This window comes from Paenibacillus sp. ICGEB2008, assembly GCF_000307675.1.
Taxonomy (GTDB): Bacteria; Bacillota; Bacilli; order Paenibacillales; family Paenibacillaceae; genus Paenibacillus; species Paenibacillus polymyxa.
Genome location: NZ_AMQU01000020.1, coordinates 1 through 57,671, shown reverse-complemented (window position 1 = coordinate 57,671; position 57,671 = coordinate 1). Strand labels below are relative to the sequence as shown.

At 45.5% G+C, this 57,671-nt stretch carries 46 protein-coding genes, 1 tRNA gene and 1 other RNA gene (1 of these 48 running past the window's edge); 41 read left to right on the top strand and 7 right to left on the bottom strand.

Annotation, left to right across the window (positions count from 1 at the left end):
- The 9 genes from C400_RS0118550 to C400_RS0118510 form a co-directional block, all read left to right on the top strand.
- On the top strand, positions 1-1,262 hold the 3' portion of the coding sequence (locus C400_RS0118550) for a tetratricopeptide repeat protein (protein ID WP_017427877.1). The gene continues 508 nt to the left of window position 1, outside the view; only the last 1,262 of its 1,770 coding nucleotides appear in the window; its start codon lies beyond the left edge, outside the window; it ends in the stop codon at positions 1,260-1,262.
- Between the two features lie 39 nt (positions 1,263-1,301).
- Entirely contained in the window at positions 1,302-2,255 is a 954-nt protein-coding gene (trxB, locus tag C400_RS0118545; protein ID WP_017427876.1) for a thioredoxin-disulfide reductase, read from the top strand.
- Positions 2,256-2,660: 405 nt separating this feature from the next.
- Positions 2,661-3,611, top strand: a complete 951-nt coding sequence (locus tag C400_RS0118540) for an ROK family glucokinase (RefSeq protein ID WP_017427875.1) — start codon at positions 2,661-2,663, stop codon at positions 3,609-3,611.
- A 62-nt stretch (positions 3,612-3,673) separates the two neighbouring features.
- On the top strand, positions 3,674-4,573 hold the full coding sequence (gene rapZ, locus C400_RS0118535; RefSeq protein WP_013368808.1) for an RNase adapter RapZ: 900 nt from the start codon (positions 3,674-3,676) through the stop codon (positions 4,571-4,573).
- 12 nt (positions 4,574-4,585) lie between these two features.
- Positions 4,586-5,572 carry a gluconeogenesis factor YvcK family protein gene (locus C400_RS0118530; RefSeq protein ID WP_017427874.1) on the top strand — a complete coding sequence of 329 codons (987 nt, stop codon included), beginning with the start codon at positions 4,586-4,588 and terminating at the stop codon, positions 5,570-5,572.
- 5 nt (positions 5,573-5,577) lie between these two features.
- A complete protein-coding gene (gene whiA, locus C400_RS0118525; protein WP_013368810.1) occupies positions 5,578-6,522 on the top strand; it encodes a DNA-binding protein WhiA in 945 nt (314 codons plus the stop codon).
- Between the two features lie 136 nt (positions 6,523-6,658).
- Entirely contained in the window at positions 6,659-6,928 is a 270-nt protein-coding gene (locus C400_RS0118520; protein WP_013368811.1) for an HPr family phosphocarrier protein, read from the top strand.
- 273 nt (positions 6,929-7,201) lie between these two features.
- Positions 7,202-7,957: an SIMPL domain-containing protein gene (locus C400_RS0118515; protein WP_017427873.1), complete on the top strand. Its 756-nt coding sequence runs from the start codon at positions 7,202-7,204 to the stop codon at positions 7,955-7,957.
- Positions 7,958-8,194: 237 nt separating this feature from the next.
- Positions 8,195-9,304: a PdaC/SigV domain-containing protein gene (locus C400_RS0118510; RefSeq protein ID WP_017427872.1), complete on the top strand. Its 1,110-nt coding sequence runs from the start codon at positions 8,195-8,197 to the stop codon at positions 9,302-9,304.
- 115 nt (positions 9,305-9,419) lie between these two features.
- Here C400_RS0118510 and clpP read toward each other — a convergent pair whose 3' ends face one another.
- Both clpP and C400_RS0118500 read right to left on the bottom strand, forming a co-directional pair.
- On the bottom strand, positions 9,420-10,016 hold the full coding sequence (clpP, locus tag C400_RS0118505) for an ATP-dependent Clp endopeptidase proteolytic subunit ClpP (protein ID WP_013368815.1): 597 nt from the start codon (positions 10,014-10,016) through the stop codon (positions 9,420-9,422).
- Positions 10,017-10,227: 211 nt separating this feature from the next.
- Positions 10,228-10,299 (bottom strand) — tRNA-Arg (locus tag C400_RS0118500).
- Between the two features lie 260 nt (positions 10,300-10,559).
- On the opposite strand from C400_RS0118500, the gene C400_RS0118495 reads away from it, so the two are divergent.
- From C400_RS0118495 to C400_RS0118415, 18 genes are all read left to right on the top strand, one after another.
- Positions 10,560-11,597 carry a sugar-binding transcriptional regulator gene (locus tag C400_RS0118495; RefSeq protein WP_017427871.1) on the top strand — a complete coding sequence of 346 codons (1,038 nt, stop codon included), beginning with the start codon at positions 10,560-10,562 and terminating at the stop codon, positions 11,595-11,597.
- 92 nt (positions 11,598-11,689) lie between these two features.
- Positions 11,690-12,700 (top strand): type I glyceraldehyde-3-phosphate dehydrogenase, encoded by a 1,011-nt coding sequence (gene gap / locus C400_RS0118490; RefSeq protein ID WP_017427870.1) that lies wholly within the window; start codon positions 11,690-11,692, stop codon positions 12,698-12,700.
- 122 nt (positions 12,701-12,822) lie between these two features.
- On the top strand, positions 12,823-14,004 hold the full coding sequence (locus C400_RS0118485) for a phosphoglycerate kinase (RefSeq protein WP_016820125.1): 1,182 nt from the start codon (positions 12,823-12,825) through the stop codon (positions 14,002-14,004).
- Positions 14,005-14,063: 59 nt separating this feature from the next.
- Positions 14,064-14,816, top strand: a complete 753-nt coding sequence (gene tpiA, locus C400_RS0118480; protein WP_013308264.1) for a triose-phosphate isomerase — start codon at positions 14,064-14,066, stop codon at positions 14,814-14,816.
- Between the two features lies 1 nt (position 14,817).
- Complete coding sequence (gene gpmI, locus C400_RS0118475; RefSeq protein ID WP_016820126.1) at positions 14,818-16,362, top strand: 2,3-bisphosphoglycerate-independent phosphoglycerate mutase; 1,545 nt, start codon at positions 14,818-14,820, stop codon at positions 16,360-16,362.
- Between the two features lie 63 nt (positions 16,363-16,425).
- Positions 16,426-17,712: a phosphopyruvate hydratase gene (gene eno / locus C400_RS0118470; RefSeq protein WP_013368821.1), complete on the top strand. Its 1,287-nt coding sequence runs from the start codon at positions 16,426-16,428 to the stop codon at positions 17,710-17,712.
- 330 nt (positions 17,713-18,042) lie between these two features.
- Positions 18,043-18,276 carry a preprotein translocase subunit SecG gene (gene secG / locus C400_RS0118465; RefSeq protein WP_013368823.1) on the top strand — a complete coding sequence of 78 codons (234 nt, stop codon included), beginning with the start codon at positions 18,043-18,045 and terminating at the stop codon, positions 18,274-18,276.
- Between the two features lie 188 nt (positions 18,277-18,464).
- Positions 18,465-21,074: a ribonuclease R gene (gene rnr, locus C400_RS0118460; RefSeq protein WP_017427869.1), complete on the top strand. Its 2,610-nt coding sequence runs from the start codon at positions 18,465-18,467 to the stop codon at positions 21,072-21,074.
- 265 nt (positions 21,075-21,339) lie between these two features.
- Complete coding sequence (gene smpB, locus C400_RS0118455) at positions 21,340-21,819, top strand: SsrA-binding protein SmpB (protein ID WP_007428162.1); 480 nt, start codon at positions 21,340-21,342, stop codon at positions 21,817-21,819.
- A 255-nt stretch (positions 21,820-22,074) separates the two neighbouring features.
- Positions 22,075-22,439, top strand: a transfer-messenger RNA (tmRNA) gene (gene ssrA / locus C400_RS26465).
- Between the two features lie 388 nt (positions 22,440-22,827).
- Complete coding sequence (locus C400_RS0118450) at positions 22,828-23,502, top strand: hypothetical protein (RefSeq protein ID WP_017427868.1); 675 nt, start codon at positions 22,828-22,830, stop codon at positions 23,500-23,502.
- Entirely contained in the window at positions 23,499-24,914 is a 1,416-nt protein-coding gene (locus C400_RS0118445; RefSeq protein ID WP_016820133.1) for a contractile injection system protein, VgrG/Pvc8 family, read from the top strand. The genes C400_RS0118450 and C400_RS0118445 overlap by 4 nt, the downstream gene beginning before the upstream one ends.
- Before the next feature lie 77 nt (positions 24,915-24,991).
- Entirely contained in the window at positions 24,992-26,242 is a 1,251-nt protein-coding gene (locus C400_RS0118440; protein ID WP_017427867.1) for a pentapeptide repeat-containing protein, read from the top strand.
- A 14-nt stretch (positions 26,243-26,256) separates the two neighbouring features.
- Positions 26,257-26,778, top strand: coding sequence for a hypothetical protein (locus C400_RS0118435; protein ID WP_016820135.1), 522 nt, complete (start codon positions 26,257-26,259; stop codon positions 26,776-26,778).
- A complete protein-coding gene (locus C400_RS0118430; RefSeq protein ID WP_016820136.1) occupies positions 26,779-27,195 on the top strand; it encodes a DUF4280 domain-containing protein in 417 nt (138 codons plus the stop codon).
- A gap of 351 nt (positions 27,196-27,546) precedes the next feature.
- Positions 27,547-27,774 (top strand): DUF896 domain-containing protein, encoded by a 228-nt coding sequence (locus C400_RS0118425; RefSeq protein WP_016820137.1) that lies wholly within the window; start codon positions 27,547-27,549, stop codon positions 27,772-27,774.
- Between the two features lie 69 nt (positions 27,775-27,843).
- Complete coding sequence (locus C400_RS0118420; RefSeq protein WP_016820138.1) at positions 27,844-28,242, top strand: DoxX family protein; 399 nt, start codon at positions 27,844-27,846, stop codon at positions 28,240-28,242.
- Between the two features lie 72 nt (positions 28,243-28,314).
- Positions 28,315-29,265 (top strand): ring-cleaving dioxygenase, encoded by a 951-nt coding sequence (locus C400_RS0118415; RefSeq protein WP_017427866.1) that lies wholly within the window; start codon positions 28,315-28,317, stop codon positions 29,263-29,265.
- Positions 29,266-29,476: 211 nt separating this feature from the next.
- Here the strand turns inward: C400_RS0118415 and C400_RS0118410 are convergent, their stop codons facing one another.
- The gene (locus C400_RS0118410) at positions 29,477-30,628 is read right to left on the bottom strand and encodes a glycosyltransferase (protein WP_017427865.1); all 1,152 of its coding nucleotides are present in this window, start codon (positions 30,626-30,628) and stop codon (positions 29,477-29,479) included.
- A gap of 316 nt (positions 30,629-30,944) precedes the next feature.
- Between C400_RS0118410 and C400_RS0118405 the strand changes: the two genes are divergently transcribed.
- The 8 genes from C400_RS0118405 (at position 30,945) to C400_RS0118370 (ending at position 43,115) form a co-directional block, all read left to right on the top strand.
- Complete coding sequence (locus C400_RS0118405) at positions 30,945-31,667, top strand: GntR family transcriptional regulator (RefSeq protein WP_016820141.1); 723 nt, start codon at positions 30,945-30,947, stop codon at positions 31,665-31,667.
- A 292-nt stretch (positions 31,668-31,959) separates the two neighbouring features.
- Positions 31,960-34,344 (top strand): phosphoketolase family protein, encoded by a 2,385-nt coding sequence (locus tag C400_RS0118400; RefSeq protein WP_017427864.1) that lies wholly within the window; start codon positions 31,960-31,962, stop codon positions 34,342-34,344.
- A 278-nt stretch (positions 34,345-34,622) separates the two neighbouring features.
- On the top strand, positions 34,623-35,465 hold the full coding sequence (locus tag C400_RS0118395; RefSeq protein ID WP_017427863.1) for an aldo/keto reductase: 843 nt from the start codon (positions 34,623-34,625) through the stop codon (positions 35,463-35,465).
- 176 nt (positions 35,466-35,641) lie between these two features.
- Positions 35,642-36,301 carry a PspA/IM30 family protein gene (locus tag C400_RS0118390; protein WP_017427862.1) on the top strand — a complete coding sequence of 220 codons (660 nt, stop codon included), beginning with the start codon at positions 35,642-35,644 and terminating at the stop codon, positions 36,299-36,301.
- A 26-nt stretch (positions 36,302-36,327) separates the two neighbouring features.
- Positions 36,328-37,362, top strand: a complete 1,035-nt coding sequence (locus C400_RS0118385) for a TFIIB-type zinc ribbon-containing protein (RefSeq protein WP_017427861.1) — start codon at positions 36,328-36,330, stop codon at positions 37,360-37,362.
- Positions 37,359-38,153: a TPM domain-containing protein gene (locus tag C400_RS0118380; protein WP_016820146.1), complete on the top strand. Its 795-nt coding sequence runs from the start codon at positions 37,359-37,361 to the stop codon at positions 38,151-38,153. The genes C400_RS0118385 and C400_RS0118380 overlap by 4 nt, the downstream gene beginning before the upstream one ends.
- A gap of 21 nt (positions 38,154-38,174) precedes the next feature.
- Positions 38,175-39,167 carry an SPFH domain-containing protein gene (locus C400_RS0118375; RefSeq protein WP_016820147.1) on the top strand — a complete coding sequence of 331 codons (993 nt, stop codon included), beginning with the start codon at positions 38,175-38,177 and terminating at the stop codon, positions 39,165-39,167.
- A 207-nt stretch (positions 39,168-39,374) separates the two neighbouring features.
- Positions 39,375-43,115 carry an alpha-L-arabinofuranosidase C-terminal domain-containing protein gene (locus tag C400_RS0118370; protein ID WP_017427860.1) on the top strand — a complete coding sequence of 1,247 codons (3,741 nt, stop codon included), beginning with the start codon at positions 39,375-39,377 and terminating at the stop codon, positions 43,113-43,115.
- Between the two features lie 151 nt (positions 43,116-43,266).
- Here C400_RS0118370 and C400_RS0118365 read toward each other — a convergent pair whose 3' ends face one another.
- Positions 43,267-44,664: a phytase gene (locus C400_RS0118365; RefSeq protein ID WP_017427859.1), complete on the bottom strand. Its 1,398-nt coding sequence runs from the start codon at positions 44,662-44,664 to the stop codon at positions 43,267-43,269.
- A gap of 110 nt (positions 44,665-44,774) precedes the next feature.
- Positions 44,775-45,653: a helix-turn-helix transcriptional regulator gene (locus tag C400_RS0118360; protein WP_016820150.1), complete on the bottom strand. Its 879-nt coding sequence runs from the start codon at positions 45,651-45,653 to the stop codon at positions 44,775-44,777.
- A gap of 193 nt (positions 45,654-45,846) precedes the next feature.
- Between C400_RS0118360 and C400_RS0118355 the strand changes: the two genes are divergently transcribed.
- The 3 genes from C400_RS0118355 (at position 45,847) to C400_RS0118345 (ending at position 50,857) form a co-directional block, all read left to right on the top strand.
- Positions 45,847-47,790 (top strand): glycoside hydrolase family 127 protein, encoded by a 1,944-nt coding sequence (locus tag C400_RS0118355; RefSeq protein WP_017427858.1) that lies wholly within the window; start codon positions 45,847-45,849, stop codon positions 47,788-47,790.
- Positions 47,791-47,817: 27 nt separating this feature from the next.
- Positions 47,818-49,188: an MFS transporter gene (locus C400_RS0118350; RefSeq protein WP_017427857.1), complete on the top strand. Its 1,371-nt coding sequence runs from the start codon at positions 47,818-47,820 to the stop codon at positions 49,186-49,188.
- A 277-nt stretch (positions 49,189-49,465) separates the two neighbouring features.
- Positions 49,466-50,857, top strand: coding sequence for an MATE family efflux transporter (locus C400_RS0118345; RefSeq protein ID WP_017427856.1), 1,392 nt, complete (start codon positions 49,466-49,468; stop codon positions 50,855-50,857).
- Positions 50,858-50,943: 86 nt separating this feature from the next.
- On the opposite strand, the gene C400_RS0118340 is transcribed toward C400_RS0118345, so the two are convergent.
- Positions 50,944-51,933, bottom strand: coding sequence for a zinc-binding dehydrogenase (locus C400_RS0118340; protein ID WP_017427855.1), 990 nt, complete (start codon positions 51,931-51,933; stop codon positions 50,944-50,946).
- A 134-nt stretch (positions 51,934-52,067) separates the two neighbouring features.
- On the opposite strand from C400_RS0118340, the gene C400_RS0118335 reads away from it, so the two are divergent.
- Both C400_RS0118335 and C400_RS0118330 read left to right on the top strand, forming a co-directional pair.
- The gene (locus C400_RS0118335) at positions 52,068-52,934 is read left to right on the top strand and encodes a LysR family transcriptional regulator (RefSeq protein WP_017427854.1); all 867 of its coding nucleotides are present in this window, start codon (positions 52,068-52,070) and stop codon (positions 52,932-52,934) included.
- Entirely contained in the window at positions 52,918-54,066 is a 1,149-nt protein-coding gene (locus C400_RS0118330; protein ID WP_026065471.1) for an RDD family protein, read from the top strand. The genes C400_RS0118335 and C400_RS0118330 overlap by 17 nt, the downstream gene beginning before the upstream one ends.
- Before the next feature lie 219 nt (positions 54,067-54,285).
- On the opposite strand, the gene C400_RS0118325 is transcribed toward C400_RS0118330, so the two are convergent.
- Complete coding sequence (locus tag C400_RS0118325) at positions 54,286-56,544, bottom strand: glycoside hydrolase family 127 protein (protein ID WP_017427852.1); 2,259 nt, start codon at positions 56,542-56,544, stop codon at positions 54,286-54,288.
- Positions 56,545-56,674: 130 nt separating this feature from the next.
- On the opposite strand from C400_RS0118325, the gene C400_RS0118320 reads away from it, so the two are divergent.
- Positions 56,675-57,568: an AraC family transcriptional regulator gene (locus tag C400_RS0118320; protein ID WP_017427851.1), complete on the top strand. Its 894-nt coding sequence runs from the start codon at positions 56,675-56,677 to the stop codon at positions 57,566-57,568.
- The last annotated feature ends 103 nt before the right edge of the window (positions 57,569-57,671 follow it).

The window sequence follows — 57,671 nt, the reverse complement described above, 5'->3', positions numbered from 1 at the left end:
AATTTGCTCAGGCAGCCCAACTGCTCAAGCAAATTTCGGAGGAGCAACCGGACATGTTCGCTGCGCGGAATAATCTGGCGCTAGCGTATTACTACATGGGATTGTTCCAAAATGCTAAGGCTACCATTATTCAAGTGTTGGAGGATGAGCCGGGTAATTTACACGCATTGTGCAACTTGGCGATTTTTTATCAGCACGAAGGCGGCGGCCCAGAATTGGATCGTCTGGTTCAAACCTTGGCGGTCACTATACCGTTTCAGGAGGAACAGGTGTTCAAGCTGGCGACCACTATGGGGATTCTCGGGCGCCATGAGGAGGCCTACAGGCATTTCCGCAGGTTGCTTCATAGCAATGGAGAGAACAATGCGGACGCTTCTTTGTACCATTACACAGCGGTGGCTGCCAGCAATACGGGAAGATATGCGGAAGCTCGGCGGTTATGGAGTCATTTGCAAAAGCAGGATGCTTCCTCGGAGGTTCCAAGGTTTTTCCTATCCAGATTGGAAGAGCTTCAGCAGGAAGGTACACCGCTGCAAGTGCTCAGCTATCACTATCATCTCCCGTTTGAGGAGCAATTCCGCATGTGGGAGAAGTTTGGCGCTGAGCAGGTGCCTGACAGTATGAAGAAGGACCCGCTAATCCGATCATCTTTCTTCTGGGCCTTGCGCCACGGAGACCGAGCGACTCAGCTACAGGTTATTCAGGCGTTAAGCTTGATCGGTGACGATGAAGTGCGTCAGGCACTGGAGTCCTTCGTAGAAGATCCTGATCAGGAGAGTGAACTCAAACGCCGTGCTTTGCAAGTATTGCAAGAGCTGGCAGAGCAGGATGTGCAGCATACACACACGGAAACAGAACATCCTGAGCGGTTAGAGGCTGAGCAAGATCCGCATACAACTGAAGGTGACATTTCTGCTTCACCAGTTGATCCACAATGGCAGGCCGTGCTGGACAAGGTACTAACCGTCATGAGCAAATCATCCGATCCGGCCATGCAGCATGATTTGAGATCACTTTGGCAGGAGTATTTGGATCGGCTTGCTCCAGAGGTCCCGATGGTTCAGCATACTGAGGGATGGGCAGCTGCACTAGAATATTTGACAGCCAAAATGCATCATCATTCCGTCACCTATCAGGAAGTAGCTGACCGCTATGGTATTTCCGTATCGACCGTAAGCCGCTACGCACGTCAAATTGACAGCGTGTGTGGTATCAAACAGAAGCTAAAGCAGCCGCTCTCCACGTTTAAAAAGCAGGTCTAACATCTGCTCCAAACATCACTTAAAGGAGGCAACAAACGTATGTATAAATCCATAATTATTGGTACAGGTCCTGCAGGCTACACAGCCGCTATTTATTTGGCACGCGCCAACATGAATCCGCTGATCATTGAAGGAATGCAGCCCGGTGGGCAGCTTACCACAACGACTGAAATTGAAAATTTCCCGGGTTTTGAGCAAGGTATTCTCGGACCTGAGCTGATGGATAACATGCGCAAGCAGGCCGAACGTTTTGGCGCTGAGTTTACTTCCGGTTGGGTAGAGGAAGTCGATTTCAGCAAGCGCCCTTTTAAAGTGAAGGTAGAGGGTAAAGGCATCATTGAGGCGGAGTCGGTTATTATTGCTACAGGCGCGTCCGCCAAATATCTCGGCATTCCGGGTGAGCAGGACAATGTAGGTCGCGGAGTTAGCACATGCGCAACTTGCGACGGCTTCTTTTTCCGTGGGAAAAAGATTATCGTGGTCGGCGGTGGCGATTCAGCCATGGAGGAAGCGAGCTTCTTGACCCGTTTCGCTTCCAGCGTAACCTTGGTCCATCGTCGTGACGAATTGCGGGCATCTAAAATTATGCAAGACCGCGCACGTGAAAATGAAAAAGTACATTGGGCATTAAATCGTACTCCTCTGGAAGTTGTAACAGGGGAAACTGGCTTAAAGGGCTTGAAAGTACACAATAATGAGACCAACCAGGATGAGCTGATTGAGGCAGATGGCGTGTTTGTGGCGATTGGCCATACACCGAACACAGGCTTCCTGAACGGACAAATTCATACCGATGAACACGGCTATATTGAAGTGAAGCCAGGCACGACGGAAACGAACATCCCGGGTGTTTTTGCCTGTGGGGACGTGCAGGATAACCGTTATCGACAAGCCATTACGGCTGCGGGAACGGGCTGTATGGCGGCTATGGATTGCGAGAAGTATCTTGAAGGCAGCGCTATCCACGACTGGAGCGAAACACTGGATCAATAAAGAGTGTCTATAATACACAAAGTGGCTCATGTGAGGGGCTAAGACCCCTCTGTTAAGCCCCGTTGTTTGTTCAGGAAGAGAAAGCCTGGTGCATTTGCACAGGCTTTCTCCTTTTTATGATTATTGAATTTATAAATTTTCAGCGGAGCTAAACAATTCTATAATCGCAAGAAAAATTCGGTTAAGCGTGGTCTGGCTTCCTTGAAAGTACGTCAATAGACGTTTTTCTTACGGAGGCATGAGTTTAAAAGTTCAGCTAATCGTACATTTTTCAACAGGTAAGTGTCCTTGACCGTAACGGGGGCTTCAATTATAGTTGGAACGTAGGATTACTCCTACGAGGCAGGAATTTTAAGCATATATTTTATACCAGATTTTTAAGTAAATATAAAGGTGGCTTGGAACATGTCTGAAAGTATCTATGTAGGTGTCGATTTGGGCGGTACCGCGATTAAAGTCGGCATTTGTAATGAAGACGGACAGCTTTTGCACACATATGAGGGACCAACCGAAACCGATAAAGGTGTAGACGTTGTCATCGGTAATATCGAAAAATATGTGCGGCATATTGTTGAGCAATCTCCTTATGAGTGGGATCAACTAAAAGGTGTCGGTGCAGGTGTTGCAGGTTTTACGAATGTTCGTGATGGTATTATTGTCCTCGCTCCTAATATTGGCTTTCGTGACGTACCGATCCGTGCGCTCCTAGAGAACCGGATTGGCAAGCCTGTAAAAATAGACAACGATGCGAATGTTGCTGCGCTGGGTGAGGCTTGGGCTGGCGCAGGCAAAGGCATAGAAAACTGTGTATGCTATACCCTGGGAACAGGTGTAGGTGGCGGTATTATTATAAATGGTAGAATATACCAAGGTTCTTCGGGCATGGCTGGGGAAATTGGCCATATCAGCGTCGTACCTGATCTGGAGGCTATTCAGTGTGGATGCGGCAAAATGGGTTGCTTGGAAACTGTATCTTCCGCAACAGGCATCATTCGTATGGCCAAGGATGCTGTGGAACGTGGCGACCGGACCTCTCTGGCGCTGGAAGAACACATTGCTGCCAAGGAAGTATTCGATGCTGCTAAAGCCGGGGATGAAGTCGCGTTGCGTATCGTGAACCGGGCTGCCTTTTATTTGGGGAAATCGATGGCAGCGGTTGCCGCTGTGCTTAATCCAGAGTTGTTTATTATAGGCGGCGGTGTTTCTAAAGCAGGCGACTTTTTGTTTGAAGAGATGCGTCGCGTATACGCCAAGCTGGCACCTGAGCCGCTTCAAAAAGGGGTATATATCGTACCAGCGGTTTTAGGCAATGACGCGGGTATCGTAGGGGCTGCTGGGTTGCTGCTGCGCTCTTAATCCGGGGTTGACGATAGGGGTACTGACATAGAGCAAAGAAGCAAAAGGAGAGGGAAGTCCATATGACAGATAATTTAAAAAATGCTGCACCGTGGGCAACGCTCATTATTATTACAGGGATGTCAGGCGCAGGGAAGACCATTGCGGTGCAAAGCCTTGAAGACTTGGGCTTCTTCTGCGTTGATAATCTGCCCCCTGTGCTGATTCCCAAATTTGCCGAGTTGATTGAGCAGTCTAACGGTAAAATTGGCAAGGTGGCTCTCGTCATTGACTTGCGCGGACGAGAATTTTTCACCGCCTTGTCAGAATCGCTAAATTATATTAAAGATCATTTTACGATTCATTGTGAAATTTTATTCTTGAATGCGAATGACGGTGTTCTTGTACAGCGGTACAAGGAAAGCCGTCGACGGCATCCGCTTGCTCCAGATGGTATGCCTTTGGACGGGATTCGATTGGAGCGTAAGATGTTGGAAGAACTCAAAAGCTCCGCTACACAGGTTATTGATACCAGTACGATGAAGCCCGCAACCTTAAAGGCGAGGATTATTTCGAGATTTTCCCATCTGGAGAGCAGTATGCTGTCCGTGAACATTACATCTTTTGGCTTCAAGTATGGTATTCCCATTGATGCCGATCTTGTATTCGATGTGCGCTTCCTGCCTAATCCCCACTATGTGGACCAACTACGTCCACACACGGGACAGGATAGCGATGTATATGATTATGTTATGAAGTGGCCGGAGACCCAGGCGTTTCTAACCAAGTTGTTGGATATGTTGCACTTTTTGATTCCGCAGTATCGCAAAGAAGGTAAAAGCCAGGTCATTATCGGTATTGGCTGTACTGGAGGTAAGCATCGTTCAGTTGCAATATCGGAGTATTTAGGAAAAATGCTGGGTGCCAGCGAGACAGAATCCGTTTCTGTTTCGCATCGGGATGCTGATCGGGACCGGCATTAATGAGGTGAAATCATGAAAGAGACCGGATCACAACGGGAGCGCCCACGTATTGTTGTTATGGGCGGCGGAACCGGCTTGTCCGTCATGCTGCGGGGCTTGAAGCAAAAGCCGCTGGATATTACGGCTATTGTTACAGTCGCTGACGATGGCGGAAGCTCCGGGATATTGCGCAGTGAGCTGCAGATGCCCCCTCCAGGGGATATCCGCAATGTGCTGACTGCCTTGGCTGACGTGGAACCAGTAATGTCAGATATGCTAAAATACCGTTTCGGTGCTGGATCAGGATTGTCAGGCCATAGTCTGGGGAATTTGATCTTAGCAGCGATGACTGATATATCGGGGGATTTTGTAACGGCGGTGCGTGAGCTTAGCCGTGTATTTGCTGTCCGGGGGCGTGTACTGCCAGCGGCTGAAGAAGGCGTTGTGCTCAGCGCCGAGATGGAGGATGGCACGGTGATCACCGGGGAGTCCAAAATCCCGGAAGCGGGCGGACGCATCAAACGTGTTTTTCTTGAACCGACTCACGTGGAGCCGTTGCCTGAGGCTGTGGAAGCCATTAATGAAGCCGATGCGATTCTGATTGGTCCCGGCAGTCTATATACCAGCATTTTACCGAATCTGCTTGTGCCAAAGCTTGCTGAGGCTGTGGTGAAATCGGATGCGATCAAAATATTTGTCTGCAACGTGATGACCCAGCCAGGGGAAACCGACGGCTATACAGTGGGAGATCACCTGCAAGCGATCTATGAGCATGTTGGGCATCACCTCTTTGACTATGTCATTGTGAATAACGGGCAAATTCCACCCCAAGTACAGGAGATGTATGCCGAGCAGGGAGCTAAGCCTGTTCAGGTAGACATGGGCGAGCTGGCTGATCGAGGATATAAAGTAGTTGCAGATACGTTAGTTCTGTTCCGTACGTATTTACGGCATGATGCCGACAAACTGAGCCAGCATATTTATCAATTGGTACAAAACTGGATGTTAAGAAGGAGGTGAGTCCCTTGTCCTTTGCGGCACAAACGAAAAAAGAGCTTACGATGATTGAAAGCCAGCCCTGCTGTGAAAAAGCGGAACTGTCTGCGCTCATACGTATGCTCGGATCCGTACAACTGTCGAATAAAAGGGTGATATTGGACGTGTCCACAGAAAATGCCGCGATTGCAAGGCGGATTTACTCCTTGATCAAAAAGCATTTTCAACTTCACATCGAACTGCTTGTACGGAAAAAAATGCGCTTGAAAAAAAATAATGTGTATATTGTCCGTATCCCCAATGGTGTACAAGAGCTGCTAAAGGAGCTTTATATTGTCTCAGAAGGTTTCTTGTTCACTGACGGGATTAATCGTGATATCATTCGGAAAAACTGTTGTAAGCGGGCTTATCTGCGGGGTGCCTTTATGGCAGGTGGCTCTGTGAATAATCCAGAGGGGTCGTCTTACCACCTTGAGATTTCTTCGATGTATGAGGAGCATTGTCAGGCGTTAGTTGATCTCGCTAATGAGTTTCATCTCAACGCCCGCTGTATTGAGCGAAAAAAAGGCTTTATCCTTTACATCAAGGAAGGCGAGAAGATCATTGAGCTGCTCAGTATCATTGGGGCGCACCAAGCCTTGTTCAAGTTTGAGGATGTACGCATTATGCGCGATATGCGCAATTCCGTAAACCGTATTGTTAATTGCGAAACAGCGAATTTGAACAAGACGATCGGAGCCGCTGTCCGGCAAATTGAGAATATCAAGCTGCTGGAGAGGGAAGTTGGTTTGGAGACCTTGCCGGATAAGCTGCGTGAAGTGGCAGAAATTCGACTCGCTCATCCCGATTTAAATTTGAAAGAAGTCGGGGAAATGCTCAAAGGGGTCGTGAGTAAATCGGGTGTAAATCATCGACTTCGCAAAATTGATGAGATGGCTGACAAAATCAGGGGGGAAAACGGCCTGATTCCGTAAAAAAGGATCTGTGGGGCTTTTAGCCCCGGTTTTTTTAGTTTTTTTTTCTAGTGTCTGTCCCGGGTTAATGTTATAATGTGATAAATAAAATGGAGTAAATAGCGTCCAGATTTATTTGATGAGGGGGTAAGCTGACATGTCAAAACATCCAGTAGTCGTACGCTTGAAAACAGGACTGCACGCCAGACCTGCTGCGCTGTTCGTACAGGAAGCGAATAAATATTCATCAGAAATTTTTGTGGAAAAAGAAGACAAAAAGGTTAATGCCAAGAGCATCATGGGTATTATGAGCCTCGCCATCAGTACAGGTACTGAAATCAATATTAGTGCCGAAGGTGCGGACGCCGAACAGGCTGTAAACGCTTTAGTAAGTCTGGTTAGTAAGGTTGAGCTGGAAAATCAATAAACGAACATCTGCTTTGTGATATGATGTATCTCTTAGTGAAAGCCCCCTCGGGGGCTTTTTTTTTGTATCCAGAGAAAAGTATTCAACCCGTCCCACCATTAAGCTATTGATGTATATTTATTTGAATATAGCGACCGCATTAAGTCCAAGCTACAAATAATTAAAACTCCTGTGGTGTGCCTTGTTTCGGAAATTTATACCGCTTGACTGCAACCTTTTCCCGTTTTTTCCGTCTGGAAGGTACAAACATTTTCAAGAAAGAGGTTGAGTACGATGAGAGTTTGGACAAGAACAGTAAGCACAGCAATTCTTGCAGGAGCATTATTAGCTGGAGGAGTAGCAGGAGGGCTGTGGACGGGAGCTGATCGCGCTTATGCTGCAACGGCGACGACGGCGAATGGTGTAATTAACGTGAGTGGAAGTGGTGAAATAATGGCTAAGCCAGACATCGCTTATCTCTCTATTGGGGTGCAATCGGAAGGAAATACTGCTGCTGCTGCTCAAAAAGCTAATGCTGCGAAAATAAACAAGGTCACACAGCTGTTAAAAGAAAAATGGAGTATCAGTGCAGACGATATTCAGACAAGCCAGTTCTCTGTACAACCTAACTATACCTATAACGAGAAGGAAGGACAGAAGCTCAAAGGCTACATTGCTAACCATACACTTTCAGTGAAATATCGCAACTTGGACAAAATTGGTCAGCTGCTGGATGAGGCTACAAACTCCGGTGCAAACAACGTAGATAATATACAGTTTTCCGTAGAGAATCCTTCTTCTTATGAAGAAGCTGCTATTGCAAAAGCGTTGGATAACGCTCAATCCAAAGCCAGTGCCGTAGCAAAATCAGCTAAACGCGGCTTAGGGGCTCTGGTGAATGTGACAGTAGATGGCGGGGAAGCTCAGGTTTTCACACAACGTGAGAATGCCATGTCCAAAGCGCTCATGGATATGAGTGGCGGAACAGAGATACAGTCGGGCCAAGTAACGGTGAAAGTCCAAGTGTCTGCCCAATATGAGATGAACTAGTATAGGCCATTAAACGGAGCCGCAAGCGCCTGCAACATTGCAGGGTGACTTGTTGGCTTCTTTTGTCTATTGAAACCGTTTTGTAATGAGTCTGTCATAGCTAATGGCTGTTAGGTGTACAGATTGAAATCAGTGAGTGTACAGATTGTAAACTACATACAATAGGGTATAGATATAATAAGAAAAGTGATCAAAACACATAGATAATACAGATTCACAATAGGAGGAATACTTACGATGAACAAGCATACGAAAAAATGGGGCTCAGCACTGCTGGCAGCGGGAATCTTAGCAGGGGTTGCGGTCATTCCCGTTTCCTATATTGAGGCAGCTTCGACCAAACAGCAGCAAGCGACAACACAGCAACCAGGGGTCACCATCCAATGGAATGGTAAAACGTTGGCCGCTAAAAGTGTACAAGTGAACGGGAACACAATGATTCCAGTGGCAGCACTGCGTGATAGTTTGGGAATTCCGGTGAGCTATGACACCAAGGAAGGGACATATACAGTGGGGAGCGGGTACAACAAGCTCTATATCGTGGTCTCCTCCTCGGATGCCTATGCCAATGTGAACGGGATCAACACGCGCAGCATGGATGCCAAAATGATCGCCGGGAAGCTATATATTCCTATGAGTCTGCTGAAAGACTATCTGGGTATCGATGCGCAGTGGAATGCAACTCAGAAAACAGTAACATTGAGTAAAAGCCAGCTAAATCCGATCACAATTGCATCTCAGACGCTTCCAGCTTCGAGTAATGCAAAGGTATCCTATAAGATTAAGTATCCGCAAATCAGCGGCAGCCAGCTGAATCCTGAGGCTCAACAGGCCATTAATAATGTGCTTAAAAAGCATGCAGAGACAGTATTGGCAGCAGGCAAAAAGATGGTGGCAGAGGGAGAGGTTACAGCAGAAAGACCGTATGATTTCGAAAATGATTTTGCAATTGCCTATAATAAGGACGGTATTCTAAGTGTGATTATGCAGGACTACTCGTATACAGGTGGCGCACACGGTATGACGGCACGTAAAGGATATACGTTCTCGCTTGCTGATGGTAAGCAGTTGCAATTGTCTGACGTATTGAAGGCAAATCCTAACTATAAAAAGTTCCTGAATGCTGATTTGAAGAAAAAAATTGATGCGCTCCAGGCTGGCGAAGGTTTTGAGAAATTTAAAGAGTTGGCCGCAGATCAGAATTTTTATGTGACCAACAGTGGAGTAACCATCGTGTTTGATTTGTATGATTATGCGCCATACGCTTATGGAATTCCGGAGTTTACTTACTCGTTCGCTCAACTGCTGCCTCAGGGCGGCAAGCCTTTTGCGGGACAAAATCAATAATCTGGATTAGTTATATATTGAAAATTAATAGTAAATAAAAAAGACTGCCTACCGGATACGAAAATCCGAGGCAGCCTTTTTTATTTACCAGCTATTCAGAAGAAAACCACTTTTCTTATACACCTTCTGGAGAGGAGCTAGTTAACACTTTATCAATAATACCGTATTCCTTGGCATCATCAGCGGACATGAAATAGTCGCGGTCTGTGTCTTTTTCGATGCGTTCCAGTGGTTGACCTGTGCGATCTGCGAGAATGCGGTTCAACTTGTCACGCATTTTCAGAATGCGACGGGCACGAATTTCGATATCCGTTGCCTGTCCTTGTGCACCGCCTAGTGGCTGGTGAATCATAATTTCACTGTTTGGCAAGGCAAAACGTTTACCTTTGGCACCTGCATTCAGCAAGAAAGCACCCATGGAAGCAGCCATACCTACACAAATGGTAGATACGTCAGGTTTAATGTATTGCATCGTATCGAAAATGGCCATACCAGCTGTGATGGAACCGCCAGGGCTGTTAATATACAAGTGAATGTCTTTTTCAGGATCTTCAGCAGCCAAAAACAGCATTTGGGCAATAATTGAGTTGGCTACAACGTCATTGACGTCCGAGCCCAACAAAATAATGCGATCCTTCAACAGTCTGGAATAAATGTCATAGGCGCGTTCGCCGCGGTTACTTTGTTCTACTACCATAGGAACATAGCTCACGTCAAAAAACCTCCCTTAAATCGTTAGTGGATTTGGTGGATATGCCGAATACACATCCCTATTTATAAACTGTTACCGTATTAACCACATGATAAACAATTTCAAACAAAAAGTCAAAGAAAGTCAAACTATTGATTAAAAAAAAAGAACGCTTAGCGCTCTTTTTGGTTAAAAACATCATATGGAACATTTAGCCAATCGTATAAAACGACGCGCCCGCGAGGAATCGAACCTCGATCTCAGGCTCCGGAGGCCTACGTCATATCCGTTGGACCACGGGCGCAAAGATGAATCATTACAAACAACCAACTAATTAATTGGAAACAAAGATGATTATATGATATACGGCATTGAATTGCAAGCTTTTATTACGTGCGCATATTCACATAAAAAGTTGAGAAATATAGGTTCAGATAGACTTGCATGTGAAGCAAATATTGGGTAAGATATACGTGGGACTTAAAAAGTTATCCCGGGACATTTTAAGACCAGTTAGAGATATAGCATAGAGACAGAACTTAGAAGTGTGCGGGAGTGGAAAGCATGCGAAAGATATTAGAAATACAGAAGCAGCTTCTGCCCGACCTCATGGATGTTTTGAAAAAAAGGTACACGATCCTGCATCAGATTATGCTGTCCGAAGTTATCGGACGCAGAACACTGGCAGCTTCACTGGATATGACCGAGCGCGTACTGCGCGCTGAGACTGATCTCCTTAAAGCGCAAGGGCTAATTGAGATTGAGAGTGTGGGCATGAAGGTGAGCAAAGCAGGACTGGATCTGCTGGAACAGCTGGAGCCGATTGCGAACAACTTGTTCGGCCTGTCCCAATTGGAGGATCAGATTCGTCAAGCCTACGGTTTGAGGAAGGTGGTTGTCGTTCCAGGGGATTCGGATGCTTCACCGTTAGCGAAGCAGGAACTGGGCCGTGCTGGCGCAAAGGCGCTGCTGAGTGTTATGGATGACGAGGACGTGGTCGCTGTAACAGGTGGCACGACGATTGCAGATGTGGCGGAACAACTGGCATTACCTGCTAACGGCCCGCTTAAGGGCGGATGGTTTGTACCGGCACGCGGGGGTTTGGGAGAGAGCATGGAAATGCAGGCAAATACAATTGCCTCCACGATGGCTCGCAAGGTCGGCGCTCAATACCGTCTGCTCCATGTACCGGATTTGCTCAGCAATCATGCTTACAACTCCTTGCTTGAGGATACGAATATTCAGGATATATTAAGCCTGATTCGAGAGAGTCGTATTATCATTCACGGGATAGGCAACGCCATAGCAATGGCCCACAGACGCAAGCTTGACCCTGAAACCTTTGCCCAGATCAGCAATGAGGGTGCGGTCGCCGAATCGTTTGGTTATTATTTTAACGAAGACGGCGTCGTTGTTCACAGAATGCTGACGCTCGGACTCCGTTTGGAGGACATCAGGCGTACGGAGACGGTGTTAGGTGTGGCTGGAGGCAAGAGCAAGGCTGCTGCTATTCATGCAGTATTGCGTTTCGGACAGGAAGACATTCTTGTCACCGACGAAGGCGCTGCTGCCGAGATTGTAAGCCGTTATTTAAGAGATTGATAAGGTTTTTTAATTGTGTTGTCTTGACGGGCTTTCGGGTCTGTCTTGAATATATAAAACTAAACTAAACGAACTTTGGGAGGAACTCACTCATGACAGTTAAAGTTGGTATTAACGGTTTCGGACGTATTGGACGCCTTGCTTTCCGCCGTATTCAAGACGTAGAAGGTATTGAAGTAGTAGCAATTAACGACTTGACAGATTCCAAAATGCTGGCACATCTGTTGAAATATGATACAACACAAGGTACTTTCCAAGGACAAGTAGAAGTACATGACGGTTTCTTCAAAGTAAACGGTAAAGAAGTTAAAGTTTTGGCTAACCGTAACCCTGAAGAATTGCCTTGGGGAGACCTGGGCGTAGACATCGTTCTGGAATGCACAGGTTTCTTCACAACTAAAGAAGCTGCTGAGAAACATTTGAAAGGCGGCGCTAAAAAAGTTGTTATCTCCGCTCCAGCTACTGGCGACATGAAAACTGTCGTTTACAACGTAAACCATGAAATTCTGGACGGAACTGAAACTGTAATTTCCGGTGCTTCTTGCACAACTAACTGCTTGGCTCCTATGGCTAAAACACTGCAAGACAAATTTGGTATCGTTGAAGGCTTGATGACTACAATTCACGCTTACACTGGCGACCAAAACACTTTGGATGCTCCACATGCTAAAGGTGACTTCCGTCGTGCTCGCGCAGCAGCTGAAAACATCATTCCTAACACTACTGGTGCTGCTAAAGCAATCGGTCTGGTTATCCCTGAGCTGAAAGGTAAATTGGATGGTGCAGCTCAACGTGTTCCAGTACCAACAGGTTCCCTGACTGAGCTGGTAACAGTTCTGGAGAAAAACGTAACTGCTGAAGAAATCAACGCAGCGATGAAAGAAGCTTCTGATCCTGAAACTTACGGATACACTGAAGATCAAATCGTTTCTTCTGACATCAAAGGTCTGACTTTTGGTTCCCTGTTTGATGCAACTCAAACTAAAGTTCTGACTGTTGGCGACAAACAACTGGTTAAAACTGTAGCTTGGTACGACAACGAAATGTCCTACACTGCACAATTGATCCGTACGTTGGAATACTTCGCTAAATTGGCTAAATAAGAATTCCTTATCGAGCAACATCATAGAGCGGAAACAGGTGTTATTGTTTCCGCTCTTTATATATCAAAATGTGCCTTAAATTCCTGTTTCGTAAAATTATAAGGGTGCGGAGGAATATGGAGATGAACAAAAAGAGCGTACGTGATATAGAACTGAATGGAAAACGGGTGTTTGTTCGTGTAGATTTTAACGTTCCGGTTGAGGATGGTAAAATTACCGATGACAAGCGTATTCGCGAAACCTTGCCAACCATTAACTACCTAATTGAAAAAGGTGCAAAAGTTATTTTGGCGAGTCACTTTGGACGTCCAAAGGGTCAAGTTGTTGAATCCATGCGTCTGACTGCTGCTGGTGTGCGTTTGTCAGAACTGCTTAATAAACCTGTTGTTAAGGTGGACGAAGCAGTTGGCGAGGCTGTTAAAGCGAAAGTGGCTGAACTGAAAAACGGCGATGTGCTATTGCTTGAAAATGTACGCTTCTACCCAGGAGAAGAGAAAAACGATCCTGAACTGGCGAAGCAATTTGCTGAGCTGGCTGACATTTTCGTGAATGATGCTTTTGGTGCAGCACACCGTGCTCATGCTTCTACAGAAGGTATCGCGCATCTTCTTCCGGCTGTTTCCGGCTTGCTGATGGAAAGAGAGTTGTCTGTTATTGGTAAAGCCCTGTCGAATCCAGATCGTCCTTTTACAGCCATTATTGGCGGTTCCAAAGTAAAAGACAAAATCGACGTAATCGACAACCTGCTGAACATTGCAGATAACGTAATTATTGGCGGCGGTTTGACTTATACATTCTTCAAAGCTCAAGGTCATGAAGTAGGTCAATCTTTGCTGGATGAATCCAAACTGGACGTAGCTCTTGGATTTATTGAAAAAGCGAAGAAGCTTGGCAAAAACTTCTACCTTCCTGTGGATATCGTTATTTCTGACGATTTCAGCGCTACAGCGAACACGAACATTGTGGACATCGACGGCATTCCTGCAGATTGGGAAGGCGTGGATATCGGACCGAAAACTCGTAAAATCTATGCAGATGTTATCAAAAACTCCAAATTGGTTGTTTGGAATGGACCAATGGGTGTATTTGAAATCGAGCCTTTCGCTGGCGGTACTCGTGAAGTAGCGGAAGCTTGTGCTACAACAGAAGCATACACCATCATTGGTGGCGGTGATTCTGCGGCTGCGGCTGAAAAATTCCACTTGGCTGACAAAATGGATCACATCTCCACTGGCGGCGGCGCATCCCTGGAATTCATGGAAGGCAAAGCACTTCCGGGTGTTGTTGCACTTAACGATAAATAATCAAACGCATTACGCGTAATAAAGGCTTTAGGGCACCTAATAGTTAGGAGTTGAAACCATTGAGAACACCGATTATCGCGGGTAACTGGAAGATGTTCAAAACCGTACCAGAAGCTAAAACCTTCATCGAAGAGATCAAAGGTAAAGCAGAGGTTGCAGGAGTGGAGAGCGTTATATGTGCTCCATTTACAAATCTTCCTGCTCTGGTTGAAGCAGTAAAAGGTACATCTATTAAAATCGGCGCACAAAACCTGCACTTTGCAGAAGATGGCGCATTTACAGGTGAAATCAGCGGCGGAATGCTGAAAGATCTGGGCGTAGACTACGTTGTGATCGGACACTCCGAGCGTCGTGAGTATTTCAACGAAACAGACGAAACGGTGAACAAAAAGGTTCATGCAGCATTCCGTCATGGCCTGACACCAATCGTATGCGTAGGCGAAAAGCTGGAAGACCGTGAAGCAGGTCAAACCAAAGAAGTTGTAAAAGTGCAAACTGTAGCAGCTTTTGCTGGTCTGGCTAAAGATCAAGCGGCACAAGTTGTAGTTGCTTATGAGCCAATCTGGGCCATCGGAACAGGCAAATCCTCCACTTCGCAGGATGCGAATGAAGTGATTTCCTACATCCGTAGTCTGATTAAAGAGCTGTATGATGAAAATACAGCAAATGCTGTACGTATTCAGTACGGTGGTAGTGTAAAACCTGAAAATGTTACTGAGTACCTGGGTCAAAGCGATATCGACGGCGCGCTCGTGGGCGGTGCCAGTCTTCAACCGGCGTCGTACATCGCGCTTGTTGAGGGGGCGAAGTAAGATGACAGCACCAAAACCGGTAGCTTTAATTATTATGGACGGATTCGGACTGCGTGACACTGTGGAAGGCAATGCGGTTGCACAGGCCAATAAACCGAATTACGACCGGTATTTAAAACAGTATCCACATACTACTTTGACGGCTTCTGGTGAAGCGGTGGGTCTGCCGGAAGGACAAATGGGTAACTCCGAAGTAGGTCACTTGAACATCGGCGCAGGCCGAATCGTATATCAAGATTTGACTCGTATTTCGAAGTCCATCCGTGAAGGCGAGTTCTTCGACAATGAAACATTGGTTAAAGCCGTGCAGCATGCGAAGAAGAACAACACTAAACTTCACTTGTACGGACTTCTGTCCGACGGTGGTGTGCATAGCCATATCAGCCATCTGTTCGCTATGCTGGATCTGGCTAAAAAAGAAGGATTAACCGAAGTGTACATTCATGCTTTCATGGATGGACGTGACGTTATGCCTGATAGCGGCGTAGGCTTTATGCAACAACTGGTCGCTAAAATTCAGGAAGTGGGCATTGGCCAAATTGCAACCGTACAAGGACGCTATTATGCAATGGACCGCGACAAACGTTGGGAACGTGTTGAGAAATCTTACCGTGCAATCGTATACGGTGAAGGTCCTCAATATACCGACCCACTCGAAGCATTGAAGGAATCGTATGAAAAATCAGTGTTCGATGAATTCGTGGAGCCAACTGTTATTGTGAAGGCTGATGGAAGCCCTGTAGGGCTGGTTGAAAGCAATGACTCTGTCGTATTCCTGAATTTCCGTCCTGACCGTGCGATTCAATTGTCTCAAGTATTTACCAATGAAGATTTCCGTGGTTTTGACCGTGGGCCACAATGGCCTAAAAATCTGCACTTTGTTTGCCTGACCTTGTTCAGTGAAACGGTTGGAGGCTTTGTTGCCTATGAACCGAAAAACCTGGACAACACGTTTGGCGAAGTGCTGGTACAAAACAACAAAAAGCAATTGCGTATTGCTGAGACAGAAAAGTATCCGCACGTTACTTTCTTTTTCAGTGGCGGACGCGATGTGGAGCTTCCTGGCGAAACTCGTATTTTGATCAACTCGCCTAAAGTGGCTACATATGATCTGCAGCCTGAAATGAGTGCGTATGAAGTAGCGGATGCTGCTGTTAAGGAAATCGAAGCCGACAAGCATGATGCGATTATCCTGAACTTTGCCAATCCGGATATGGTTGGACACTCCGGTATGCTGGAACCAACAATTAAGGCAGTAGAGACAACGGATGAGTGTGTTGGACGTGTTGTAGATGCAGTTAAAGCCAAAGGCGGCGTGGTAATTATCATCGCTGACCATGGTAACGCGGATATGGAAATTGATGAGCAGGGACGTCCGTTCACAGCTCACACAACGAATCCGGTTCCGTTCATTTTGACTGACGAAAATATCGTTCTACGTGAGCATGGAATTCTGGCTGACGTAGCTCCAACGCTTCTGGATTTGATGCAACTTCCGCAACCTGCGGAAATGACAGGAAAATCTATGATTGCATCCCGCAAGTAAGCTTGATTTAATAAGTATAGGCTTGACCAATAAATTATGAATTACAAAGGAGATTAAGTACAAATGACTATTATTTCTGACGTGTACGCTCGCGAAGTCCTCGACTCCCGTGGTAACCCTACGGTTGAAGTTGAAGTATATCTGGAATCCGGTGCGATTGGTCGCGCTATCGTTCCTTCTGGTGCATCCACAGGCGCTCACGAAGCTGTAGAGCTTCGCGATAACGACAAATCCCGTTACCTGGGTAAAGGTGTTCTGCAAGCAGTTAAAAACGTGAACGAAATTATTGCTCCTGAAGTAATCGGCTTGGATGCTGTGAACCAAGTAGAAATCGATACATTGATGATCAAATTGGATGGTACTCCAAACAAAGGTAAACTGGGTGCAAATGCAATTCTGGCTGTATCCATGGCTGTCGCTCGCGCTGCTGCTGAAGCTCTGGGCTTGCCACTGTACACTTACCTGGGTGGATTCAACGCTAAACAATTGCCAGTACCAATGATGAACATCGTTAACGGTGGTGCTCATGCCGACAACAACGTTGACGTACAAGAATTCATGGTTCTGCCTGTAGGCGCTCCTACATTTAAAGAAGCTCTGCGTGTTGGCGCAGAAATCTTCCACAACCTGAAATCTGTACTGAATTCCAAAGGCTTGAACACAGCTGTTGGTGATGAAGGTGGTTTTGCTCCTAACTTCAAATCCAACGAAGAAGCTCTGTCCACTATTATCGAAGCAATCGAAAAAGCTGGTTACAAACCAGGTGTTGACGTATTCCTCGGTATGGACGTTGCCTCCACTGAGTTCTTCAAAGATGGCAAATACACTTTGGAAGGCGAAGGCAAATCCTTCACTTCTGCTGAGTTCGTTGACCTGCTTGCTTCTTGGGTTGATAAATACCCAATCATCACAATCGAAGATGGCTGCTCCGAAGATGACTGGGAAGGTTGGAAATTGCTCACTGAAAAACTGGGCAACAAAATCCAATTGGTTGGTGACGACCTGTTCGTAACTAACACTGAGCGTCTGGCTAAAGGTATCGATGAAAACATCGGTAACTCTATCCTGATCAAAGTAAACCAAATCGGTACGCTGACTGAAACATTCGATGCTATCGAATTGGCTAAACGCGCAGGATACACAGCTGTAATCTCTCACCGTTCCGGTGAATCCGAAGACAGCACAATCGCTGATATCGCTGTTGCAACAAATGCAGGCCAAATCAAAACTGGTGCTCCTTCCCGTACTGACCGTATTGCGAAGTACAACCAATTGCTCCGCATTGAGGATCAACTGGGCGAACTGGCTCAATACCACGGCCTGAAATCTTTCTACAACCTGAAAAAATAATATTGCGAAAAATGCTGACAGCGTCTTAGAACGATGGTTTATGATCACGAAGTCTGACGCTCGAAGCTTTTACGCATGAATTAAACAGACCTGCTCGCTATATGCAAGCAGGTCTGTTTTTTGTTATGAATAATGTATCTATTATCTACAGAAGCTTAATGGCTAAGTGTCTTACTGTAGCTGTTGTTATCTACTGGAAGCTGTGGTAGAATAAAAATAGTGTTTTGCGTTAATTTCCGGCTATTTAAAGCATGATATGTGCATGTTTTCATAAAAGAGGCTGTGTTGTTTTGCAAAACAGATGTATAAGCTCAGGAGGTGGGATTTTTCATGGAAATCTTTTTGAAAGTGCTGCTCGTTGTGTTCTCGATTGCTGTTATAGCGGTTGTTTTACTGCAAAAGGGGAAAAGCGCAGGTTTGTCCGGTGCCATCTCTGGCGGTGCTGAGCATCTGTTCGGCAAGACCAAAGCTCGCGGTATGGATTTGATTTTACAACGCGTAACTGCTGTTTTGGGTGCATGTTTTATGATCGTTTCCGTTTTGGTTGCATTTTTCGCAAAATAAGATAAGTATATACCTTAAGCCTTCGTTTCATGGGAAACGGGGGCTTTTTTGGATTTTGGACAGGCAGGGATGCCGTCGATTAAATTCGTGTATACTAGGGTATGAGTATATTAAGAGCCTTGTATCAGGAACAAGGAACATGCGGATTTATTACTGAAAATTAAAGGTCACCCGAGGTGGACAAAATTATGATAACAGAGCAACAACTACTTGATTTCATGCGCGAGACCGCATACAAGCCTATGACATACCAGGAGCTGGAGCAACATTTTGACGTTAAGGATGCAGAAGAGTTTCGTGAATTCCTTAAGCTCTTGAACGCATTGGAGGAAGACGGGAAAATTCTGCTGACCCGCACAAACCGTTATGGTGTTCCAGAACGGATGGATTTGCAGCGCGGGCGTTTGCAGGCCCATGCCAAGGGGTTTGCTTTTTTGATTCCAGAGGACCGGGAGCACCCGGATGTGTACATTCATGCCAACGACTTAAAGAGCGCAATGAATGGAGATACGGTACTGGTAAGAGTGACGTCAAAGGGACCTGCGGGTGGCCGATTAGAAGGCGAAGTTGTGCGAATCGTGAAGCGCGCAGTGCTTCAGGTAGTCGGTGTGTTTCAGAGCCACGAAGCATATGGTTTTGTTTTGCCGGATGATAAACGTATTAACCGGGACATTTTCATTCCTAAGGACAGCTTTAACGGAGCTGTGAACGGGCAAAAGGTCGTCGTGCGTATTGTGAGCTATCCGGAAGGACGTGCAGCGGCAGAAGGCGAAGTGCTGGAGGTGCTGGGTCATAAGGATGATCCGGGCGTTGACATCTTGTCCGTTATTCGCAAGCATCAGCTCCCGGAAGCCTTTCCGGATGAAGTGATGGCGGAAGCGGATCAGGCTCCTGATGCGATTACGGAAGAAGAAATTATACGTCAAGGACGGCGTGATTTGCGCGATAAGGTCATTGTTACCATCGACGGTGAGGATGCCAAAGACCTCGATGATGCGGTTAATGTAGAGCGCTTGCCGAATGGAAACTACCGTCTGGGCGTTCATATTGCTGACGTAGGGTATTATGTGCTTGAGAACTCTAAACTGGATCAGGAGGCATATAACCGCGGTTGCAGTGTGTATTTGGTTGACCGCGTCATTCCGATGCTTCCACATCGACTTTCAAACGGAATATGTTCATTGAATCCTCAGGTGGATCGACTGACTTTATCCTGTGAGATGGAATTCAATGAGCATATGAAGGTCGTAAAGCATGATATTTTCACCAGCGTGATTAAAACAAAGGAACGGATGACCTACACGAACGTTCGCAAAATCCTCGAAGAGGAAGATGCAGAACTGATGGAACGCTACAAGGACCTGGTTGATGTATTCCGCACGATGAAGGATTTGGCGTTGAAGCTGCGTGCAAATCGGATGCGCCGGGGTGCGGTTGATTTTGATTTTGATGAGGCCAAAGTGATTGTAGATGACGAAGGCAAAGCTGTCGATATTGTGAAAAGGGATCGTACGATAGCCGAACAAATTATCGAAGAGTTTATGCTGGCGGCCAATGAAACGGTAGCCGAACATTTTCACTGGCTTAAGGTACCGTTCTTGTACCGAATTCATGAGGACCCCGATCCAGAGAAGCTGCAAAATTTTATGGCTTTCGCAGCTAATTTTGGTCATCAGATCAAAGGTCGAGGAAATTCCATTCATCCGCGTGCACTGCAAACATTGTTGGAAGACATTCAGGGTACGAAGGAGCAAACGGTGCTTAGCACGATGATGCTGCGTTCGATGAAGCAGGCCAAGTATGATGCGGAGTCGACAGGTCATTTTGGACTAGCCGCGGAGTATTACTCTCATTTTACATCACCGATTCGTCGTTACCCTGACTTGGTAATTCACCGTGTTATTCGTGAGGTGTTGGAGAATGGCGGGGCTTTGACAGATGAGCGTCAGGAATACTTGACTGCACGCATGCCAGACATTGCTCAACAATCCTCCGAGCGTGAACGTGTGGCTGTGGATGCAGAGCGTGACACAGAGCAAATGAAAAAGGCTGAATACATGCTGGACAAGGTTGGCGAGGAGTTCGAGGGGATCATCAGCAGTGTAACCAGCTTTGGGATGTTCATTGAGCTAGACAACACTGTCGAGGGTCTGACGCGTCTGAGTGCACTTACGGACGACTATTATCATTTTGACGAGCAGCATATGGCGTTAATCGGAGAACGCACCTCTAAGGTGTTCCGCATTGGGGATGAGGTTAAGGTTCGCGTCGCACGTGTGAATATGGAAGATTACACAATTGACTTCGAACTCGTCGATATGAAGCAACGGCAACGCCGTGAACGGACGGGTGGCTCGGGCCAGGGCGGAGATTTTACACGTGGCGAGGGCCGCGGTAAAGGCAGGGGCCGAGAAGGACGTGACCGCAAGGGCGGCAAGGACAAGGCTGGTAGAGAGCGTAAAGGCGGCCGTGAGACGGCTGGAAAGCCTAAAGAGGGCGGCAACGGAGGCATCAGCACTGCAGGTCGTGCAGGTCGTGGTGGCGGAAACGGTGTCGGTACAGGCTCGACAGGCAGCTTCGGTTTTGGCAGTGGCAAGGGCGGGTATAACTCGCCAGCATCCGGGGCAAGCAAGCGGCGGAAGAAGACGTCTACCAGCGGGATATTCATTGGTGATGCAGCTACCCCAGGTAATGATGCCAGATCAGGCGGTGAAGGCGCAGCACGTCGCAAGCGGAAAAAAAAGGGCGGTAACGGCGGAAATAGCACCGCTGGGTTTGTACGGAAAAAGAAAAAGTAGGTTGGTATAACTTACTTGTTAGGTAACTGGAGCTTTTCAAGAGCAGTGGATGATGCTGATGGAAGCTTAGGTATATGAGCGGTTTCTGTCTGCAGTAATGGATAGAAGCCGCTTGATTTTAGTGCGCTTTTGGGGTAATTAGAAATGTAGAAGCCTTGACTTTTCTTGCTTTTACCATCCGAAATTTGTTACAATATATTTCTAGGGTAGCTCATTGTAGCGGGATTTCTAGATTGAATTAAGTTATGTATAAGGAGTGGTATTCATGGGTAAGAAGGCAGACGGGAAAGTGCTCGCCCAGAACAAAAAAGCTTCCCATGACTATTTTATTGAAGATACCTACGAGGCGGGCATGGTGTTAACGGGAACAGAGATTAAGTCTCTGCGGAATGGTCGCTCTAATATAAGCGATGCTTTTGCTACGATCCGTAATGGCGAAATTCATATTCACAATATGCATATCAGCCCTTTTGAACAAGGTAATCGTAACAATCCGACTGATCCGACGCGTACGCGTAAGTTGCTGCTGCATAAAGAGCAGATTCGTAAGCTTATTGGTCTCTCGAAACAGGAAGGCTACACCATCGTGCCGCTCAAAATTTATGTTCGCAACGGTTATGCCAAACTGCTACTTGGACTGGGTAGAGGTAAAAAGCAGTATGATAAGCGCGAAACAGCTGCCAAACGTGATGCACAGCGTGATATCCAACGTGCACTAAGAGAGAAGCAAAAAATTGCAAGATAAGCAGTCTGCTTACTCTGTATGGTACAAATTACGTGGATAAGTTACTTGTTCCTGTAATGGTGCTATTTTATCGAGCCTTAATGGCTTCATTCCGTTTCGTTATGACATGTAATATGTTATACTAACGAAGTAGTAATTTTTCAATGCATCTTGATTTAACTTGTTCGGAGTGTTGAATCTTAGGATTCAGCTTTTGATATTATGCACTTATGCTCCGGTATTTCCGGATTTATCCGTGGAGCCCTTTTATAATAAGGGGGCGTTTATGGATTCGACGGGGATAGTTCGAGCATGGGTAGCGGGTAGTGGGGACGCGTCCACTTCATCAACGCTAAAGCCTATTAAACGGCAAACAACAAAACAACTACGCTTTCGCAGCTTAATAACCTGTGAGCGTGCTCCTCTCCTGCATCGCCCATGTGCCGGATGTAGGGGCTAACCTATAGTGGGATACGCTGCCACATCTCCGCCTGGGGTGTGCTGAAGAAGACAATCAGGCTGACCCAACGTATAGCCGGTTACGGGGCGATACTCGGGTGACATCAAAACTGTGACTACACCCGTAGAAGCTTATGTGTCGTTATCTTCGGACAGGGGTTCGACTCCCCTCGCCTCCATTAAAAAAACCCGCTCCTTGAGCGGGTTTTTGCATTTTAGTAGGTTCGGTTGTGGACCATGTGTAACTTCAACTCTACAAACCCCCATTATCCAAACCGCTTGATAAAATCACTTGCATTAAGGGAGCGGCCTTTCCAAGACATAATACCTGCTTTCATTCTGAGCAAGGAAGGATTCAATTCGATCCATTGTCCGTTCCGATATCAATCCCCTTCTCCATATTAATTTCAGAAATGTACATTGAAAATAACACATGGGATGGTTCTTTCTGTAAACAAAATCTCGATTCTGGCCGATACATACATAAGATGGGTTATTGTTAAATATGCCCTTTTGCTTTTATATTTTGAATTAAATACTTATCTTTTTTACGAAGAAGGGACTAACCCTATGAGCTATATGGACGAGCATATTTTAAGTCTAAAAAATAGGCTTAATTATGATGTTGCATCTAATAACGTAAATACGAGTCTTTCTCAAACTGCTATATCTGATCAGGATCAATCCGTGTCTGGAAAAAGTATGGCGTTGCGGTTAGGTGATGAGTTCATTGCGTTGGAATGGAGAATGATTTTGGACGGACAATTGGAGGTAAGCGTCCCAAAATCTTTTAGCTTGATGCCACTGGAGCAGGCCAAATTTAAGTATCCATCAGAGTATCGTCCAGAGGTCATTTATACCTCGGAGGATGGAACGGTGAATATCACTTTTAATCGGACAGAATCATTTTTGGCGGACGAGGAGCTTTCTGAGTTTGTGGAGCAAATGGCGGACACTTTGCGAGCTGTACAACCAATCCGTAACTGGTTGGGCACTCAAGTGATCGTAAATCAGTCTGGTCTATCCATTGGCATGATCCGTTTTATAGCTGCAGGCGTGGATACGAATTTGTACAACGAAATCCTGCTGTTCACCCATGCAGGACAGGTGATGATGGGAACGTTTAACTGTACGGAATCGGACATGGAGGTATGGATACCTGTAGCGGAAAATACAGTGCAGTCGCTTCATGCAGTTTCATTGCCCTTACAAACTACGCTTGAGAAAGGAGCGGATTCGCTATGAGTCTGGGCTACGATAATATCCAAATCCATCCCTACGAGCTGGTTGAGTTGGAGCAGCTTACCCTCACGAAGAAAATCAACGAGCATACTCGGCTCTATTTTACAGGGATCATCCCGGAAGACATGCAGGACAGCTATGTGGAAACGACGGAAAAGAACACGGTGATTGAGGTGAGCCAACGCAATGAATCGGGTGAAAGTAAGCCGCTATTCAGCGGGATTGCGCTCTCGGTCGAAGTGAAGGTTGTGCGGGATGTGTACTATCTGGAGGTAGAGGCCATCTCCCATACTTATCGGATGGATATCCAGCAACGCACCCGTTCTTTTCAATATACCAAAATGACGATTCCCCAGATGCTGGAGCAGATTGGTAAGGATTATGAAGGGTTGGATGTGATTGATGGAGCGACAGGTGGAGAGCCTATCGGACGGATTGCCATCCAGTATCAGGAGACGGATTGGGCTTTTTTAAGACGCATGGCTTCTCGCTATCATACGAGCCTGATGCCTGTGGCGCGTTTTGACAGTCCTAAATTTTATTTTGGCATTGAAGACAGCCCTGCACAGGCCGTGCTAGATCATACCCGTTATACAGTACGCAAGCAGATGCTGCCTTTTCGCTACTTTCAGGAAAATGAGCAGGCGAAGGTGAACGAAAATGATTTTATTTTTTATGAGGTGGAGACAGACGAGGTGCTGGATCTGGGCGCTCAGTTGACCTTTCAGGGACACAGTTTGTATGTTATTGAGGCTTATACAGAGATGAGGCAAGGGCTGTTGCGGCATCAATATGTGCTTGCCTCGTACAAAGGCTTACGGCAGAAAGGCTATTATCAGGAAAATCTGGCGGGTGCTTCATTAGGCGGGGTGGTCGTAGACGTACGTCAGGATCAGGTACGTATCCATCTGGACTGCGACGAGAAGCAGGCGGTCGATCAGGCGCATTGGTTCAACTATTCGACGGTGTATAGCGGTGGGGGACATACAGGATGGTATGTGATGCCGGAAGAAGGGGACCCAGTTTCACTCTATTTTCCGGGCAGTCGTGAAGAGGATGGGGTAGCAGGCAGTGCAGTCCGACGTGCAGACAGAGGAAGCGGGCATAACAAGCTTTCCAATCCGCAGATGAAAATATGGCGAACACCTCATGGAAAAGAAATTCGTTTGGGACCGGATGAACTGGTCGTGACGGGTAAAGATGGTGCTATTTTTATCAAGCTGGACGATAAGGAAGGCATTCATATTATGAGCAATAAACAGGTAAGTATCTCGGCGGGTGGTAATCTGAGCTTGTCGGCTGGGAAAACGATGAATTTGTCGGCAGGCAGCGAGCTGCGTATGGATTGCAATGGCAGTCATATTCAATTGAGTGGATCAGCGGATATGAAGGGCAGTGAAGTGAAGTCGAATTAGGCTGTAGGGCAGCGGACGAATGGCATCAGCCTGTAGATATGAGTATATGAAGAGCTTTGGGTGGTGGTTGAGTACAAATGGAGAAGCCTATGGATGAGTTAGAACCGCAATGGCAAGCCATTTTGAATCAGGCGTGGTTTCTCATCCGCAGAGACTGGGCACTGAAGTTCAAGGGGACGCAGGAGCAACGGATTCAGGCCTGTGTCGAAGAGTTTCGGGGATATTGCCAGCACATTCGGCAAGAGCAGCTTCAAGGAAGAAAAGGAAGGATCGGTTATATCACGTACTCTATGCTACGTACCATGTGGCTGGAAGAACGGCCTGGTTATCTCGTAGAGATTTCCGATGTTTTATGGATGCTTGATCCGCAGCCGATCCGATTTGAATGGGATACAAGCTGGACATATTCCTACTGGACCGATTTGCAGCGACAATTGCGAGGGGAGGTAGAGAAGCAGCATGTTTCTCTATCGGAGCTTGAATGGGAGCAGATAATGTTGGAGGCAGCAGTACACATTCATGCGCTCGTTGTGAATGCGTTGCGTTTGGCGATGAAACAGGCGGTGTGCTTGCCGGAGTTTCAAGAGCTGGAGCGAGATGAGACGTTCGAGATTCGTGTGGGGGAATATATGGATCATAGTGTGTCGGTATATCGAGAAGATCGCAGAGCCATGGGGGCGAATGAGATTCGGTCATGGTTGGAGGAAAGAGAAGAACATGCGTACAGCTATCAGGCGTTGACCCAAGTTGAACTATCGGATGGGGATTACAGCCTGTTGGATTTACGTTATACAGCCTTTCGCCAAATCAGAATGGAACACAGCCGTCTGCATGGTTGTATCCTGGTAGGAACGGTGTGGCAGGAAAGTCAGCTAAATGGAATCGATTTGACATACAGCGTACTTCATGGAGCCAATTTTAGCGGATGCTCGTTGAAAGAGGCCATATTGGATGTCGTTATAGGTAACGCCGGATATGGATCAGATGCTTCACTAGATTGGGAGCCATTGGGTTTTGCTGGCGTAGATTTCACAGGGGCGAGCTTGCAGGGGGCCCGTTTTCAAGATGCACAGTTGCGGGGAGCCATATTTCAAGAGGCGTTACTACAAAAAGCGTCCTTGGACGGGGCAGACCTCACGGATGCCTGCTTTGTTGGAGCAGATGTGACAGGTGCATCCTTTAAAGGGGCTTGCCTGATCGGGACTGATTTTACGGGTGCAAACGTACAAGGAGTCATTTTAACCGATGAACAGCGTAGAGGAGCCATTGGTTTGGAGTGGTCTACACAGGTCAGGGATGCTGCTAGTAAAAGGGGGTGGCTGCACTGAGATGTTTTCGACTGATGGTAGACGAGCGGGTAAAGCATCGGGTGGAGCCTGCTGCGCTGTCTCCTTTGCAAGTAGAAGATATCCTGACGGAGGCCGAGGGACAGCAACAGCAGGATGAACCTCTTTTTTTGGCTGTACATACCGATCCACGAACAGTGTACCCGGATTTTTTGGAATTTCCCCTACCACTGGTGTCCGATCGGATGAAAGTATTATTGGAGAAATATATGCCGGAACTGAAGTGGAAAGCAGCCATCCTTACCGATTTCCAGCAGGCCAGACAGGAGGTATACTGGGTGCTTCGTCCGCCGATGGTGGACTGTTTGTCCGCACAAACGGAATGGTACCTCAATGGTACGTTGAAGCGTTTGCTACTGAGACAGGGGGAGATAGAGCCTCCTGTTTTTCGGATTGAGGGACTGATCGAACCTTATATCTATATCCATTTGGCTGTGGCAGAAAGCCTGCTGCGCCGATCTTTTACAGGTATTCGAGTGCTAAGAGTTGAGATAGAAGCACTAAGGAGGATGGGGTAAGTGGGAGAAGCCCAGGTGAGACCGGGAACGGGTGCAAAAAAAAGCTATGTCGTGGCAGGAGCGATCTTAAGTTGTAGTTATGGCACACAACCTACCCGTTTGAAGAGACCTTTTAGCCATGGAGTCTACGTAAAAAACAAAGCACAAATGAACATTGGAGATTACGTTCCAGGAGTGAACATTCAGTCTTTTGGAAATTGCTCCAGTCCCTTAAATCCAGCTGTGCAGGCTAGTGAGATGGTAGACATCTATGGCGTGAAGAAGGCTCCGTGTGTTCCAGTCCTGACCATGCCGTGGCTGAATGGGAAAAGTGATGTGAAGATCGAAGGACAGCCGGCTTTGACACAAAACTGTACCCATCAATGTCTGTATTGTGGTCATATTCAAATTGAAAATGATGGACAGGAGCTGGACTAAGGGTCTGTTTCAAAGCTGTTAGGTTTCGAATTGTATTCGGGACGTGTATACAGTTGAACTGAAGGCTGCTTCGCATTCGTATCCGATGGATATCCAGATAAAGAAGCGATCTTATCAGGATATCCATCGTACCTACGATGGTCTGGTCACTGCAATAGTACGTTTAAAATACAAGTAATATCAGTATGGAGATGGCCTTGATATTATGGGGGTGAAAAGCAACTCAAGGGTCTATCTTCTTCCCTTTTTAATAAAGTGTTGACAAGAATAAAAAAATATTATATCTTTATATCAAGATAAATAAATTAAAGATAAAAACAAACAGAAAATTTTGCATAGGGAGGTATACACATGATTGCGATTTTAGAAAGAATTAATCAGTTGGCAAACAAAGCAAAAGAAGTTGGGTTAACTGAAATTGAAAAAACGGAGCAAATGGATCTTCGCAAGGAATACCTTCAAATCTTTCGGGGATCTGTACAAAGTATTCTCTTGAACGCTACGATTTACGATCCAAATGGTGATGATGTAACTCCTGAAAAACTTAGAAGAGAGCAGGCTAAAATCGTTAAACCATGAATTTAGCTTTGCTCAATATCTCTAATTTAAAAATCTTTAAATAATAAATATAATATGGAGCGTGATTTTATGTTGGCGAGTGGATTGTTGTTGATACGTTTGGTAGTAGGATTGCTATTTGTGGGGCACGGGGCTCAGAAGCTTTTTGGCTGGTTTGGCGGTTATGGTCCAAAAGGTACCGGTGGTTGGATGGAATCAATCGGGATCAAGCCCGGAGTATTGATGGCCGTGGCCGCTGGATTGATGGAATTGCTGGGAGGAGCTCTATTTGCTGTAGGACTGCTTACTCCACTGGCTGCACTGTTGATTACAATGACGATGCTTGGAGCGATTGTCAAAGTACATGGTCAAAACGGGATCTGGGCCACCGCTAATGGCTATGAATATCCGCTGGTTCTTATTGCTGTCGTAGTCGGTATTGCGTTGATAGGCGCAGGTCCATATTCCATTGATGCAATACTTCATTAATACATGAACTAAGTCATTAAAAATTACCAATGATAAAAATAAGGATTTCTACAATTAAAAGGAGGATTTTATATGTCACTTCAAACTGCAGGTATTCATCATATTACAGCTTTTGCTGGTAATCCGCAGGCAAATGTCGATTTCTATGCAGGTATTCTTGGACTTCGGTTAGTGAAGAAAACGATCAACTTCGATGCTCCTGAGGTTTACCACTTGTATTTTGGTAACGAGGCAGGAAGTCCTGGAACGATTATTACTTTTTTCCCGGCACCAGGAACTCCCAAAGGGCGAATCGGAGGCGGCCAGGTGGGTATAACCTCGTATGTGGTACCGCTAGGTTCGCTTGATTTTTGGCAGCATCGTTTGAAAAGCTTTGGTATTCAAGTTACGAAAACAAGCCGTTTTAATGAACAATACCTTCAATTCGAGGATAATGAGGGCCTACGTCTTGAGCTTGTTGAACGTGCAGAGGGAGCGAGCAGTACTTGGTCTTACGATGGCATTTCGGCTGATAAAGCAATCAAGGGGTTCGGAGGTGCAGTGCTATTTAGCGCCAACCCACAGAAAACGATGGATGCATTGGAGAGCATACTCGGATTTACGAAAATCGACGAAGACGCCGAATATGCTCGTTATCAATCTGCAGGAGAAATCGGTAATATCGTGGATGTTCCGCTTGCGAAAATGGGTTTAGGCTTTGGTGGAGCAGGCACAGTACATCACATTGCATGGCGCGCAAAAGATTTCGAGCAACATGAAGAGTGGAGAAGCACAGTCCAGCATTATGGCTATCAGCCGACCCCAATCATCGACCGCCAATATTTTAATGCGATATATTTCAGAGAAGCGGGCGGCATACTATTTGAAATTGCTACAGATCCACCGGGATTTGCTAACGATGAACCTGCGGAATCTTTGGGGCAGAAATTAATGCTACCAGAGTGGTATGAACCGCAGCGGGCTCAGATCGAGGCAAACCTGCATCCTATTGAAGTGAGAACATTAACAGATAAACAAAAGTAAACGAAATAGCTGCTGTTTTGCATCCAGATAAAGTCACATAAATCCACAATCTCATTCGATTGTGGATTTTTCATTCGATGAATTACCTCCTGAAAATGAAATCCTCCGCAATTAACCTATATTTATGATTTGACTAATCTAATATACGACATTATCTATCCAAGACAGAACCTGCTTCCAGGTATATATCTCATGACCTTCCGCCCTCTTGTTATTCCACCAGCCTTTCGGACTTTTTCAGCATTTCTCTTATCACGTGAGCGACTCGGCTTTTCCGGTTCTCAGCTTTCCTTTGTATCGCTCGTAATGATTGTTGGTATGCTGGGGTGTTGTTGTGATAATAAAACTGCTTGGCAGCAATGCGTAGTGTCCTTCTCAACAACATAGCTGATGAACGTGTTAACCTGGAACGGAGTCCCCTGCGCAATACTCGCAGCGTATTTTTGTAGGTCTCAAAATCCTCGGATGGAGGAATCAGAGCAAATAAATTTAACGAGGAGTCATTGAACCCGTAAGTTTCATACATGATTCTTAGATTTTCCGTATTTAAAACGTTACCTCTAAGATGGGTTGGATGCTCCTGATGATACCCGACCACCTCTTTGATGCAATAAAAAGGGATTTTTAAGCGATGCAGTCTATAGCCAAGATCCCAGTCTTCGAGTCCATACAGCACAAACCGTTCATTGAAACCTCCAATACGAATTAAGTGGTTGCGTCTGATGGCCACACAACGAGTTACTAGCATCATCCAGGGAGCTACGTCCGTTGAGGCAAATTGTTTCTGCGTATTGGGAGGAACCCTTGTGGGACTAACGACTTTAGACAGTGCGCCCGTTTGATGAAGGATATCTTCTGGCGTTATGACCGGGGTAATTTCATTCGCTGTTTCAAAGTCAGGATTCCATAAGCCGGATTGTGTAAGTATGCTCCGACAATGTTCTTTTTCTTCCACAGAAAAATCAGGGTGATAGTGGGTAAATGCATCGTCCCACGAGTGCGGAATGCCTGAAAGCACAGATTTGGGATACTTGCGGTGATAACGGCTCACGGTTTTAATGAAATGAGGCAGCACCAAAAAGTCAGCGTCACAGAAAATGATGTATAGCCCTTTTGCTCGGCGCAGTCCCAAATTTCGAACGGCAGATCGACCGCGTTGTTCCGGGTGTGACACATAGATAAGAGGATAGGATGCTTTGAAGCCTTCGACCATTTCTTTCGTTCCGTCTGTAGAACCATCATCAGCTACAATGACTTCGAATAATTGCTTCGGATAGGTTTGTGATTCAAATGAAGCGAGTGTGAGTAACAGCTGCTGGGCGCGATTATAGGTTGGAATGATGACGCTGTAGCGGATAGCCAATGTGATCTCCCCCCACCATTCTAATTAGAGAACCTTTGAACGAGATAAATAATAACAATGTATTCAAGGATTTTAGCCTGGTCTAGTCAAACAACCCGCAAAGTTCGAAACAGGCTTGGTCCTATGCGGATGTTAATGTGGAAGTGCTGTATTTTTTGCTGATTTGCAGATATGTTTCAGTGGTGTGATGTATATGTCATGGTAGCATTATGCATAAGGATGTAAAGTAGAAGGGACACAAACAAACATGAGATGAAATGGGCATGTTTATGGTAAACTATATGGAGTTATAGAAGACCTGAAAGAGGAGTACTATATGACACAATTTGTCTATAAGCAAATTATTGACGATCTTAAAATGAAAATTTTCGCTGGAAAGTTTGCAGATATGAGATTGCCAGATGAACGTAGTCTTAGTGAGACTTACCAGGTTAGTCGTAGTTCCATTAAACGTGCTCTGACTAAAATGGAGAGTGTCGGAATTATTTTCAAAAAACAAGGTTCCGGGACATTTATTAATCCCTTATACATAAGAAATGAATCTATCTTTAACTACGAGGGCTCTAATCTAGGAGTTACTGATAATTTCCAAATGCATGGCAAAAAGCCAAAAATCAAAGTATTGAGTTTTGAGGTCATTCCACCGACAGAAGAACTACAGCGCGATTTGTTCTTGGACACTCATGATTTTGTTTATAAAATCGTTCGCTTGCGTCTGTTTGATGATGATCCATTTATGATCGAAACGGGCTATATCCCCATTAAAATTGTCCAGGATTTAAATCAGACCATTATTGAGGGTTCCATTTTTAATTATTTGGAGGACTCGCGGAACCTGGCCGTCACCAAATCCTTTTTATCTATTTTTGCAGAACCGTCTGAAGAGAATGATCAAAAGCTGCTGCAATTGAAAGAAAATGAACCCGTAGGCATTATGGAGGGTGTTTTCTTTTTGGATAACGGTACCCCATTTGAATTTTCGCATATGCGATTTCACTACAAATATTTGAAATTTAATACCTTTGTATCGGTACACTAATGAAAAGACTGGATAATTCTCCGGTCTTTTTTTTATAGTTTTGAAAAAGGATTAGAGTCTGCAAACTCTTCATTTATCACAAATTTTATTGGTTTATCCTGCTATATATTTTAATGTAAGAGCTTTTTTACTGTCTTTTTAATTTATATTTCATAGTATGTTCAAAATTTCACAAAATTGGACCGTATCACTTGTGAAAAAGGTTGAATTAATTCAGCGTAGCGTTATGATGTACATGTAGATGAAATTTCCGGAAATAAATTACAAACAAAATTACTAGGGAGTGGACACCATGGCTTTATCACCCGTGTTAGTAGATTACTCGTCTAAAACATATTTGGAAAAACTTGATGCATACTGGCGTGCAACGAACTACATTTCAGTAGGTCAGCTTTATTTAAAAGACAATCCTTTGTTGAGAGAACCTTTGAAAGATTCGGATGTAAAGGTTAAGCCTATTGGACACTGGGGCACGATTCCAGGCCAAAACTTTATTTATGCTCATCTTAATCGTGTTATTAATAAATATGATTTGAACATGCTTTACATTGAAGGCCCTGGTCACGGCGGCCAAGTGATGGTTTCAAATTCATATCTTGATGGAAGCTACACCGAAATTTATCCGCAAATCACGCAGGATATCCCAGGTATGAAGAAACTGTTCAAACAATTTTCATTCCCTGGCGGTATTGCTTCACACGCTGCGCCTGAAACCCCTGGATCTATCCATGAAGGTGGGGAGCTGGGCTATTCCCTTTCTCATGGTGTAGGTGCTATTCTAGATAATCCGAATCTGATCTCGGCTGTTGTTATTGGGGATGGTGAAGCTGAAACGGGTCCATTGGCCGCTTCGTGGTTCTCTAACCGATTTATCAATCCAATCACGGATGGCGCAGTGCTGCCGATCTTACATTTAAATGGCTTCAAAATTAGTAACCCAACGATTATGTCTCGCCAATCAAAAGAAGAGTTAACCTCGTTCTTTAAAGGTTTGGGTTGGGAACCATTCTTTGTTGAAGGTGAAGATCCTGATCACATGCACCCAGAAATGGCGAAAGTATTGGATACTGCCATCGAAAAGATTGAAGCTATTCAAAAGAATGCGCGTGAAAATAATGACCTTACTCGTCCGGCGTGGCCAGTGCTTATCTTCCGTTCACCTAAAGGCTGGACAGGTCCAAAGGAATGGGATGGCGTGCCGAATACAAATTCGTTCCGTGCCCATCAGGTTCCAATTCCGGTCGATCAAAAAAATATGCAGCACGCACCTGCTTTATTAGAATGGCTGAATAGCTATAGACCGGAGGAATTGTTTGACGAAAACGGTCGGTTAAAAGCAGAGATTGCTAAAATTTTGCCTACTGGCGATAAACGAATGGGAATGAACCCTGTTGCGAATGCAGGTAAACTTATTAAAGACTTGAAATTGCCTGATTTCCGTAACTATGCGTTGGATAACTCCACGCCTGGTAAAGTGATTGCGCAAGATATGTCTGTGTTAGGTAAATACGTTAAAGATGTGGTTGTTTTAAATGAAGAGAATCGTAATTTCAGAATCTTCGGGCCTGATGAAACGATGTCTAATCGCTTGGCACCTGTTTTTGAAGTAACCAAACGCCAATGGATGGATCAAATTATTGAGCCTAATGATGAATTCTTGTCATCGTATGGTCGTGTCATTGATTCCCAATTATCTGAACACCAAGCTGAAGGATTGCTGGAAGGTTACGTGTTAACAGGTCGTCATGGTTTCTTTGCAAGTTACGAAGCCTTCCTGCGTGTGGTTGACTCGATGATCACTCAACACTTCAAATGGCTGCGTAAAGCAACGGATCAAGGATGGCGTGCAGATATCCCATCATTGAATGTTGTAGCAACTTCAACGGTCTTCCAACAGGATCATAACGGGTATACACACCAAGATCCAGGTTTGTTAGGTCATTTGGCTGATAAGAAACCAGAATTTATTCGTGAGTATTTGCCAGCTGACGCCAACTCTCTTTTAGCTGTTTTTGACACTATTTTAAATGACCGTCAAAAGATCAATTTGGTTGTTTCGTCCAAACACCCACGTCCACAATGGTTCTCTGCTGATGAAGCAAAAGAATTGGTAGACAAAGGGTTAAAGATTATTGACTGGGCAAGTACAGATCAAGGCGGAGAGCCTGATATTGTCATCGCTTCTGCTGGTACAGAGCCAACGATTGAAAGCTTAGCTGCGATCTCGATCTTGCATAAAAAACTGCCTGACTTGAAGATTCGCTACATCAACGTAGTAGACTTACTGAAGCTGAGAAGCCAAAAGTTAGATCCTCGTGGATTATCTGACGCTGAGTTTGATCAATTTTTCACAAAGGACAAGCCAGTCGTATTCGCTTTCCATGGTTACGAAGGTCTGATCAAAGATCTGTTCTTTGACCGTCATAACCATAATCTGCATGTACATGGTTACCGTGAAAATGGCGATATTACGACACCATTTGATATGCGTGTATTGAATCAAATGGACCGTTTTGACTTGGTGAAGGAAGCTGTTCTAAGCTTACCTAACGCTGGAAAGTACGCAAATATTGCGGATGAAATGGATGCAATAGTTAAGAAACATCATCAGTTCATTCGTGAAGAAGGTATTGACTTGCCAGAGGTAGAGAACTGGGTATGGGAAGGCCTGAAATAAAAAAGTATAGTACATTTCAGCTTTGTGTTGGACAACCAAGCAGTCAAGTATGAGCTGGAATATATGATTTGGTAGTAGTATAGATGTGCCTGACCCCTTGAATTCAAGTATGATTTCAACGGGGATCAGGCACTTTTTGATGTAGCACACTGAGGATTTAATAGGGAAGTCACGAGCAAGTGGGTAATAAGTATATGGGAACCGAATGGTTCACTGTATTTTGTCTGAATATTGAAGAGGTGTTATGGTATAAGAGAATAGGAGAGGAGGCTGTTAATATGAACCATCAAATTCCAGAGAAGGTATTGAATGATGGCACTAAGGTGCCTGCCATTGGATTTGGAACTGCTGGGTTGAAGGGTGCAGATGGAGTAAAAGTGATAACCAGCGCGATTGATGCGGGTTACCGTCTGATTGACACAGCTTTTAACTATGAAAATGAGGGCGCTGTCGGGAAAGCTGTCCAGCAGAGTTCAGTACCGAGAGAAGAATTGTTGATTTGCTCCAAACTTCCAGGTCGTCGACATGCATATCAGGAAGCCATTGTCACGATCGAAGAGTCACTATATAGAGGCGGTTTGGACTATTATGATCTGTATTTGATCCATTGGCCAAATCCCAAAATCGATCGTTATGTTGAAGCTTGGCAGGCATTGATTGAGGCGAAGAAGCGGGGCTATATTCGTTCGATCGGAGTCTGTAATTTCCTGCCTGAGCATAATGAACGATTGATTCGGGAAACAGGTATCGCGCCGAGCATCAATCAGGTTGAACTGCATCCATTATTTAATCAGGAGCATCAGCGTACCAAAGATGCTGAACAGGGCATTGTGACGGAATCATGGAGCCCCTTGGGGCGCGGTCACAGCATGATGGAGAACGAGGAGATTGGGAAAATTGCCGCTGCTCATGGCAAAACCGCGACCCAAGCGATTTTACGTTGGCACATTCAACTGGGAGCGATCCCAATTCCTAAGGCTTCTTCTGTAAAACATCAGACGGAAAATCTGGACATTTTTGATTTTGAGTTGTCACCAGAGGAAATGAACGTGATTTCAGCGCTTAGCAGGGAAGATGGACGGCTATGGGATCAGGACCCCAATTCCTATGAAGAACTGTAATCTACAACAATGAATTTGAAGGGTTCAAAAATCTGTAGAGGGTTTTTGAACTCTTTGCTTTTAGTAATAGTGGAAAGGATGCGATAAGTCTGGATATAGCTATGATGAATGATGAACATTTTTAACCGGATATGATGTATGATATGGGGAATGTAGTCTTTTTGAAGGAGGGCATTATGGGTATTTTGTCAAGGTTTAAGGATATTATGAAGGTGAATATCAGCGCCTTATTGGATAAGGCGAGCGATCCGGAGAAGACCATTGATGATTATATGCGGAACTTGAACAGTGATCTGGGCAAGGTGAAAGCGGAAACAGCCTCGGTACTAGCTGATGAGAAAAGAGCGAAAAGAGCACTGGATGAATGTAGAGCTGAGATCAAAAAGCTCCAGCATTATGCAAGTAAGTCTGTGGAAGCTGGCAATGAAGATGAGGCTCGAAAGTTTCTGGAACGTAAAATCTTGCAGGCAGAGAAACTGGAATCGTTACAGACCTCTTATGACTTAGCTTCGGCAAACGCCGTACATATGAAACAAATGCAGGAGAAATTGGTGTCCGATATAGGGCGTCTGGAAGTGCGGCGTGCCGAACTTAAAGGGAAGCTGGCGATCGCCAAAGCACAGCAAGCCTTGAATTCTATGGGCGACCATGATTCTGTATTCGAAGCCTTGGAAGAGAAGGCAAACAAGGCATATGATGAAGCGATGGCGATAGCTGAGCTCCGGGGAGAGACGAAGGACGACCTGGATGCGTTATTCACGCAATATGAGAAGAGTACCAATGCAGAAGATGAGCTGGCTGCAATCAAGCAGAAAATCAATTCCAAAGAATCATAATAGTTTCTACATGAAGAGGTGAGCAGATGCCGGTTATCGAATACAAATGCCCCAACTGCGGCAGCGGTATGGTCTTTGACAGTGAGACAGGAATGTTATCTTGCCATAGCTGCGGAAGAGAGGACAACATCGATACGATTCCTGATCCTCTGACCAATCGTGTTTTTTCAGAAGATGAGGCCCATGAGTATCATTGTAATAACTGTGGAGCAGTAATTATGACCGAAGTGGAGACGAGTGCAACGGTGTGCAGCTTTTGTGATTCTGCCGTGGTACTGGGTGATCGACTGACCGGGAAGCTGGCTCCGGCGCAGGTTATTCCCTTTTCGATCAGCAAGGAAGAAGCCATAGCTGCGTTCAAAAAATGGTGCAAGAATGGCCGTCTGACACCGAACCGATTTATGATAGCCGACCGAATCAAGGGAATAACCGGTATGTATGTCCCCTTCTGGTTATATGAATTACATAATCAAATTGAGGTTCAAGGTGAAGGTAACCAAGTGAGAACCTATACGAGCGGAGATTACGAATATACAGAAACGAAGCATTTTGATGTATATCGGAAAATCCGTTTGAATTACGTGAAGGTTCCGATTGATGCTGCGGAGAAAATGAATGACGAGCTGATGGATAAATTGGAGCCTTTTCCTTATGATCAGCTCAAACCTTTTAAAACGCCATATCTAGCAGGATATATTGCGGAAAAGTATAGTTATAACGAAGAGGAGCTTTTCCCGCGCGTGAAAGACAAAGTGAAGGAATATATTGATGCTTATATTCAGTCCACGGTGTCAGAGTATACGTCTGTGAGTTACACGGAAAAGCAAATTGATACTACATTAAAACAAGCGGATTATGTCCTGCTCCCAGTATGGGTCATCCACTATGACTACAATCAATTGGAGCATACGTTTGCGATGAACGGTCAGACGGGCAAAGTAGTTGGTAAGCCTCCGATTAGCAAGTTCAAAGTGACAGCTTGGTTTGCAGGCATTTTCGGCATAACTCTCTTTTCATTAAGGTTCATAACTTGGCTAATAATGGGGGGAGAATTCTATTGAAAAAATATAGAGCGATTGTGGCTGTGTTGTTGTTCTTTGCTGTTTTTCTAGCGGTTCCTATGGAAATGAAGGGCGAAGCAGCAACGACAGAGATGAAGCCATTGATTTTTGACGAGGCAGGTCTACTTAATCAGGAAGAGTATGATGTGTTGAACTCTATGGCTAATCAATACGGAGCTGAAAGAGAGACAGACATTATTATTTATACGACCAACAATCCCGACAATATGGATGTTATGAAAATGACACAGGATTTTTATGATGATCATGGTCCGGGTTATGACAGGGCTCATGGAAATGCAGTCATTTTAACGATGGATATGAGGAATAGAGAGGTGTACTTGGCCGGATTTTATAAGGCAGAACGGTATCTGGATGACGACAGGCTTACTAAAATCCGCCATGAAATTACCCCGGATCTGACGAATGGCAACTATGGACTTGCCTTTCAAAAGTATATTCTCGGCGCGCACAAATATTTGGCTATCCGCCCAGGGGTGAATCCGGACAGTATATTTTTCAAAGGCTGGCTTCACTTGGCGATTGCGCTGGGATTGGCGTCTATTATTGTAGGTAAGATGGTTTCGAGTTCCGGCGGTCGGGTTACGGTAAATCGGCAGACCTACGAGGATGCAAGCACGTCAGGGGTTCTTGCACATCAAGATCTGTACACTCACACCACGACAACGAAGCGGAAGATTGAAAAGAGCAGTAGCAGCAGCTCATCAGGCGGAGGGGGTGGAACCACCAGCGGCGGTCACTCGCATAGCGGCAGCAGAGGATCATTTTAACGGAAGGGATGGATACAGCACATGGGATTCTTCAGAAATCAATTTGCAAATGTAGTAGAATGGGAAGAATTTAGGGATGATATGATTTTTTGGAAATGGAGCAATCGTGAAATTAAAAAAGGCAGTAAATTAATCATCCGCTCCGGTCAGGACGCGATTTTTGTTAATAACGGCAAGATCGAGGGTATCTTTGAGAATGAAGGGTCATATAACATGGACTCGGATATTATTCCATTTCTATCGACATTAAAAGGGTTCAAGTTCGGTTTTAACAGCGGCATGCGGGTGGAGGTCTTGTTCGTTAATACGAAGGAGTTTACGGTCAAATGGGGAACACAAAATCCGGTTTTGATTCCGACCCCCCAATTGCCAGGCGGGATGCCGATTCGGGCCAACGGTACGTTTAATTTTAAAGTAAACGATTATGTTACGCTTATTGATAAGATTGCCGGGGTAAAGGACAGTTATCTTGTAGAGGACGTTAAAATACGCATTACTTCGGTGTTGGATCAGTTATTGATGAAGTGGATCAGCAGAGAAGGCAAGGACATGTTTAATCTACAGGCAAATGCTTCTGATATTTCGAAGGGCATTCAAGAAGACCTGGATATGCAAGTGATGGACAACGGTATGACGATTACAGGCTTTCATGTGATGAGCTTCAATTATCCTCAAGAAATTCAGGATATGATTACGAAGACGGCTTCTCATGAAATGATCGGTAATCTGCAAAAGTACCAACAAGTGACGATGACTGACGGTATGGCATCGGGGAATGTAAAAGGCGGCGGTGCTGCGTCGGATATGGCGAGTATGATGATGGGCATGAATATAGCCAATGAAATGATGAAAAATTTGAACCCAAGTCAACAGCCTCAGGCTGAGACTCAGCCTGCACCCGATGCCCCCACTCCTTCTGGCGACGGTAAAAGGCCAAATTTTTGTCCGAATTGTGGTACAAAAAACGAGGGAGCTAACTTTTGTCCGAATTGTGGACATAAATTGAACGGGTAGCTTTGTAAACCAAACAGCAGTTGTTGCAGAGTATTCTCTGTGATAACTGCTTTTTTTTATTGTAGTTTGTTCAAGCATTTTCTTTATAAATCTGATTTATTGGATTGAAAAAAGTACACAGGATAAGGTACTATAGCTATATAGTATGTATTTATATTAACTAATTAGGTATTACATTAATAAACTATAGGTATAGGAGCCACAAAGATGACCAAATTCCAAGATCAAATCATTGCGCGGTACAAGTTTGATGATGCAGAGAACGTCGGCAAGGATAGCTCCGGACAAGGTAATGACGGAATTGCTTCAGGCACAGCAGCACCTACGATCTCCCATGCTACAGGAAGAGCGGCTTTGGCACTTGAGGGAGGACCCAACGGAACATCTTATATTCAGCTCCCTTCTGATCTGTTTAAAGATGTAAGCGATAACACCGGTGTTACAGTGACGGCTTGGGTAAACTTCGGCAGATTCACGGATATGTGGGAACGTGTTTTTGACTTTGGTAAAGCGCATACTGGGCCTTATATGTTTATGACACGGAATCTGCGCGGAACTCTTTTCACTGAGGTGGATTTGTCCGTAGACCCAGGAAGAGGCTTTGTCAGGGATGAGTGGATGCACATAGCCCTGTCTGTCATCGGCACAAAAGGCGGTACATTAAGCAGTGCGGGACCGGTGGTATATGTTAATGGTGAAGTGGCAGCAGACGGTTCCATTAGCCAAACCTCCAGTGGTAACTATGCCAAGCTGCGCAAATGGTTCGAAACATTTGCAGATACGACCAACTATAGTAACAATTTTATCGGTCGTTCCCAACATGCAGCCGATGTAGACTTTGCTGGCTCGGTTTCGGACTTCCGAATTTATAAAGCAGGTTTGACGGCGGATGAAATTATTGAGGTCATGTGCGATTCATTGACAGATGAAGAGATCGTGAAGCTTGCCCGCGATAAGTATTTGTCATTTCCGACGACAATTATAACCAAAGACATAGCTCTGCCAACGGTTCTGATGGGTGGAAGAGTAGAAGTGACCTGGAAATCCAGCCAGCCTAGCATACTCTCTGACCATGGTCAGGTTCAGGCGATTACTTCCGCACAGGGAGTCACCGTTACGGCTCTCTTGACCAGAGGTTCAAGCAGGATAGAAGAAAGCTTTGAAGTATCCGTTCTTCCAGAACAGTTGCCTCCATACACGCTGACCATTCATGGGAATAAAGAAGTTGTGGATGTCAGCGAAGTGATGTACGGCTTGTTCTACGAAGATATCAATAACGCGGCAGATGGCGGGATATATGCAGAACTTGTACAAAATCGCTCCTTCGAATCCTTTGAGTTTGATACGTATTCCCATGCTTCTGGTGAATGCGGCTGCTCTACAGGACGGAACCGCAATCCATTGTTCGCCTGGTCTGGTGATACGGACAAGATGGCTCCACAACATAGCGGTGGATTAAATGAGTTTTTGGGCGCAAAAGACAAGGATGTGAACTCTTATTACGTAACAGTAGCGGATGGGGCAACGATTCGAAACAAAGGCTTTTCCGATTCTAACCAGAATTGTGCCATGTCCATCCAGGAGTGTGCCAAGTATGAGTTCACCATCTTGGCGAAGGCCGATTCTGCGGGTACAATCACACTGCAACTGCAAGACTCGAAGGAAAAGGCCATCAGTGATTCGGTAACCGTACAGGTGGAAGGTGGCAACACGTGGAAAAAGTACGGCGTCGATTCCAAGCTGGTGCTGACAGGTACAGCTACGGTTCTGGGACAACTGGCGCTTACATTTGAAGGCGACATTTCCATTGATATGGTTTCCTTATTCCCACAAGATGTATGGGGGGCGGGAGAGGAAGAGCACTCCCCATCGGCACACGCCAACTATCAGGGTAATCCGAACTACCGATTGAGAAAAGATCTGGTGAACGCACTGGTCGGCATGCATCCGAAGTTTTTGCGTTTTCCAGGGGGATGTATTTCCGAAGGATCATTTATATGGGAAAACGTATATGACTGGAAGGAATCCATTGGGGATATCGAGCTGCGCAAGGAAAACTTTAATGTATGGGGCTATATGATGACCATGGGTCTTGGTTATATGGAATACTTCCAGTTGGCAGAAGACCTCAATGCAGCTCCGCTTCCAGTTATGGCCTGCGGTGTGCTCTGCCAAGCCCGTTCAGATTATGCTCATCCGGCTGGCGGCGCATTAAGAGAATACTATATCAAGAATTTTACGGATCTGATCGACTTTGCGATCAGCGTTGATTTTGAACACAATGAATGGGCCGCCATGCGTAAAAAAATGGGCCATGAAGCACCGTTCGATCTGCGTTATCTGGGCGTGGGGAACGAAAACTGGGGCACAGAGTTCTTCGCCAACTTTGAAGTGTTCAAGACATCGATTGATGAGTACATGGAGAAAAACTACCCAGGATATGAGCTGCACATTATCTCCACGGTTGGCGCTCAAGCAGACGACGATGCCTATCAACAGGGCTGGAAGTTCCTGAGCGGTAATATGGAGGGCTCTGCCAAGGTTGCTTTTGCGGACGGTAACCAGGTGACGGAAGAAACTGTAACCTGGTATGAGAAGCAAAAAGACTATATGGACACCATTGCCGATGAGCACTATTACCGTTCTAATGAGTATCTGTTGAATAATGTGGACCGCTATAATTATTACTATAGAGCTTATAACGCTGATGGCAGTGTCAACTGGAAAGAAACGTCGAAGGTGTTTGTTGGGGAGTATGCCTCGACAGATAAAAATACATTGGCAGGCGCAGTCGCAGAAGCAGCAGTGATGACGGGCTTCGAAAATAATGCTGATGTCGTCCGGTTGGCTGCGTATGCGCCGCTGTTTAACAAAGTCCTGACGGACGGAACGTACAGATGGACACCGGATTGTATCTGGTTCGATGACGAAACTGTATGGTTTACACCAAACTATTATGTGCAGCAAATGTATGCCCAATATTTGGGCAATAAAGTATTGGCCACTTCGTTCTCTACTTACAAAAACGGCCAGCCAATCGACCTCATTCCTCAGGGTGGAATTGAGATCGCGACAGGTAACGCCGAGGTTGTGGTTAAGCGTGTGACTGTTACTTCGAATAAGGACGGCAGTGTGCTGCTGGATCAAGATTTTACCAAGGCATTGAATTCAGCCTGGAAGGTTATTCCTGGCTCCGTGGGATCTACGGTGGAGGAAGGTAAGGGGCTTGTCCTCAAAGCCCAAGATAGCGGTCTGAACGGCCTGTACATCTTGAACGAAAGCTGGAACAACTACAAGGTAGAGGTCGTTGCTTCCCGCATTTCCGGCACGGACGGTTTTTATGTGGGCGCAGGTCTCACGGATATTACCACTGAGAAAAAGAATGTCATCGAATACGCGATTGGCTATGGCGGCAATGCTACCGGCGTGAAGGTTTACAAGCAAGGTATAGAAGGCTATACCATGGGTGACTACTCTTCCAGTACAGCTGCGGGCAACTTGAGAGCAGCCAGCTATGAAGAACTGGCCGATAATACCGACTACACCATCACGGTGAACTATGGGGGAGAAACGGGCAACAATCTGATTTGCTCCTACACGGACGGCAAGACAACCAGCAAAGTGCTGGATTACAAGCTGGAGGCTTACAACAGAGACGTGTTTCATTCGGTGACCCGAGATGCTGAACATGTATATGTGAAGCTTGTAAATGCCGACAACGTAGATAAGGCAACGCAGCTGAATCTACAAGATTTGAATGTTGAGTCCAGCGCCAAGCTGATTACACTAACCGGCGATTCCTCGCTTGTTCATGTACCTAACGTGAATAAGAAAAATGATGAAAAGGTAGTGCCTACCGAACATCAGGTCACACTTCATACAGATTCTGTCCTCTTACAATTACCGGCTAATTCGGTAAATGTACTGGTACTGGATCTTAAAGCGTAGGGTACGAGATAGTTAGGGTAAGGATGTTGGAACCTTTTCCCGCTTAAAAACAAAAAGGGGTGTCCCAAGCAGCCGTTTTATGGCTTTTAGGACACCCCTTTTTTCTATGGATCAAGTCAGAACGTTGTCGTCTCGATTTCCCTGACGGGCATTACTTCGTGCTTCTGTTTACCAATTCACGCGGATTGGTGCCATCGTCTATCGTTAGCGGGGTAGGAGCACCTGTAGCAATTCGCTCCCAAGGTACCATTTTAAAGTTCTGATTTAGCTTTTTGCCGTTTTGGAGATTTTCGTCATCTTGTGCAACGAAGATACCATGAGGGAAATTCTTGCCTAATCCGTAGCCAAGAACATCAATACCGTCTGTGACAGACGTACCATCTACGGTAGGGCTGTCGCCGATCGTGAAGTTGCTAATATAGGCATTGTCGCCTTGTCGTTCATAGATCGCATAGCTGCTGTTGCCTTGACTGGAGGCCATCAGGTACCCCTTGCCGTCCTTGCCATAATACAATGTGAGTCCCTCTATGTCATCGTGAAGTCTACGTCCATCTGCAATATCAACACGTTGCAGCGGCTTGGATGAACCGTCTGGCTCGGCGCTATATTTCCAAATGGCGTAATCCTCTTCAGCAATGTACAGCGTACCATATTCATCATCGGCGACCATGCCCTCGGATTGCGTAGCCAGCTTAAACTGGCGGACAAGCTTGCCGGCAATTTTGCCGTTTCCGTTGTCAGTCAACTCATATTGCTCGAATTCGCCCTCTTTGCCCAAAACGAGCGCGTAAAACTTATCTGTCTTGAGGCTATGGTATAAACTAAATCCATATACTTCTTTCATGGTTGCTTTAATAGGTTTGCCAACCACGTTGGTCAATGTTCCTGATTCACCATCAATGGCAAAGATATCGATCGTATTGTTGGTTCGATTGGTTGCGCCTGCAATATCGATCTTTTTACCGCCCAGTGTAAAACCGTAACGAAGATCCACGTTGTTCATTTTTCCGACTTTGATGTTCTGCAGTTGCTTGCCATCCAGATCATAGACTAAAATTCCGCCGCCTTTATTGGTAGCTAAAATTCTGCTCTTCTCCGGATCAACCGGATTGAGCCAGATCGCAGGGTCATCAGCTGCATCTTCTCCATCTTCCACGGCTTCTGTTTCGACAGAGGGGGTCACTTTATAGGTGGGAACTGCGTCTTTAGGATCTGCATATTTGCTATTTTCTGCTTCAAGCGCAGTAATCACTTTTGTAGGAAGATATACATTTCCATTGATTATTTTAATTTCACGGTCTGCTTTTCCGGTTTGGCCGGCTAGACGATATTGCTTCTCACCGACTGTAAAAGTTCCCACAATGCCATTTTTCAGCTTGACCAACACTGAATGGTCATCACTATCCCATGTAATAGTTGCCCCCAATTTATCTGCTTGTGTTCGTAGTGGTGCATACCCAGACGGTTGAGTGTCTGCCGCATGGATCAGGTCTGGTGATACCAGAATTCCTGTTAACATGGTTAATAATGCTAGTTTAGTTGACTTCATATGTATGCCCCTTTTCTGATGTAAAAATGATATAACCGACTCAGTATAAAGCGACAATATCAAAAGAATACAATCGAAATGTAAAAGAAATGTAAAAGAGACGTAAACATTCAATTGGTGGCTGGTTTCCAGTATTGCTGTCTGTAATTTTTCGGCGACATTCCGAATCTTTCCTTGAAGCACTTTGAAAAATAGCTGGCTTGGGAGAATCCTGTTTCCTCCGTAATTTGTTGGATGGACCAGTCGGTTTGCAGCAAAAGACTGCGTCCCTGATCCAGACGGTAGTCCATTAAATACTCAAGTGGTGTGCGCTGAAAGGTGGCCTTCATGCATCTAGCAAGATAATTTTGATGTACGTGAAAATGCGCCTCCAGGTCTTTATTAGTAATCGCATTTCTGTAGTTTTGTTTTAAGAAAATTTCGATCTGTTCAGCTAACTTGGAGGAACTGCTTTTATAATTCTCATCATATTCCAAACTCTGAAAAATATTCACAAATGTTTGTTGAGTCTCCCATAGAGCCAGCTTTCGGGTTTTTAGAGTAGAGGCTAGTAAATAGTCCAATTTGGAGAACAGCTCATGGGGATTAATTAATTTCTGATATTTGGGTAGATGGATGGTGGTATGTTCTGAGTGAAAATGCAGTTCAGGAATGGGGGTGCTAGGGATAATAAAATTCGGCGAGGATTGGGCACACCACATACTGTTGGTTTGAAAATGAAACCAGTAAAAGGAGGTTTGTTCTGTACATGCCTCTATGGGGAAATGGTGCTTGTCCGGCTCAAGAATGAGAGCATGATTTTCAGTTATCTTCCACGATTCATCTTCCTCACCGATGTGCAGTAGTCCTTCTTTAATGATAATTACGTCAAAATAACCCAAGTTATAGCGATTCGGATGCCAGTCCCCTTTTTGATATGTAGTAAAATTTCCCTCTATAAAATAGGGCAATGGAGGAACAAGGAAAGATAGAAAGTCTGTTTTGCTCATAGAAGTCAGCTCCTTTGTGTGTGAAATCGTATAAGTTTTAGTTAAAGATCGCGATTTTTTTTATAAATTCAGGTTGATAAAATAAGGACTGTAGCAAGGGGCGCTCAGGTTAGCCTGTTCGATATTATCATTACTTTATCCTTATTTTTTCAAAAATGAAAGCGTTCTATTTCCAGGAAGGGATGTTTATTCAATGAAAACGGCAAAGCCAGTGAAGCATGTCATCGTCGATGATTCATTTTGGAAAAAGTATAAGCAGGTTGTGGCGGAAGAGGTCATTCCTTATCAGTGGAAAGCACTAAATGATGAATTACCAGATACAGAACCCAGTCATGCGATTGAGAACTTTAGAATTGCGGCCGGTGAATCCAGTGGGGAATATTATGGAACCGTTTTCCAAGACAGTGATCTTGCCAAATGGCTGGAGACGGTCGCTTTTAGCTTAAGGGATCATCCCAATTCTGCGCTTGAAAAGCGGGCCGATGGAGTTATTGAACTGTTGGGAAGGGCTCAAGCTGAGGATGGGTATCTGAATACGTATTATCTACTCAAGGAACCCGATAATCGCTGGACGAACCTAAGAGATAATCATGAGCTGTATTGTGCCGGGCACTTTATAGAAGCGGCTGTTGCTTATTATGAAACGACAGGTAAGACGAAATTTCTTCACATTATGGAGAAATACGTAGACCTGATTCAGCAGACTTTTGGTACAGAAGAAGGGAAACGGAAAGGCTATCCGGGCCATGAAGAAATTGAGCTGGCCTTGATCAAATTATACGACGTAACGGCTAAGGATCAATATCTCAAATTAGCGCAATATTTTATCGATCAGCGGGGACAGCATCCAATTTATTTTGTGGAGGAGCAGGAAAAGAGAAAGCATATTCAAACAGAGCCCACCTGGAATGATGATAACAACATTAATTTCGGCCTAGGCTTTGAGTACCAGCAGGCACACCAACCTGTACGGGAGCAAAAAGAGGCCGTCGGCCATGCGGTAAGAGCAGTGTATTTGTATATTGCGATGGCAGACCTGGCTGCCAAAACAGGAGATGCTTCCCTGTTACAAGCATGTGAAACGCTGTGGGATAATGTCACGAACCACAAAATGTACATTACCGCGGGAATCGGGTCTACGGTGAACGCGGAAGCGTTCACTTGCCATCATGATCTTCCCAATGACAGCATGTACTGCGAAACTTGCGCCTCTGTAGGGCTGGCCTTCTGGGCTAACCGCATGCTGCGCTTAGCGCCGGACCGGAAATATGCCGATGTTTTGGAGCGCGCCTTATACAACGGAACGATCAGCGGAATGGATCTGGATGGGAAACGGTTTTTCTACGTGAACCCGCTGGAAGTCAATCCTTTTCAAAAATCGAGAAAAGATCAGGAACATGTAAAAACAGAGCGGCAAAAATGGTTCTTCTGCGCCTGCTGTCCACCCAATTTGGCGCGAATGATTGCATCGGTGGAGGACAATATGTACACCCAGACCGAGGACACATTGTATACGCATCTGTATATTGCCAGCAAGGTGAACATGACTTTATCTGGTCAAGAGGTTGAAATTATACAAACTCATCATTATCCGTGGGATGCGGATCTTGCTCTTTCGATCCATGTAACAGAGCCAACTGCATTTAAGTGGGCACTGCGAATTCCAGGGTGGTGCAAGCAGGCAGAGGTCAAGGTAAATGGGGAAGCTATCTCCATAGACCATCTGGAAAAAGGCTATGTCGAGATTCAGCGTACTTGGAAGGACGGCGATGTGGTCACTTTGCATTTGGCTATGCCGGTCGAGCGCATTCGGAGCAACCCGCTTGTCTCCATGAACCAGCAGCAAATTGCTCTCCAACGCGGCCCAGTCGTGTACTGTCTGGAAGAAGCGGATAATGGGGCGAACCTGGCAGGGCTAAGATTACCAAAGGATAGTCCTATTACAGAAGAGTTTAGCGAAAATCTGCTAGGTGGCATTGTAAAGCTGACCATAGAGGGACATCGGGTAAAAAGTTCGAATGCATTATACAGCTCGGAGCCCCCTGAACTTGTTCCTCAACAAATTACCGCTATTCCTTACTACGCCTGGTGTAATCGGGCCAAAGGGGAAATGCGTGTATGGGTTTATGAATCATAATTCATTCGCATGGGGAGAGGAAAGATCATGAGTACGAGAATTGTGAGTACGGAACCACCTGAAAAAGCAACCAGTACCGTTCCTTTTCATCGTAAAATCAGCTATTCGTTAACAGATACGGCTGGCAATCTACTATACTGTGTCATTTCCAGTTATCTATTATATTTTTATACAGATGTATTCGGTCTTTCTATCGGGATTGCCGGGACATTACTATTTATCACCCGTTTTATCGATGCCATTGATGCCCCGATCTGGGGCATCCTGATTGACCGGACCAAATCGAAATACGGTCAGAGCAGACCTTATTTTCTATGGCTAGCTGTTCCGTTTGCCGTGTTCATGGTCCTTACGTTTACGACGCCCAATTGGAGTGAATCGGGGAAAATTGCATATGCGGCCATCACTTATATCATAGCGGGTATTCTGTATACGGGAATCAGTACACCGATTACGTCTATTCTGCCTAACCTGAGCACCAACTCCAATGAACGCGTGATCTTGAACTCTTTCCGTATGGTCGGGGGAAACGTGGGCTTCTTCATCGCCACCACGTTCACCTTACCTCTGGTCGCCTTCTTTGGACAGGGGAATGACCAAAAAGGATTTTCTCTAACGCTCGTTTTATTTGGAATTATGGCAATTATTATGTTTTTCATAGCGTTCGCCGATTTGCGTGAAAATGCGGCAGTGAAAACGAAATCTGTTCCCATTGCTAAAAGCTTTACAGCCATCAAACGAAATTGGCCCTGGATGCTCGTTGTAGCTGCTAACCTGTGTTACTGGATCGGTTTGAATATTCGTTCTGCCACGCTTATCTTTTATCTGCAATACAATCTGGACAGTAAGGACTTGGTGCCTTTAATCAACGGACTGACCTCTTTGCAATTAATCTCTATGGTTCTGATTCCGTTTTTCGCCAGAAAATTAACTAAAAATACGATCATGATTATCGGATTGATATTAGCTGCATTAGGTCAAGTTGTGATTTTAATGGGAAGTACAAACTTAACCCTTATTATTGCTGGCTGGATCATTGGTGCATTAGGATCAGGCTTTGCGTGTTCTATGCCATTTGCCATGTTGTCCGATACAGTTGATTATGGGGAATGGAAAAATGGAATTCGGGCAAGTGGATTCCTGACTTCTATTGGAAGCGCATTCTGTATTAAAGCAGGTAGCGGAATTGGCGGATTATTGCCAGCATGGGTTATGGGTAGCACGGGCTATATTGCTGGAAAGGTTCAGACCCCGACTGCTTTGTCTGGCATTCAGTTCAGCTTCATCTGGCTGCCGTTTATCGTCTTCTTGATCGGAATTATCCCTATGTTTTTCTATAAGAAATTCGAAAAGAATGAAGCTTCTATTCAACAAGACTTAATTGCGAGAAGATCATAATCATTCTTATAACAAGAGGTTAATAACGTTTCATAACATGGTCATACTGCTTAAAAACCTGTTCATTAAGCTGAGCAGGTTTTTTCGGTTTTTTCTATTCAAATGTGAGCAAAACCATTGACAGGATTTTCTTTTAGAGTGATACTTCTATGTAGAGAAAAGTGTACAGAATCAAGAGCCAGAGACATCTAGCCTTGCAACTTTATACATTTTTTCGCCATGAAAGACTCTTCTGCTGAAGGGTTTTTTTCAATTTGATAAAAAAGAATGTGATAATATGAGTCAACTGAGTGTAAGGATGAGAACGCATGGCTTTCTGAATAGACATTTTTCAGGAGAGTCCATTGATTATCGGCAGATTATCGCCCTGTTTATCCCGCTTCTGATTGATCAGGCTTTTATTGTGGGTCTTAATTTGGTGAACACGGCTATGATTAGCTCGTCAGGAATGGCGGCGGTCAGTGCTGTAAATATGATTGATTCACTAAATATTTTTCTAATTAATGTATTTGTGGCTGTGTCTACCGGGGGGACGGTTGTTGTGGCGCAGTATAAGGGAAGCGGTAATGACCTTATGGTCTCTAAAGCAACCTCCGGTACCATATCCTCCGTTTCCTTGCTGGCCTTATGCATCAGTCTGTTTATGATCGTGTTGTACAATCCAATTTTAAGTGTGCTGTTTGGCTCCGCCTCGCCTGATGTATTGGCTAACGGCAAGGTGTACCTGCTGGGAAGCTGTATGTCTTTTGTAGGGATTGCGATTGTTGAAGCGGTATGTGGAGCGCTGAGAGGAATCGGCAAGACAAGGGCATCGCTGGCTCTTTCGCTTATCATGAACCTTTCGTACGTGCTGCTGAATGTCGTATTTATTAATTTGTTGGATATGGGTGTACTGGGCATGACGATTGCAGTCAATGTGTCCAGATATGCAGGGGCTGCCTGCGCGTTGATCTATTTGGTCAGGGTAGATGATGACTTGCGTGTTCAGCTTAGAGATATGCTTTATTTTAATCTGGCCATGCTTAAAAAGATCCTGTTTATTGGCCTTCCTTTTGCAGCGGAACAGATGTTTTTTAATGGGGGTAAAATTTTAACCCAAATTTTCATTGTGAACCTGGGGACCAATGCATTGGCGACGAATGCCATTTGCTCATCCCTAGCTAACGTGTTCCAAATTCCTGCGAATGCTCTGGCTCTTACAATTGTGACCGTGGTCGGTCAATGCATGGGGCGGCGAAATGTACACGATGCCCGCAAGTTTACCAAATCGTTTATTTGGCTGTCGTCCGCTTCGTTTATTGTAATGGGGCTGATCCTAATGCCTTTGTTTAAGCCGATGGTAGGGCTGTTTCACCCACCTGCTGAAATTGTAGATGACATTTTTATGGTCATGCTGATTAATACGTTGGCCCAGATTCCGCTCTGGTCCATCGCCTTTATCACACCCTCTGCGCTTAGGGCGGCAGGTGATTCCAAATTTACGTCCCTCACCTCAATGCTGTCCATGTGGCTATGTCGGGTAGTGCTCGGATATGTTTTGGGTATTGTGTTCAATTGGGGAATTGTGGGTGTTTGGCTGGCCATGGATATTGAATGGGGGGTGCGGGGGATCGTTTTCCTCTGGCGCTTCCGCGGCAACAAATGGGTTCAGCATCGATTGATCGACTGAATAGGTCCACTACTATAAAATTGACCTCGGGATGAGGCCTTTTATAGTAGTGGATTTTTTTCTAGACGCATATGGTTACGTGCGTATTACTCCATGCTGATCCCTATATTGCCTAACTGCGCTCCCTGCTGCATACGGTAAAAGGCTTGCGCCGTATCTTGTAGAGAGAAGACGCCGTCTATAATGGGACGAAGGGAATGACGCTCCATGAATTGGAGCATATCTGCGAATTCCTCGCTGCTCCCCATAGAGGTACCGATGATGCTAATCTGTGGGAAAAATATGGAGCGAAGTGGAATCTCTATGTGATCTCCTGAGCTTGCGCCAAATGTAACGATTCGACCATCCGGTTTGATGACATCCAGATATTTATCGAACGTAGCGGGTCCGATGCTGTCAAGGATCAGATCCACGGTGTCTCCGTTCATACTTTCTTTCCAATCGCTATCACTGTCGAATGCATGATGAGCGCCATGGGCGAGAGCAGCTTGTTTTTTGGCTTCGCTACGTGATGTGACGCTGACCTGTGCGCCCGCCGCTAAGGCCATAAGCATGGCATACGTGGCTACCCCGCCGCCAATACCGGGAATGAGGACATGATCCCCTTGCCGCAATTGGCCTCTAGTGAAGAGAGCGCGGTAAGCGGTCAAGGCAGACAGAGGCAGTACCCCTGCTTCTTCCCAAGACAGGTAAGCTGGCTTGCTGACGGCATTTTGAGCGGGAATGATGACCGATTCGGCCAATGTTCCATCCGAAGGACCGCCCAGAATGGCAGGAACCAAGGGAACGAGGTGCGTCTTTTCCCATCCGATACAAGGATTGATGATTACTTCAGTGCCAACCAGCGAGTTTGGAACGCCAGCGCCTATAGCTTCGATCACGCCTGCTCCATCCGATCCGAGAATGAGTGGAGCGTCGTTGGCGGTTCGATCCGCCATGAGGAACAGATCCCGATGATTCAAGCCCGCGGCTTTGAGTCTGACCTTCACTTCGCCGTGCCCCGGATGTCTGTCCGTAACGTCCTTATACATCAGGCCCTCAAGGCCGCTTTTGCCGGTATGTATTACAGCTTTCATTTTAAAGCCTCCTGTAGTCGATTTTAGATGCATTTGCATGTACTTTGAATTGTACAGAGCGGCAAGCATCCGGTAAAATGAACAAAATCGAACGTCAGTATCATAAATGATCATACCAAGCAGGTGATGTATATATGGAAAGCAGTGATTTGAAAATTTTTCGGGCGGTTGCTCGCGAGGGCAGTATCACAAGGGCTGCACAAGTGTTGAACTATGTACAGTCCAATGTGACCTCGCGGATTCAGCAGCTTGAGGCACAATTGAACGTACCGCTATTTCGTAGATCTAATCGCGGAATGACGCTAACATCGGCAGGAGAGAATCTGCTGGAGTATGCAGAATCCATACTGACCTTGCTCGACGAGGCAGAGAAGTCTACTCAATATTCGGATCAGCCTGCGGGACCGTTGCGACTGGGCTCGATTGAGACGACGGCGGTTACACATCTCACGACTTTATTGACGGGATATCACGCTCAATACCCTGATGTGCATCTGTCACTTATGACCGGGGGGACGCATGCTCTTGTACAAAAGGTATTGAATTACGAATTAGATGGGGCATTCGTCTATGGCCCTGTCGATGATCCCAATATAGAGCATATGGCGGCTTTCGAAGAGGAGTTGGTGCTTACTTCGGAACCAGGAGAAAGGGATATGAGCAAGTTGCTCGCCAAGCCTATGCTGTTCTTCGATATAGGCTGCACACATCGGGCAAGAGCGGAAAGCTTTCTGAGCGAAGCAGGTGTAGATGCGTATCAGACTATGGAATTTAGGACATTGGAAGTCATTTTAGGTGGTGTAGCCTCTGGCCTGGGGGTGTCTATGCTTCCACACTCGTCAATTGTAAAGGCGAAGGAGGCGGGAAGGATTGCTTCGCATCGTTTACCCGAAACATATAGCAAATTAGAGGTGTGGTTTGTTCATCGGCGGGATTCGGCTTACTCCAGTGCGCTGTCAGGCTTGCTCCACTGGATGAAAAAGGATGCTATACTTAACTAGGATTAAATTGACATCAGGGGTGTATCATTTGGAAGAACATCATTTATCGAAAAATCCATCTACAGTAGCACCGGGAGAATTTGTGAGGAATGGCGGCTATCAACGACGAGAACCAGATAGGATGGCGGTATTATCAGAGACATACGGAGCCTCTATCTTTTTCAGAAGATGGGCCGCCTGGATGATTGACTTCATTCTTATCGTCTTTGGGTATGGAGGGCTGGTTTATTTCGCAACGAAGAAACTATCTGAAACGGAAACTCCAAATCTGGGCATGGTAGTGATTCTCTTCTTGATTGGCTCTTTCTGCTATTATCTGTTACTGGAAGGACTTACAGGCTATACGCTGGGCAAGTTTGTACTTCGTATTCAGGTTGTGAATGGAGAAGGAAGGCCACCAGGCATGATTAAATCGTTGATCCGTACGCTCATATATCTGGTGGATACGAATCCGCTGCTTTTCTGGGGGCTGCCCGCCGGCATCTGTGTGCTGGTGACACCTCGGAAACAACGAATTGGAGATATGGTCGCCAATACATATGTAGTTAAGGTACGGGATTTGGGGAAGGTAGGCAGAAAGAAAAACGGAATTATTGCAGGAGCAATCATCCTGATGACGATCGCTTCGATTGTCTTGGCTGTATCCTTAATTTCTACGCTCATTACTCAAATCGTGAAGCCAGAGGTATTTATCAGTAAGGATAACCAGTTTGCAGTTACGGCTCCGTGGACTTGGTCACGAGATAATAGGATTAATGAGGAAGCGGATATTTCCATTAAAAATGAATTTACCGATAGATATTTGATTGTATTGTCTGAACCGAAAAGCGACTTTGACAGCAGTATGACCCTTCAAGAATATAAAGGGATCATTGAGGATCATTTGGTGTCAGGAATTACGGACCCTGAATTGGGGACCGCTTCAGATATGGTGGTGAACGGATATCCTGCCATTGAGTTTACCCTAAAAGGAGAAATAGACGGGAATCTGGCCATGTATAATGTGACCACGATTGAAACGCCTTCGCATTATCATCAAGTGCTTGCTTGGACCTACGCTTCCCGGTACGGTCGAGCCCAGCAAGAGCTGCGCAAGATTAGAGACAGTTTCCGTGAAATGAACATGATGTAACGTGAACATGAAGCAGCCACTATATTCGAAGTTATTAGGGTAAACAAAAAAAGCAGATAGCTCACAGGAGCATCTGTTTTTTTGTATTTAAGCTGAATTTAAAAGATGAACATCAAAAACGGAGCAGGCAGAATAGTGCTGTACAAGCAAAGCGGTGGCGATGGGAAGCACTATCCGCCTGCGTAGTGGCGTTATCGTAGATTTATATAGATCATTTGGTCATACAATAGAATGTCTGATCACTCGTAATCCAGCCACTTTCCCCACCTTGCCTTGTGGATGGGCTTTGAATTGAATTGTCACTTCATTTTTGTGGCTCGTCACAGACAGAGGCAACTCATAGGCAAACGTCTCGAATTTATTCATTTCCTCGGATTCCAGCTTGCCTTCTCCCAAATTCTGACCATCTGCGATGATGTCAAAGTCACGATGAGAGCGGTCGGAGTCCTTCAGATAGGTCACTGCTAATTGGACAGGCTCATCAGGGAGCACCTTCATGACAAAAGAGAACCAGCCCCCAGGCCATGTATCGCGATATTTGCGGTTATAGATGGACCCCAAGCCTACATGTTCGCCAGTAAAGGCATGATCCCGTTCAGGCTGCATTTCGGCAGGCTGCACAACATCCACTGTACGTCGTTCCAGTTCCAGCTGGTACGCTAACGCGGTACGGTATTCTGCCTCTGTTGATGTCCACTCCTCCTTGGAAAAGAGATCCCAATAAACGGTATAAGAACGATCATATATCTGATAAAACGGACGAAGCTGCAACTCTCCGATATAACCCAGGTCGCTTAGATGGAATGTATTCGGCTCGATCCTGTCAGCAGTCAGCTTGGTTGCCAAGGAATCAGCCGATCCGATCAGAACAGATGCCAGCAGACGTTCCTCGTTGGACTCCTGTTCAACAGGACCCAGATCTCCAGCCAGCACAAGTGGACCGTACATGAAGGCAATTCGTCGCGGATTATCTGGCATTTCCTCAACTCTTACTGTCATAGGAATATCGTACTCGACCGTATCCCCATCGTTCCATTCCCGTTCAATTACAATATAGCTGGTAGGACAAGCCTCTGCTGCATACTCTTCCCCGTTGATCTTAATCATCATGCCCTGCTCCGCCCAGTGTGGGCATCTTAGTTTGATCGTGAAGAACTTGGGCTCCTTGCTTATGACACGCAGCGTTCCTCGCCCATTTTGCGGAAAGAGAGTTTCTTGTTGGAGCTGTACATCCATTTCATCCCACGTCACAGTAGAAGGGACATATTGGTTAACATAGATTGTATTTGCTGTGTGAAAATAAATCGCGGTGCCGTACATAGAGTGACTTTCCATACCGGACCCGACACAGCATGTAAAATCCTCATATTGAGAATTGAAGGACTTGTGTCCACCCATCTCCAGCGATACAAAATAGCACACCCGTCCATCTACAGGCTGCTGTGAAGCCAGAATATGATTAAACATTGCTCGTTCATAGTAGTCGGCATAAGCTGCGTATGCGTCCCATTCGAACATATGTCTTGTTAATTTCAGCATATTGTAGGTGTTGCAGGTTTCACAGGTGCCTTCACCCAAACGATCATTCAGCTTGCCAGGTTCACCAAAATGTTCATTATAGCTATTGCCGCCGATTACGTAGGAATGTTTGTGAACCACCCGATCCCAGAAAAAGCGGGAGAGGTCCGCATATAGAGGTTTGCCTGTCACTTCGAACTGCCGTGCTGCACCAATGATCTTAGGAATTTGCGTATTAGCATGTCGTCCTGCCAGCGTATCGCGGCTGTCTGCCAGATCATTCAGCACTTCTCCATGATAAAAGCGTTCCGCCAGATTCAGAAAGCGTGTCTCTCCGGAATGTTCCGCCAGATCGGTCAGCACCTCGTTCATGCCGCCAAACTCGCAATGGAGCACCTGTTGCACCTGTTCATCGCTCAGTCCTTGGAATACATCCTCCAGCCAGTCGCCGAGTTTGATTTCCATCGCTAATGCTTTGGGATGATGAGCGAGCAGGTGGGCATCACGCAAGCCTGCAAAGAGCTTGTGCATCGTATATAGCGGTACCCAGCCTCCGTTAAGGTCAAAGCCCTGGGAACGAATATCTCCGGCTTTGACCTCTTCAAAAATCTCTTTCCCGCGCGGGATACCGGAAATGTATCCGTTTCCATGACTGTTTTGGCATATTTCCAACTCGTCGATCACATAGTTTACTCGCTCCAGCAGTCTTTTGTCACCTGTTGAGGCAAACATCAGCGCACAGCCAGACAGGTAGTGCCCAAGTGTATGTCCACTGATGCCGCGTGCTTCCCAGCCTTCATAATGAGCCGCTTTGGGTTCCAAGCCCGCATATTCACGAAAACGCGACAATAAACGGTCAGGTTCCAAACCCAGCAGATAGGTCGTATTCAGTTCCATAGCGTGGTAAAGTGGGCCGGAATCAATACTTACTTTATGCAAGTCAAAAGCTTGTGCTTTCAAAATCATCGCTCCTTAGCTAAGATGAAAGTGTATATTTCTCCACTACATTAGCATTGCAACCGCGGTATGTCAGTAGCTTAACCATACAATGGGTGGACAAATCCGAACATGAATCTAAAGAGGCGATAACATGACCTATCTGAAAGTGAATGTAGATACTCCGATCCAACTAATCTCGGCAGGCGAGTTTGTTTCCGAGGTGCCATGGAAACATATGAGCCGTTCCATTGAGAACTTTGAGTTGATCCTGGGTGTCCAAGAAACGGTATATATACGGGAGGAACAGGAGGATTTTGAAATAGGGGAAGGAGATATTCTATTGCTGTACCCCGGCCGTACGCACCGAGGATACCGGGAATCATTGCCGGGGGTTAAATTTTATTGGTTTCATTTCGATATGCCTGCGACCCCGAATGTATTATCTAGTGAGGAAATGAAGCAGGAAACAAGTGCTATGGACGGGTTTTTGCAGCGTCATGGCGTAATGCGCGATATCTATTTACCGCAAAGCGTACAGGCAGATAATGGAGATCGGATTCATATTATTGTCAATCAAATTTTGCATGTCGCCAACTCACATTATCTTACATATCACAGTGCTAACTATTTGTTCACCTCACTGCTGATCGAGATATCTGAACTGGCCCTCAGCCGCTTGATCTCCAATCCTGTCCATTCACAGGGGAATGTGAGCATGAACAAAATTATCGAGTGGACTCGAATTCATGCTGAGGAACCGCTGACCGTGACCGATCTGGCTCGGAAGTTCAATTACAACAAGGATTATATATCTCGTTTATTCAAGCAAAATACGGGCATGCGCCCCTTGGAGTTCATTCACAGTATTCGAATCAACAAAGCGAAGGAATTGATTTCCCGTACAGATATGAGCATTAAGCAGGTTGCGGAAGAAGCGGGATACACGGATGAGAAGTATTTTATGCGATTGTTCAAAAAGCGAGTCCATATGACTCCCTCACAATACCGGAATGCCTATCACAAAACATTTATGAACAATGTCTAGTCCATTTCTGCTTTACAGCAGGCATGGCTTATCAGACTATAATTTGATAATCTGATTTAAGAGAGATTTAATGAGAGCAATCAATACATAATACATTGTCAAA

Coding starts and splice junctions, on each gene's coding strand:
- trxB (WP_017427876.1), top strand. CDS start 1,302: ATGTATAAATCCATAATTATTGGTACAGGTCCTGCAGGCTACACAGCC.
- C400_RS0118540 (WP_017427875.1), top strand. CDS start 2,661: ATGTCTGAAAGTATCTATGTAGGTGTCGATTTGGGCGGTACCGCGATT.
- rapZ (WP_013368808.1), top strand. CDS start 3,674: ATGACAGATAATTTAAAAAATGCTGCACCGTGGGCAACGCTCATTATT.
- C400_RS0118530 (WP_017427874.1), top strand. CDS start 4,586: ATGAAAGAGACCGGATCACAACGGGAGCGCCCACGTATTGTTGTTATG.
- C400_RS0118520 (WP_013368811.1), top strand. CDS start 6,659: ATGTCAAAACATCCAGTAGTCGTACGCTTGAAAACAGGACTGCACGCC.
- C400_RS0118515 (WP_017427873.1), top strand. CDS start 7,202: ATGAGAGTTTGGACAAGAACAGTAAGCACAGCAATTCTTGCAGGAGCA.
- C400_RS0118510 (WP_017427872.1), top strand. CDS start 8,195: ATGAACAAGCATACGAAAAAATGGGGCTCAGCACTGCTGGCAGCGGGA.
- C400_RS0118495 (WP_017427871.1), top strand. CDS start 10,560: ATGCGAAAGATATTAGAAATACAGAAGCAGCTTCTGCCCGACCTCATG.
- gap (WP_017427870.1), top strand. CDS start 11,690: ATGACAGTTAAAGTTGGTATTAACGGTTTCGGACGTATTGGACGCCTT.
- C400_RS0118485 (WP_016820125.1), top strand. CDS start 12,823: ATGAACAAAAAGAGCGTACGTGATATAGAACTGAATGGAAAACGGGTG.
- gpmI (WP_016820126.1), top strand. CDS start 14,818: ATGACAGCACCAAAACCGGTAGCTTTAATTATTATGGACGGATTCGGA.
- eno (WP_013368821.1), top strand. CDS start 16,426: ATGACTATTATTTCTGACGTGTACGCTCGCGAAGTCCTCGACTCCCGT.
- secG (WP_013368823.1), top strand. CDS start 18,043: ATGGAAATCTTTTTGAAAGTGCTGCTCGTTGTGTTCTCGATTGCTGTT.
- rnr (WP_017427869.1), top strand. CDS start 18,465: ATGATAACAGAGCAACAACTACTTGATTTCATGCGCGAGACCGCATAC.
- smpB (WP_007428162.1), top strand. CDS start 21,340: ATGGGTAAGAAGGCAGACGGGAAAGTGCTCGCCCAGAACAAAAAAGCT.
- C400_RS0118450 (WP_017427868.1), top strand. CDS start 22,828: ATGAGCTATATGGACGAGCATATTTTAAGTCTAAAAAATAGGCTTAAT.
- C400_RS0118445 (WP_016820133.1), top strand. CDS start 23,499: ATGAGTCTGGGCTACGATAATATCCAAATCCATCCCTACGAGCTGGTT.
- C400_RS0118440 (WP_017427867.1), top strand. CDS start 24,992: ATGGAGAAGCCTATGGATGAGTTAGAACCGCAATGGCAAGCCATTTTG.
- C400_RS0118435 (WP_016820135.1), top strand. CDS start 26,257: ATGGTAGACGAGCGGGTAAAGCATCGGGTGGAGCCTGCTGCGCTGTCT.
- C400_RS0118425 (WP_016820137.1), top strand. CDS start 27,547: ATGATTGCGATTTTAGAAAGAATTAATCAGTTGGCAAACAAAGCAAAA.
- C400_RS0118420 (WP_016820138.1), top strand. CDS start 27,844: ATGTTGGCGAGTGGATTGTTGTTGATACGTTTGGTAGTAGGATTGCTA.
- C400_RS0118415 (WP_017427866.1), top strand. CDS start 28,315: ATGTCACTTCAAACTGCAGGTATTCATCATATTACAGCTTTTGCTGGT.
- C400_RS0118405 (WP_016820141.1), top strand. CDS start 30,945: ATGACACAATTTGTCTATAAGCAAATTATTGACGATCTTAAAATGAAA.
- C400_RS0118400 (WP_017427864.1), top strand. CDS start 31,960: ATGGCTTTATCACCCGTGTTAGTAGATTACTCGTCTAAAACATATTTG.
- C400_RS0118395 (WP_017427863.1), top strand. CDS start 34,623: ATGAACCATCAAATTCCAGAGAAGGTATTGAATGATGGCACTAAGGTG.
- C400_RS0118390 (WP_017427862.1), top strand. CDS start 35,642: ATGGGTATTTTGTCAAGGTTTAAGGATATTATGAAGGTGAATATCAGC.
- C400_RS0118385 (WP_017427861.1), top strand. CDS start 36,328: ATGCCGGTTATCGAATACAAATGCCCCAACTGCGGCAGCGGTATGGTC.
- C400_RS0118375 (WP_016820147.1), top strand. CDS start 38,175: ATGGGATTCTTCAGAAATCAATTTGCAAATGTAGTAGAATGGGAAGAA.
- C400_RS0118370 (WP_017427860.1), top strand. CDS start 39,375: ATGACCAAATTCCAAGATCAAATCATTGCGCGGTACAAGTTTGATGAT.
- C400_RS0118365 (WP_017427859.1), bottom strand. CDS start 44,664: ATGAAGTCAACTAAACTAGCATTATTAACCATGTTAACAGGAATTCTG.
- C400_RS0118360 (WP_016820150.1), bottom strand. CDS start 45,653: ATGAGCAAAACAGACTTTCTATCTTTCCTTGTTCCTCCATTGCCCTAT.
- C400_RS0118355 (WP_017427858.1), top strand. CDS start 45,847: ATGAAAACGGCAAAGCCAGTGAAGCATGTCATCGTCGATGATTCATTT.
- C400_RS0118350 (WP_017427857.1), top strand. CDS start 47,818: ATGAGTACGAGAATTGTGAGTACGGAACCACCTGAAAAAGCAACCAGT.
- C400_RS0118345 (WP_017427856.1), top strand. CDS start 49,466: ATGAGTCAACTGAGTGTAAGGATGAGAACGCATGGCTTTCTGAATAGA.
- C400_RS0118340 (WP_017427855.1), bottom strand. CDS start 51,933: ATGAAAGCTGTAATACATACCGGCAAAAGCGGCCTTGAGGGCCTGATG.
- C400_RS0118335 (WP_017427854.1), top strand. CDS start 52,068: ATGGAAAGCAGTGATTTGAAAATTTTTCGGGCGGTTGCTCGCGAGGGC.
- C400_RS0118330 (WP_026065471.1), top strand. CDS start 52,918: ATGCTATACTTAACTAGGATTAAATTGACATCAGGGGTGTATCATTTG.
- C400_RS0118320 (WP_017427851.1), top strand. CDS start 56,675: ATGACCTATCTGAAAGTGAATGTAGATACTCCGATCCAACTAATCTCG.